Origin of the sequence: Xanthobacter oligotrophicus (assembly GCF_008364685.1) — a bacterium.
Classification (GTDB): domain Bacteria; phylum Pseudomonadota; class Alphaproteobacteria; order Rhizobiales; family Xanthobacteraceae; genus Xanthobacter; species Xanthobacter oligotrophicus.
On record NZ_VTTL01000019.1, the window covers coordinates 1 to 41,318 of the forward strand.

42 protein-coding genes and 3 pseudogenes are annotated in these 41,318 nt (G+C 67.0%); 23 read left to right on the forward strand and 22 right to left on the reverse strand.

From position 1 onward, the window contains the following. The 6 genes and pseudogenes from FZ033_RS23300 to FZ033_RS23325 all read right to left on the reverse strand — a co-directional run. Nucleotides 1-333, reverse strand: a pseudogene (locus FZ033_RS23300) (acetaldehyde dehydrogenase (acetylating)); the annotation flags it as partial. Beyond that, nucleotides 330-1,136 carry a 2-keto-4-pentenoate hydratase gene (locus tag FZ033_RS23305; RefSeq protein ID WP_149578451.1) on the reverse strand — a complete coding sequence of 269 codons (807 nt, stop codon included), beginning with the start codon at nt 1,134-1,136 and terminating at the stop codon, nt 330-332. The gene FZ033_RS23305 and the pseudogene FZ033_RS23300, both read right to left, overlap by 4 nt. 6 nt (nt 1,137-1,142) lie before the next feature. After that, nucleotides 1,143-2,009, reverse strand: a complete 867-nt coding sequence (locus FZ033_RS23310) for an alpha/beta fold hydrolase (RefSeq protein ID WP_149578452.1) — start codon at nt 2,007-2,009, stop codon at nt 1,143-1,145. Between the two features lies 1 nt (nt 2,010). Then, entirely contained in the window at nt 2,011-2,571 is a 561-nt protein-coding gene (locus FZ033_RS23315; protein ID WP_149578453.1) for a flavin reductase family protein, read from the reverse strand. 19 nt (nt 2,572-2,590) lie between these two features. Beyond that, nucleotides 2,591-3,784, reverse strand: a complete 1,194-nt coding sequence (locus FZ033_RS23320) for an acyl-CoA dehydrogenase family protein (protein ID WP_149578454.1) — start codon at nt 3,782-3,784, stop codon at nt 2,591-2,593. Nucleotides 3,785-3,828: 44 nt separating this feature from the next. Beyond that, on the reverse strand, nt 3,829-4,770 hold the full coding sequence (locus tag FZ033_RS23325) for a 3-carboxyethylcatechol 2,3-dioxygenase (RefSeq protein WP_149578455.1): 942 nt from the start codon (nt 4,768-4,770) through the stop codon (nt 3,829-3,831). A gap of 334 nt (nt 4,771-5,104) precedes the next feature. Between FZ033_RS23325 and FZ033_RS23330 the strand changes: the two genes are divergently transcribed. From FZ033_RS23330 to FZ033_RS23345, 4 genes are all read left to right on the forward strand, one after another. Then, entirely contained in the window at nt 5,105-5,890 is a 786-nt protein-coding gene (locus FZ033_RS23330) for a DNA-binding transcriptional regulator (RefSeq protein WP_149578456.1), read from the forward strand. Between the two features lie 263 nt (nt 5,891-6,153). Next, complete coding sequence (locus FZ033_RS23335; protein ID WP_149578457.1) at nt 6,154-6,450, forward strand: DUF6166 domain-containing protein; 297 nt, start codon at nt 6,154-6,156, stop codon at nt 6,448-6,450. 8 nt (nt 6,451-6,458) lie between these two features. Continuing rightward, nucleotides 6,459-7,238 carry an alpha/beta fold hydrolase gene (locus FZ033_RS23340; protein WP_149578458.1) on the forward strand — a complete coding sequence of 260 codons (780 nt, stop codon included), beginning with the start codon at nt 6,459-6,461 and terminating at the stop codon, nt 7,236-7,238. Nucleotides 7,239-7,451: 213 nt separating this feature from the next. Further along, nucleotides 7,452-8,213 (forward strand): GntR family transcriptional regulator, encoded by a 762-nt coding sequence (locus tag FZ033_RS23345; protein ID WP_149578459.1) that lies wholly within the window; start codon nt 7,452-7,454, stop codon nt 8,211-8,213. A 99-nt stretch (nt 8,214-8,312) separates the two neighbouring features. Here FZ033_RS23345 and FZ033_RS23350 read toward each other — a convergent pair whose 3' ends face one another. From FZ033_RS23350 to FZ033_RS23370, 5 genes are read right to left on the reverse strand one after another with little or no spacing between them, the layout of a single operon-like run. After that, nucleotides 8,313-9,035, reverse strand: a complete 723-nt coding sequence (locus FZ033_RS23350; RefSeq protein ID WP_149578460.1) for an ABC transporter ATP-binding protein — start codon at nt 9,033-9,035, stop codon at nt 8,313-8,315. A gap of 11 nt (nt 9,036-9,046) precedes the next feature. Continuing rightward, nucleotides 9,047-9,862, reverse strand: coding sequence for an ABC transporter ATP-binding protein (locus tag FZ033_RS23355; RefSeq protein WP_149578461.1), 816 nt, complete (start codon nt 9,860-9,862; stop codon nt 9,047-9,049). A gap of 3 nt (nt 9,863-9,865) precedes the next feature. After that, nucleotides 9,866-10,882, reverse strand: coding sequence for a branched-chain amino acid ABC transporter permease (locus tag FZ033_RS23360; RefSeq protein ID WP_188079660.1), 1,017 nt, complete (start codon nt 10,880-10,882; stop codon nt 9,866-9,868). Further along, nucleotides 10,879-11,760 (reverse strand): branched-chain amino acid ABC transporter permease, encoded by an 882-nt coding sequence (locus FZ033_RS23365; protein WP_149578462.1) that lies wholly within the window; start codon nt 11,758-11,760, stop codon nt 10,879-10,881. Before FZ033_RS23365 ends, FZ033_RS23360 begins: the two co-directional genes overlap by 4 nt. Nucleotides 11,761-11,769: 9 nt before the next feature. After that, complete coding sequence (locus FZ033_RS23370) at nt 11,770-13,044, reverse strand: ABC transporter substrate-binding protein (RefSeq protein ID WP_149578463.1); 1,275 nt, start codon at nt 13,042-13,044, stop codon at nt 11,770-11,772. Nucleotides 13,045-13,342: 298 nt separating this feature from the next. Here FZ033_RS23370 and FZ033_RS23375 point away from each other — a divergent pair, with 298 nt between their 5' ends. Beyond that, nucleotides 13,343-13,705: an antibiotic biosynthesis monooxygenase family protein gene (locus FZ033_RS23375; protein ID WP_149578464.1), complete on the forward strand. Its 363-nt coding sequence runs from the start codon at nt 13,343-13,345 to the stop codon at nt 13,703-13,705. Nucleotides 13,706-13,770: 65 nt separating this feature from the next. On the opposite strand, the gene FZ033_RS23380 is transcribed toward FZ033_RS23375, so the two are convergent. Further along, nucleotides 13,771-14,886: a Zn-dependent alcohol dehydrogenase gene (locus FZ033_RS23380; RefSeq protein WP_149578465.1), complete on the reverse strand. Its 1,116-nt coding sequence runs from the start codon at nt 14,884-14,886 to the stop codon at nt 13,771-13,773. 220 nt (nt 14,887-15,106) lie between these two features. On the opposite strand from FZ033_RS23380, the gene FZ033_RS23385 reads away from it, so the two are divergent. The 5 genes and pseudogenes from FZ033_RS23385 to FZ033_RS24715 all read left to right on the forward strand — a co-directional run. After that, complete coding sequence (locus FZ033_RS23385; RefSeq protein ID WP_149578466.1) at nt 15,107-15,898, forward strand: sterol desaturase family protein; 792 nt, start codon at nt 15,107-15,109, stop codon at nt 15,896-15,898. Between the two features lie 31 nt (nt 15,899-15,929). Continuing rightward, entirely contained in the window at nt 15,930-16,325 is a 396-nt protein-coding gene (locus FZ033_RS23390; protein ID WP_149578467.1) for a hypothetical protein, read from the forward strand. Nucleotides 16,326-16,398: 73 nt separating this feature from the next. Beyond that, nucleotides 16,399-16,581 carry a hypothetical protein gene (locus FZ033_RS23395; protein WP_149578468.1) on the forward strand — a complete coding sequence of 61 codons (183 nt, stop codon included), beginning with the start codon at nt 16,399-16,401 and terminating at the stop codon, nt 16,579-16,581. 380 nt (nt 16,582-16,961) lie between these two features. Next, nucleotides 16,962-17,672, forward strand: coding sequence for a L,D-transpeptidase (locus FZ033_RS23400; RefSeq protein WP_149578469.1), 711 nt, complete (start codon nt 16,962-16,964; stop codon nt 17,670-17,672). Nucleotides 17,673-17,853: 181 nt separating this feature from the next. After that, nucleotides 17,854-18,306: pseudogene (locus FZ033_RS24715) on the forward strand (transposase); the annotation flags it as partial. Here FZ033_RS24715 and FZ033_RS23410 read toward each other — a convergent pair. Continuing rightward, a complete protein-coding gene (locus FZ033_RS23410; protein WP_149578471.1) occupies nt 18,227-19,213 on the reverse strand; it encodes a 3-hydroxyacyl-CoA dehydrogenase in 987 nt (328 codons plus the stop codon). The pseudogene FZ033_RS24715 and the gene FZ033_RS23410 sit on opposite strands and share 80 nt — an antisense overlap. Nucleotides 19,214-19,624: 411 nt before the next feature. Between FZ033_RS23410 and FZ033_RS23415 the strand changes: the two genes are divergently transcribed. The 4 genes from FZ033_RS23415 (at nt 19,625) to FZ033_RS23430 (ending at nt 23,041) form a co-directional block, all read left to right on the forward strand. Next, nucleotides 19,625-20,857 (forward strand): ABC transporter substrate-binding protein, encoded by a 1,233-nt coding sequence (locus FZ033_RS23415; protein ID WP_149578472.1) that lies wholly within the window; start codon nt 19,625-19,627, stop codon nt 20,855-20,857. Between the two features lie 106 nt (nt 20,858-20,963). Further along, a complete protein-coding gene (locus tag FZ033_RS23420) occupies nt 20,964-21,275 on the forward strand; it encodes a YciI family protein (RefSeq protein ID WP_149578473.1) in 312 nt (103 codons plus the stop codon). Next, nucleotides 21,272-21,994: an SDR family oxidoreductase gene (locus tag FZ033_RS23425; RefSeq protein ID WP_149578474.1), complete on the forward strand. Its 723-nt coding sequence runs from the start codon at nt 21,272-21,274 to the stop codon at nt 21,992-21,994. The genes FZ033_RS23420 and FZ033_RS23425 overlap by 4 nt, the downstream gene beginning before the upstream one ends. 12 nt (nt 21,995-22,006) lie before the next feature. Next, nucleotides 22,007-23,041, forward strand: coding sequence for a cyclase family protein (locus FZ033_RS23430; RefSeq protein ID WP_149578475.1), 1,035 nt, complete (start codon nt 22,007-22,009; stop codon nt 23,039-23,041). A gap of 38 nt (nt 23,042-23,079) precedes the next feature. On the opposite strand, the pseudogene FZ033_RS24465 reads toward FZ033_RS23430, so the two are convergent. The 6 genes and pseudogenes from FZ033_RS24465 to FZ033_RS23455 form a co-directional block, all read right to left on the reverse strand. Then, a pseudogene (locus FZ033_RS24465) lies at nt 23,080-23,399 on the reverse strand (IS481 family transposase); the annotation flags it as partial. Between the two features lie 324 nt (nt 23,400-23,723). Then, entirely contained in the window at nt 23,724-24,425 is a 702-nt protein-coding gene (locus FZ033_RS23435) for an ABC transporter ATP-binding protein (RefSeq protein ID WP_149578476.1), read from the reverse strand. Then, on the reverse strand, nt 24,412-25,197 hold the full coding sequence (locus tag FZ033_RS23440; protein ID WP_149578477.1) for an ABC transporter ATP-binding protein: 786 nt from the start codon (nt 25,195-25,197) through the stop codon (nt 24,412-24,414). The genes FZ033_RS23435 and FZ033_RS23440 overlap by 14 nt, the downstream gene beginning before the upstream one ends. Then, nucleotides 25,194-26,150: a branched-chain amino acid ABC transporter permease gene (locus tag FZ033_RS23445; protein WP_149578493.1), complete on the reverse strand. Its 957-nt coding sequence runs from the start codon at nt 26,148-26,150 to the stop codon at nt 25,194-25,196. The genes FZ033_RS23440 and FZ033_RS23445 overlap by 4 nt, the downstream gene beginning before the upstream one ends. Before the next feature lie 2 nt (nt 26,151-26,152). Then, nucleotides 26,153-27,025 (reverse strand): branched-chain amino acid ABC transporter permease, encoded by an 873-nt coding sequence (locus tag FZ033_RS23450; protein ID WP_149578478.1) that lies wholly within the window; start codon nt 27,023-27,025, stop codon nt 26,153-26,155. A 234-nt stretch (nt 27,026-27,259) separates the two neighbouring features. Next, nucleotides 27,260-28,396: an ABC transporter substrate-binding protein gene (locus tag FZ033_RS23455; protein ID WP_149578479.1), complete on the reverse strand. Its 1,137-nt coding sequence runs from the start codon at nt 28,394-28,396 to the stop codon at nt 27,260-27,262. Between the two features lie 366 nt (nt 28,397-28,762). On the opposite strand from FZ033_RS23455, the gene FZ033_RS23460 reads away from it, so the two are divergent. Genes FZ033_RS23460 through FZ033_RS23485 form a run of 6 tightly spaced genes read left to right on the forward strand, consistent with a single transcriptional unit; the run spans nt 28,763 to nt 33,671 of the window. Beyond that, a complete protein-coding gene (locus FZ033_RS23460; RefSeq protein ID WP_149578480.1) occupies nt 28,763-30,049 on the forward strand; it encodes an aromatic ring-hydroxylating oxygenase subunit alpha in 1,287 nt (428 codons plus the stop codon). Continuing rightward, nucleotides 30,049-30,582 carry an aromatic-ring-hydroxylating dioxygenase subunit beta gene (locus FZ033_RS23465; RefSeq protein ID WP_149578481.1) on the forward strand — a complete coding sequence of 178 codons (534 nt, stop codon included), beginning with the start codon at nt 30,049-30,051 and terminating at the stop codon, nt 30,580-30,582. Before FZ033_RS23460 ends, FZ033_RS23465 begins: the two co-directional genes overlap by 1 nt. 8 nt (nt 30,583-30,590) lie before the next feature. Beyond that, nucleotides 30,591-31,448 carry an enoyl-CoA hydratase/isomerase family protein gene (locus FZ033_RS23470; protein WP_149578482.1) on the forward strand — a complete coding sequence of 286 codons (858 nt, stop codon included), beginning with the start codon at nt 30,591-30,593 and terminating at the stop codon, nt 31,446-31,448. Next, nucleotides 31,445-32,182 (forward strand): SDR family NAD(P)-dependent oxidoreductase, encoded by a 738-nt coding sequence (locus FZ033_RS23475; protein ID WP_149578483.1) that lies wholly within the window; start codon nt 31,445-31,447, stop codon nt 32,180-32,182. The genes FZ033_RS23470 and FZ033_RS23475 overlap by 4 nt, the downstream gene beginning before the upstream one ends. Nucleotides 32,183-32,223: 41 nt before the next feature. Continuing rightward, nucleotides 32,224-32,544, forward strand: a complete 321-nt coding sequence (locus FZ033_RS23480; protein WP_149578484.1) for a 2Fe-2S iron-sulfur cluster-binding protein — start codon at nt 32,224-32,226, stop codon at nt 32,542-32,544. 5 nt (nt 32,545-32,549) lie between these two features. Beyond that, complete coding sequence (locus FZ033_RS23485) at nt 32,550-33,671, forward strand: CaiB/BaiF CoA transferase family protein (protein ID WP_149578485.1); 1,122 nt, start codon at nt 32,550-32,552, stop codon at nt 33,669-33,671. Nucleotides 33,672-33,794: 123 nt separating this feature from the next. Here FZ033_RS23485 and FZ033_RS23490 read toward each other — a convergent pair whose 3' ends face one another. Then, nucleotides 33,795-34,706, reverse strand: coding sequence for an alpha/beta hydrolase (locus FZ033_RS23490; RefSeq protein WP_149578486.1), 912 nt, complete (start codon nt 34,704-34,706; stop codon nt 33,795-33,797). A gap of 68 nt (nt 34,707-34,774) precedes the next feature. Continuing rightward, nucleotides 34,775-36,100 carry a phenylacetate--CoA ligase family protein gene (locus FZ033_RS23495; RefSeq protein WP_149578487.1) on the reverse strand — a complete coding sequence of 442 codons (1,326 nt, stop codon included), beginning with the start codon at nt 36,098-36,100 and terminating at the stop codon, nt 34,775-34,777. A gap of 280 nt (nt 36,101-36,380) precedes the next feature. Here FZ033_RS23495 and FZ033_RS23500 point away from each other — a divergent pair, with 280 nt between their 5' ends. After that, complete coding sequence (locus FZ033_RS23500; RefSeq protein ID WP_149578488.1) at nt 36,381-37,070, forward strand: TetR/AcrR family transcriptional regulator; 690 nt, start codon at nt 36,381-36,383, stop codon at nt 37,068-37,070. A 35-nt stretch (nt 37,071-37,105) separates the two neighbouring features. Here the strand turns inward: FZ033_RS23500 and FZ033_RS23505 are convergent, their stop codons facing one another. Beyond that, a complete protein-coding gene (locus FZ033_RS23505; protein WP_149578489.1) occupies nt 37,106-38,326 on the reverse strand; it encodes an NAD(P)/FAD-dependent oxidoreductase in 1,221 nt (406 codons plus the stop codon). A gap of 170 nt (nt 38,327-38,496) precedes the next feature. Here FZ033_RS23505 and FZ033_RS23510 point away from each other — a divergent pair, with 170 nt between their 5' ends. Continuing rightward, entirely contained in the window at nt 38,497-39,942 is a 1,446-nt protein-coding gene (locus tag FZ033_RS23510; RefSeq protein WP_210247950.1) for a 3-oxoacyl-[acyl-carrier-protein] synthase III C-terminal domain-containing protein, read from the forward strand. Nucleotides 39,943-39,959: 17 nt separating this feature from the next. Further along, a complete protein-coding gene (locus FZ033_RS23515; RefSeq protein WP_149578491.1) occupies nt 39,960-41,153 on the forward strand; it encodes an acetyl-CoA acetyltransferase in 1,194 nt (397 codons plus the stop codon). Nucleotides 41,154-41,318 lie beyond the last annotated feature (165 nt).

Genomic DNA, 41,318 nt, shown 5'->3' on the forward strand with positions numbered 1-41,318 from the left:
GGTGAAGGGACCGATGGCCGCCGGGGTGAGGTCGATCACCTTCTTGCCGTCCTTCTGGAGCAGCGCATTGTTGGTGAGGTGGGCCTTGGCGGAGGTGGCGTCGAACACCACGCCGATCTCGGCGTAATTGGGCAGGCGGCGCAGCCCCTCGATGCCCTCGTGGGTCACCGGCACGTTGAGGCGCGCCGCGCGGGCGAGGCCGTCGGAATTGGGATCGATGCCCACCATGGCCCCCATCTCCAGGTGCCGCGACGTGCGCATGATCTTGATCATCAGGTCGGTGCCGATGTTGCCCGAGCCGATGATGGCAGCTTTGATCCTGGGCGTGCTCATGCCTGCTTCTCCGAGGTGCCGAGGGTCCCGATGGAGACCTTGACCGAGCCGAGCCCGGCAATCCACGCTTCCAGCACATCGCCCGGGGCGACGGGGACCATGGGGCCGAGGGCGCCGCTCAGGACCACGTCCCCGGCCTTGAGGGGCGTGCCGAGGCGGGCGCAGGTGCGGGCAAGCCACAGCACCGCGGTGAGCGGATTGCCGAGGCAGGCCGCCCCGCCGCCGAACGACGCGGCAATAGCGTTGCGGTCGAGCACCATGCCGACGCCAGCAAGGTCCACGTCGTCCAGCCGGCGGATGGGTCCGCCCACCACGTAGACGCCGCTGGAGGCATTGTCGGCGATGGTGTCGGAGATGCGGATATCCCAGTTCTTCACCCGGCTGCCCACGATCTCTATGGCCGGGGCCACGTAGTCGATAGCTCGGCAGACCTCGGTGGGGGTGACGTCCGGCGCGGCGAGGTCCGACTTCAGGACGAAGGCGACTTCCGCCTCCGCCTTCGGTTGGAGCAGGCGGGCGAAGGGCACTTCCTCGCCGTCGCCATACTCCATGTCGGCGAACAGCACCCCAAAGTCGGGCTGGTCGACGCCGAGCTGCTTCTGCACCGCCACAGAGGTGAGGCCGATCTTGCGGCCAACCAGGCGCCGGCCGCCCTCGACGGCACGGCGAGTGTTGAGAAACTGGACCTCATAGGCGGCCTTGAGGTCGAGGCCGATGAGGTCCCGCACCGGCTCGCAGGGCACGCCCGTGCGCGCCGCGTCGGACAGCCGGTCCGCCGCTTCGATGATCTGCTCTGCACTCATCTGAAATCACCTTGAAAGAAATTCGAGCACGAGGGCGTTGAACGCCTTCCAGTGCTCCCACTGGGCCCAATGCCCGCAATTGTTGAAGACGTGCAGTTCCGACTTCGGAATGCCGGCGATGAGGCGCAGGCCCACATCCATGGGCACGAAGCGGTCGTTGCGGCCCCAGATGACCAGCGTCGGCGCCGCGATCTCGCCGAGACGCGGGCCGAAATCGGGATATTGCTTGGGATTGGCCGCAAAGCTCGCGACGAAGTTGTCCAGATGGTCCCGGCGCTTCAGCATATTGTCGAGCCGCGCCTGGAACAGGTCTTCGGTGAGATCGCCGGGATCGAAGACGAAGACATTCATCATCGCCTTCAGGTTTTCGATGGTGGGTGAGCGGTAAAGCCCATTGAGCAGCTTGATGCCTTCCGTCGGCATGGGCGTGAACGGGCTGACGCCGCCGGTGCCTCCACCCATGAGAACCAGCTTGCCCACCCGCTCGGGATGGTCGAGGGCGAAGGCCACCGCGCTGTGGCCACCCATGGAATTGCCGAGGATGTGGATGCGCCCGAGGCCGAGCGCATCGACGACGCCGGCGAGCACCCTTGCATTCAGGTTCGAGCGCGAGCCGGTGTTGACGATGGTGTCGCTCTTGCTCCAGCCGGGGCAATCCACGAGGAGCACCCGGAAGCCAGCCTCCACCAGCGGCGTGATGTTGCGGTTGAAGTTGGCCCAGCCCGAGGCGCCGGGGCCAGAGCCGTGCAGCATCACCACGGTCTCGCGGGCATCGCCGGGATCGCAGTCGTTGTAGTGGATGTTCAGCTCGCCCTCGCCTTCGCGGACACGGACGAAGCGGCTGGTTTCGGATTCGGTGAAGGGCTGGCTCATCTCACGCTTCCAGGGGGCTGACGCGACAGAAGGCGCCGTTCACGTAGATCAGGGGTTCGCCGCCCGGCGGCTCGGAGGCGTGAAGTACCTCGCACAGCAGGGCATGATGGGTGCTCTCGTCGAACACCTTGACCACGCGGCAATCGAACGTGGCGAGCGCGCCCTCCAGCACGGGGGCTCCTGAGACGCGGGCGTGCCAGCTGCCGTGCTCGAAGCGGGCGGGGCCGAACACCCCCTCCACCATGCCGGCGAACACCTTGGCGAGGTGCGCCTGGCTGGCGGCGAGCACGTTGATGCACAAGGCCCCGCTGGCGAGGATGGAGTCGGCGGCGGCCACCTTCTTGTTGACCAGCACCACCATCCGGGGCGGATCGACGGTGACCGAGCACACCGCCGTCGCGGTTAGCCCCACCGCGGTCTCGCCGTCGCGGCTGGTGATGATGGACACCCCCGATGCCAGGTGGCGCATGCCGGTGCGGTGGTCGTCCGCACTGGCGGTCGGCAGATCGCGCAGGGCTTCGTTCGACGCCCAGTCGAGGCGCTGGTTGATGTTCTGTGTCATTGGAGGGTCTCCCGGCTGCTCACGGCCGCACGCCGAACGGGTTTGCCGCCGGCATGGGATTGCCGAGCATCTGCCCGCCGAGGAGATCGCCGATGTTGTCCTGGTTCTGGGTGATGTGGTTGGCCCCCACGAGGATGTCGCGCAATTGGCGCTGCATGGGGTTGTTCAGCCAGACGCCGCGCGTCGATGTCTTCTTGAAGATCATATGGGCGGCATCGAAGCATTCGCCGCCCGTGAACTGGTTGGTGGCGAAGTGGCGCACGCGCACGTCGATGGGCACCAGCGCACCGCGCTCGGCAAAGCTCCAGGCCTCGTCGGTGTTGTGCAGGATGCGGGCGGCCGCGCCCAGGATCTTGGCGGAGGCCTCGCCCAGCCGGCCCTTGATGAAGGGGTCGTTCACCGCCGCGCCGACGGCCTGGTTCAGGTTCTGCCGCGGTTTCATATGCTCGACATAGAGGTCCACCATGCCGCGGGCCATGCCGACGATGACCGAAGAAACCGCCGCATAGAACACGTAGAAGAACGGCATCTTGTAGAGATTATCCACGTGGCCGTGGGTCTCCTCGCCGTAGGCGGCGATGACATGGCTGCGGTAGGCGGGAACGAAGGCTTCCTTCACCACCAGCTTCTTGCTGCCGGTGCCGGCAAGACCCACCACGAACCAGTCGTCAACGATCTCGAAATCGGCCTTCTGCACCCAGAAGGAGCGGAACACCTGCTCGCCATTCTCCGCCACGCGACCGCCGAGGAAGGCGCCACCCTCTGCATGGTCGCAGCCGCTGGACGTGAGCCACTCGCCCTTGAGGACATAACCGCCGTCTACCGCCGTCACGGTTCCGAACGGAGCATAGGATGACGACACCAGGCGGCTCGTGTCCTCGCCCCACAATTCGTCGCCGCAGCGCTGGTCGAGCAGGCCCACCTCGAACGGATGGACACCGAGAACCATGACGTTCCAGGCGCTGGACGGGCAGCCGCGGGCAAGCTCCATCAGCACCTTGTTGAGCACGTTGGGGCTCATCTCGTAGCCGCCCCAGCGACGCGGCTGGAGGATGCGGAAGAAGCCGGCATCCTGGAACGCCTGGATGGTGGAGGGCGGCACCATCCGGGCCTTCTCGACCGCGTCGGCCTGCTCACGCAGCCAGGGCACCATGGCCTCGGCGCGTGCGACGATCTCGGCCTCCGTGGGCGTGCAACTCGATCTATCCAACATCTTGATTCTCCTGGCGTTCCTCGCTGGGCTTCGCATGCACGCCGTCAGCGTGGCTCGGCGCTCATGACGCCGTAGCCGGCGATCCATTCGTTGATCGGGCGGTAGTAGTCGCGCTGCGCGCTGTAGCCGCCCCGCGCCGCCGCAAGCGCCGCGAACGCCGCGACCCAGGTGCGGACCTCGTGGGTGGAGCGGCCGGCTTCCTTCGAGATCTCATCGATGCTGAAGTCGTCCACGGCCGCGAGCCGGGCATCCAGCAAAAGGTCGATGAAGGCCTGATCCCACTCGGCATTGAGAGGGGTCTGCGCGGACAGGTCGGTACCGTAGATCTTGCCGGCGGCGACAGTGCGTGCCTGCCGGGCGGCGCGCGCTTCGGGGGTGGGATTGCGCCCGCAGATCAGGAATTCGCCGATGGCTTCGGGCGCCCCCTCCAAAAGCGGCACCGGAGGCTCGTGGGACAGCCCACCGGTGCCCAGCACCAGCACCCGCTTGTCGAGGGTGGCGATGAATTGCCCGACCACTTCGCCGAGGCGGCGGATCCGCCGGTAGGGCGCGAAGGGCGGCGCCACCGAATTGATGATGATGGGGATCACCGGGTAGCGCGTGAGGCTGCCGGTGAGTTCCTCCAGCGTCTGGGTGCAGCCGTGATCCACTTGCAGGCGATGGGACAGGGAGATGTCCACGTCATGATCGAGTATGAAGCGCGCCAGATCGAGCGCCAGATCGCGCTCCACCGAGAGCGGGCCAGGCAAAGTCATGTAATCGCCGACCGACTCTGCCGCCGTCGCAATGACGAAGGGCGGCATGAGATCGTAAAAAAGACCATTATAGTGATCCGGCGCGAAGATCACGATCAGCTCCGGGTCGAACGCTTCCACATCGGCGCGGGCGCGGGCCAGCACCGCGTCGACTTCGGCGATCACGTCCGGCGCGGGGTCGTTCAGGCCACGCAGAGGCGTGTGCGAAAGGCACTTGAGCTTGATGGTCATGATGGCTCCCTCGACCTTCGAAGCTTCAGGCCAACGGCAATGCGTGGCCCGCTCCTCCCTTCCCGGTCGCGTTCTTCGTTTTGAGCGGGTGTACTTTAGGAGCGCCGAAGCAGAAGAAGGAACACCAAACCATTGCGGTGTGCACCCAGTGCACAGCACTGATTCTAAATGATTTTTCGAGCGCCCCCGGAAACGCGGCTCCCCGCATGGCGGTGTCGGAATTGAGCAATCGCCTGCGTTTCGCGCGCATTGGGTGACCGCGGCTAGTACCGCCCCCCGGTGCAAGTCGCCTCGATTTTTGCGTTATGCTGGCGAAAAATGGGAGCGGAACATCATGGCGGGGGAAAGCCCCTACAAGAGCGTGCGGGGGCTGAGCCGGGGGCTTGCGCTCCTCAACGTCCTCAACCGCATCGACGGCGGAGCCAACGTGGCGCGCCTCGCGGAGCAGACGAAGTTGCACCGCACCACGGTGCAACGTCTTCTGGAGACCTTGCAGGAAGAAGGCTATGTCCGGCGCAGCAAGTCCGATGACCGATACTGCCTGAACCTTCGCGTGCGGGAACTCAGCGAAGGCTTTCGCGACGAGCACTGGATTTCCGCGCTCGCCTCGCCCCTTTTGGGGCAATTGCTCAAAGAGGTGGTCTGGCCGACGGACCTGTGCACTTTCGACGTGGATGCCATGGTGGTCCGCGAGACCACGCATCGCTTCAGCAAGCTCTCGTTTCACCGTTCCATGATCGGCCGGCGCCTGCCCATGCTCCAGACCGCGAGCGGCACGGCCTATCTGGCGTTCTGCCCACAGGAGGAGCGTGAGAGCATCATCGATTTCCTGGCCCGGCAACCGCGAATGGAATGCCGGCTGGCCCGTGACCGGCCGGCCCTGGATGATCTGCTGGCGCGCGTGGTCCAGCAGGGCTATGGCGCCAACCACATGAACTGGACGGACGAGCCGAAGATGGCCGGGATCGCGCTTCCCATCCACGGCCGGCAAGGGCTTCTGGGCTGCCTGAGCGTCGTCTATGTCGCCTCGGCCATGACCACGGCGACGGCCGCGTCGCGCTATCTGGATTCTCTTCGCAGGACAGTGAAGTCAATCGAGCGAGAGGCAACAGATATTTGAATTCTGTACCTATAAGGTAGTTCACGGGAAATATACGCGACCAGAAGCAGGCCCAGGGCGCCATTTGGATCTTTCATCGCCGCTGCGACGGCGCGGGTGACATCCCGGTTCCCCGATTTTGTGACCGCATTGGGCTTGTGACGACATCGGGAAAGCCAGCGCGAGGACGCCCCTCGATCCAGCACCACACCTTTCGAAATCCAATTGCCAGACACTAGATAAACATCTAATATGTCAGTTGTTGGAAATTAACGGATCCTGCCATGAAGACATATCGTGGAGACAGAACCATCGATGGCGTATCGGTCACGGTGGACGGGGCTCCCCTGCCGGAGCGTACCGATATCAGGGAGATAAGCCGCGACGGGTTCGAATGGACCTACGAGGGCGTCGCTCCGGCCCAGCTCGCGCTCGCCATCCTGGCCGATCATTTCGGTGCCGCCGGGCCCGCGCTGCAGCACTATGAGCGATTCATGCGCCAAGTGGTCGCCAATTTCGGCAATGAGTGGGAAATCACCAGCGCCGATATCGATACCGCCCTCACCGCCCGCGCGGCCTGAGCCTCTTCATGGCGGGCGTCTCCACGGCGTTCATCGCCACCCGCGCCGGTGCCATCGAATGCCTGCGCGCCAACCCGGAGGCCGATCCGGCGCGCGGGACCTTCGTGCTGCTGCACGGCATTCAGGGAACCGCGGCGGCCTGGGCCGAGGTGGCGGCCCATCTCGGTGGTGAACGCGCCATCTGGATGCCAAACCTGCGCGGACGCGGGCGCTCGCCCGTGCCGGACGAGCCGGGCGCCTATACCCTCGATCATTTCGCGACCGACCTTCACGCCGTGATCGAGGCCGCCGCCGGCCCGGTAACGCTGGTGGGCTGGAGCATGGGCGTGCTGGTCTCGCTCACGTACCTCGACCTTTATGGCGCGGACAAGCTCGACGCTCTGGTGCTGGCGAGCGGCACGGCCCGGCCGGGCCACGATGCCGTGTGGTTTCATGCCGACACGGCGGATGCGGTCGCCGAGGAGGCACGGGAGCGGGCCGTGCGGCTGGCTCTGACCGCCTATGCCACGCCGACGGCGGTGGCCCGGGCCTGGGCGAGCGTGCGCGCGACCGACCTGCGGGAGGCGCTTTCGCGTATCGCCCTGCCGACGCTGGTGATGCATGGTGAGCAGGACGACCAGTGCCCGCTCGCCCACGGCAGCCTCATCGCCGCGGGCATTCCCGACGCCGCGCTGGAAATCTGGCCCGCAGCGGGGCACAACCTGATGGCACATGATCCCGAACGCTTCGCGCAGAGCCTGCTGCGCCATTCTGTCCTCTCAAGCCCCGGCCGCATGAATGCGATTTAGAGCGTTTTCGAGCGGAGTGGATACCGGTTCGCGTGAAAAAAACGCGTCAACACAAGAGTCTAGAGCGATTGCCGTGAGCCAAGGCGAGCGGAAAACGCTCCAGAAGAGGATCCCGGCTCGCGCGCTGAGCAATTCCATCAAAATGCGCTCTCGTGATATCCCAGCCCTTCGCCGTCGCCCGCCTCACGAGCGGCCCGTCCACCGGAGTTCCCCATGCCGCCAGCAGGCACCAAGCGCGCCGCCGATCCCGATGCCCGCAAGACGGGCGGCTCCAAGAAGGAAGTCTCCAAGACGGGCGGCTCCCGTGCCCGGCGCGTCGGCAAGAACGTCGAGCCCGAAGACCTCACCCTGACGGATCGCGCCTATCGCCAGCTGGAGGAACTGATCTCCACGCTCCAGCTCCCGCCCGGCACGGTCCTATCCGAGTTGACGCTGGCGCAGCGGCTGAACATCGGCCGCACGCCGATCCGCGAGGCGCTCCAGCGCCTGGCGCGCGACGGCCTGGTGGTGGTGCTGGCGCGGCGCGGGGTCCTCGTTTCCGAGATCAATCTGCGCACCCAGCTCCGCCTGCTGGAAACCCGGCGCGTGCTGGAGCGGCTGATGGCCGAACTGGCCGCCGAGCGGGCCAGCGACGAGGAATGCGAACAGTTCGCGCAGATCGCCGAAGGCATGCGGGACGCCGCCGAGCGCTCGGACGGCATCGCGTTCATGCGGCTGGACCGCGCGCTCAACACCCTGGTCTCGGACGCCGCGCGCAACGAGTTCGCGAGCCGCTCCATGGGGTTGATGCACGCGCTCTCGCGCCGGTTCTGGTACCAGCATTACAAGCGCGTCGCCGATCTGCCGCTCGCCGCCCAGCTTCATGCCGATCTTGCTGCGGCGATTGCCGGGCGTGACGCCGCCCGGGCCGCCAGTGCCTCGGACAAGCTCATCGACTATATCGAATCCTTTGCCCGCAAGACGCTGGACGACTGAGGGCGGGGGCATCGCCCTCACGCCGCCGCCTGACGCGAGAACAGCACCGCCCCGCGCGATGCCGCCGCCACGTCAGGCGGCCAACTCCACGGGGCACGCTCAGGCGTGCGCCACCTCGACCTCGCCAGCGATCACACGCATCACCGCGCGGTCGGCGTAGGCCTGGGCCAGGGTGCCCTCGAAGATCATCTCGCCCCGCTCCACCACATAGAGCCGGTCGACATATTCGGGCAGATGATGGACGTTGGATTCGGCCATCAGCACCGCCTCGCCCATGGCCCGGATCGAGGCGATGCCCTCCGAGATGATCGGGATGATGGCGGGCGACAGCCCCTCGAACGGCTCATCGAGCAGCAGCAGGCTCGGGTCCAGTGCCAGAGCGCGGGCGACCGAAACCATCTTGCGCTCACCCCCCGAGAGCTGCTGCCCTCCGCGCTCCAGATACTGGCGCAGCTTGGGAAATACTTTCAGCGAGCGCTCCACCCGCTCCTCCTCCGAAAGCGGGGAGGCCCGCGTCCAGGTCGGCAACGCGATGTTCTCCGCTACCGTGAGGTCGGCATAGACGTCGGATTCCTCCGGCGAATAGCCGATGCCGAGCCGGGCGATCCTGTAGGTCGGCAGGCCCACCAGGTTCTGCCCCTTGAAGGTGATGGAACCGGCCTCCGGCTGGCGATGGCCCATGATGGTGCGGAAGGTGGTGGTCTTGCCCGCGCCATTGCGCCCGATGAGGCAGACCAGTTCGCCGGCCGAAACCGTGAGATCAAGCCCGTTGAGGATGCGGCTACCTGCGATGTCGACCTTGAGGCCGGAGATGCTGAGCATGAGCCGTTCCTTTAGTTGACGTGGGCGGGCATGAAGCTCGCCGCATCGCCCGAGGTCTTGTGCTTCACCTGCGGCGGGCGGGTCCCGACCACGGCGGAGATGAGGGCGGGATCCTTGAAGAACACCTCCGGCTTTTCATCCGCCAGCACGCGGCCGGCCTGGAGCGCGACGATGCGGTCCGAGTAGCGCGCCACCAGATCCATGTCGTGCTCAACCTGGATGATGGCACGTACCCCCGCCTTGCGGCAGGCGGCGATGAGCAGCTCCATGATGGCGTGCTTGTCGCCGGTGGAAACACCGGAGGTTGGCTCGTCGATGAGGATGAGTTCCGGCTTCAGGGCGAAGGCGCTTGCCACGTCCAGAAGCTTCTTCTCGCCCTGGGAGAGGGCGCGGGCGCGCTGGTCGAGCCGGGGACGCAGATGGAAGATGTCCGCCACCTCCTCCACCGCCTCGTTCACCTCGCGGTCGCGCACGAGGCTGCGGAGCGGGTTTGCGATGCGCTTCAACCGCGATGCGGCGGCCACCGCCAGCGTTTCGCGCACGGTGAGTTCGGGAAAGATGTTCACGAGCTGGAAGCCGCGCGCCATGCCGCGCCGGGCCAGCTCCACCGGCCCGATGCCGCCGATGTCCGTGCCTCGGAACGAGACGCGGCCGGAGGTGGGCTTCAGCAGCCCGGTGAGAACGTTCACCAGCGTGCTCTTGCCGGCGCCATTGGGGCCGACGATGGAGATGAACTCGCCATCTGCGATGGACAGCGAGATATCGGTCAGCGCATGAAAGGCGCCGTAGCTCTTGCAGACCGTGCTGGCTTCCAGAAGGGCCGTCATGGCTCAGCTCCCGCGCTTGAAGCGGTTGAGAAGGCTGCCGGCAATGCCGGACAGGCCGCTGGGGAAGAACACCACCAGCAGGATCAGCACCGCGCCCATCACCAGGCGCCAGTACTGGGTCACGGACATCACCGTATCCTGCAGGAGGACGAAGGCGAGGGAGCCGATCACCGGGCCGACGAAGGCGCCGGAGCCGCCGAGCACCGCCATGAAGACGAGGTTGCCGGACTGGGTCCAGTAGACGATCTCGGGGTCGGCAAGGCCGATGGTGATCGCCAGGATCGCGCCGCCGATGCCGCCATAGATGCCGGAGATGACATAGGCCTTTAGCCGCATGCGGGTGACCTCGACGCCGAGGTACGACGCCTTCTGCGCATTCTCGCGGATCGCCTGCAGATGCAGGCCGAAGGGCGAGCGCACGATGCGCCACATGACCAGGCCGAGCACGCCCAAAAGGCCGAGGGCATAGTAATAGAACGGCCCGGTGAGGAAGGCGGTCTTGCCACCCTCCACCTCCATGCCGAACAGCAGCGGGCGCAGCACCCGCATGCCCTGGTCGCCGCCGGTGAGGCCGTAGAACTTGTAGAGCACCGAGTGGAACAACATGCCGAAGGCCAGCGTGAGCATGCCGAAGAAGATGCGTGTGTAGCGCACGCACAGATAGCCGACCGGTAGGGCAACGGCGATCGAGACGAGGACCGACACCAAGAGGATCAGCTCGAACGACCTGATGCCGAGCTTGGAGGTCATCACCGCCGCCGTGTAGGCGCCGATGCCAAGGAACATGGCATGGCCGAAGGACAACAGCCCAGTATAGCCGAACAGCAGGTTGAACCCGAGCAGGGCGATGGCGAGCGCGAAGAACGGCACCATCAGGGTCAGCGTATAGGTGGAGGCCACGAACGGCAGGGCCGCCATCGCCGCCAGGATCACCAGAAAGGCCCACAAGCCGGACGGTCGGGCGGCCTCGGAGGCCGGGCGCGCGATGACCGCGCGCTCGACGATAGGGGGAGCGCTCATGCCATCGCCTTTCCGAACAGGCCGGCCGGACGCAGGATAAGCGCCGCGATGACGACCAGATAGATCGAGAGAATTTCAGCCTCGGGCAGCACCATGATCGCCACGGCACGGATGAGGCCGACGATCAGCGCGCCGGCGATCGCCCCGCGCATGGAGCCCAGGCCGCCGATGACCACCACGGCAAAGGCTTCGACCACCAGTTCCACCGACATTTCCAGGGAGGCGGCGGAGGCCGGCACCACCAGCGCGCCGCCCACCGTGCCGAGCATGCAGCCCACCGTGAACACCGCCGCGAAGACGCGGTTGGAATTCACGCCGAGACCTTCGGACATCTCGCGGTTTTCCGCCGTGGCGCGGATGATGCGCCCGGTGCGCGTGCGCTTGAGGAACAGGCCGAGACCGGCCGCGATGGCGATGGAGGCGACGATGACCAGCAGGTTGTAGGTCGGCACCCGCACGCCGGCGACCTGCGCCGTGCCATAGGCGAGATAGGCGTTGTCCAGCGTCCGGGGCGTCGCCCCCCACCAAAAGCGCATCACGTCCTGGAACACCAGCAGCAGGCCGAAGGTGAGCAGCAATTGGTGGCTCTCGTCACGCCGGTACACGGTGCGCAGCAGACGCTCCACCGGCAGCCCCACAAGGCCGATGGCGAGACCCGCCAGCAGCAGCACCGGCAGCACCGCAAGGCCCGGCAATCCCATGGACGTGGCGGTGGCCACGGCGGTAATGCCGAAATAGGCCCCCAGCGCGTAGAAGGAGCCGCAGGCGAGGTTGACGATCTTCTGCACGCCGAAGACGAGCTGAAGGCCGGCGGCGACGAGGAAGAGAATGGCGGCGTGGAAGACGCCGCCGAGGATCATGTCGGCGAACAGGGTCATGATGCGCCCTCAGACCGGAAGTTTCGCGGTCTTCAGCCACACCCAGAAGTCCATTCCCGGCGGCTTCTGGAGCTGCTCGGCCGAATAGGCGTTCACGGTCCGCAGGGTGGGAAAGTCGAACTTATTGTCGTTGGTCGAAAGCCCCTGATAGAACACCTGCTCGGCGATCTTGTCGGTGCGGAAGCGGCCCGGCCCGCCGAGGCTCTGCACCTCCTGCTTCGGGATGGAATCGATGATCTCGTCGAGCTTGGGCCAGCGCCCGGTCGCCTTGGCGGCGGCCTCGGTGCCCGCCTTGTAGGCGGCGAGGGCGAAATAGGCGCGGTCCGCCTCCCAGTGCGGCGCCTCCTTGTAACGGCCCATGTAATCGTCGACGAAGGCTTTTTGCAGCGCAGAGGCGTCGGGCAGCGCGAAATAGAGCGTGTTGTGCCCGAAGATGATGTTCTCCGGCATGAAGCTCTTCTTCAGCTGGTTGAGCTGCCAGCCGGCGGCGGGAAGCGCGAGGTTCACGCCCTCGAACAGGCCGGCGGCGCTGCCCTGCTTCATGAACACCGGCAGGTCGGCGAACAGCATGGAGGAGAAAATGAAGTCAGGCTTGGCGGCCTTCAGCGCGGCAATGTGCGAGGTGAGGTCCATAGTGCCGACCTTGGGCCACTGCTCGGCCACCACCTCGAATTCGACGCCTGCCCGCGTCAGGATCTGCCGGAATGCTTCCCAGTTGTTGCGGCCGTAGGAGTAGTCTGGGTTGATGCCGGCGACACGCTTGATCTTGTTTCCGAAATATTTGACCGACAGCAGCGAGGCCATGACCGCCTCGCACTCGTTGTCGGTGGAGCGGAACACGTAGCGCGCATTCGGCATCGCCTCCTTCACGCCGTCCTGCGTGGTGCCGTCCCACATGATGAGAAGCGCCTGTTCCTCCTCGGCGACGGGCGCCACGCCCATGGAGACGCCGGTGGAGATGAGACCCTGCACGCAGTCCACCTTTTCCTGAAGCACCAGGCGCCGGAAGCGCTCGATGGTGTCCTTCGGGGAGGTTTCCTCCTCGAACACCAACTCGATGGGCCGACCGGCGATGCCGCCATCCTTGTTCATGCGGTCAGCGGCCCACTGCACCGCACGGATACCGCATTCACCCACCGTGCCCATGGCTCCGGAGCGCGGGGCGAGGATGCCGATGCGCACCGGCTTGGACTGGGCGATGGCCGGGGCGTAGACGCCCGGCATGGACGCGGCGAGACTGGCAGCACCGATCCCCCGCAGCACTGAGCGGCGGCTGAGAGTCATCTGGTTTCCTCCCCCTGCGGGTCTAGCGCCCGTCATAGGACTGACATATCATAAATATGCAGATTGAATGTCTGCAAGGAGTAATTTTGACTTGGATCAATTTGGAATTGGAGAACGTCGCTCCACACGGCCAGAAAACCCATATGTTACCTGGACTTGCGAGCGATTCTGCTGCAACGCCGATCCCGCCAGATTCCTCCACATCTAATATATCTTTGGCATATTTATCGTCGTTCCAGCTTTACTCGGCTGACGGGGCGGGCGCAGGATGAGCCGGCAAAGCCGGAGGAAGACCGCCATGATCGCCGTGATTTTCGAAGTCTGGCCCGCTGAGGGGGAGCGCCAACATTATCTCGACATAGCCGCCGAGTTGCGCGCCGATCTTGAAGAGGTCGACGGCTTCATCTCGGTCGAGCGCTTCCAGAGCATCACCGATCCGGACAAGATGCTCTCGCTCTCGATTTGGCGCGACGAGGAAGCGATCCGCCAGTGGCGCACAAGGACAAACCACCGGCGCGCGCAGGCCAAGGGACGCCGGGGCGTCTTCCGTGACTACCGGCTGCGCATCGCCGAAGTTTCGCGCGACTATACCCTGACCGACCGGGCCCAGGCCCCGAACGACAGTCGGCAGGCGCATACATCCGCCGACGTTGCCATATAGACGGCGCGCGCCAGCCGAGCAGATTGGCTAAATCTGCTCGGTGAACCCCCATCTAACCTTAAGATCTAGTCGTCGAAGACAATGACGCTGCGTATGGCCGCCCCGCTCTTCAGCGCGTCGAAGCCGGCATTGATCTCGTCGAGCCTCAGATGGCCGGTAATCAGCGCGTCGAGCTTCAACCGGCCATCAAGATAGGCCCGCGCCAGCAGGGGGAAATCCCGGCGCGGGCGCGCTCCGCCATAGGAGGAGCGGCGGATGCGCTTTTCGCCCATCAGCGAGCCCCAGCGAAAGGCGACGTCCCGCGCCACGTCGATCTTGCCGAGCCAGATCACCTCACCGCCCGGACGCACCGCTTCCGCGCTCACGCGGAAAGCCGCGGGACTGCCCGCCGATTCCAGCACCACGTCCGCGCCCCGCCCCCTTGTGGCCGCGCGCGCGGCCTCGGCGGCATCCTGCCGGGAGGCATTCACCAGCGTGGTCGCCCCCATGGTCGCGGCCAGCGCCAGCTTGGCGTCGTTGAGATCCACCGCGATGATCTGTTCCGCTCCGGCCAGCCGCGCCCCCTGCACGGCCGCCAGACCCACCGCTCCGCAGCCCAGCACCATCACCGTGTCGCCATGGCGGATGGAGGCGACATTCATCGCCGCGCCAGCGCCGGTCATCACCCCGCAGCCGATGAGGCAGGCGCGGTCGAACGGCATCTCGCGCGGCACCACGATCGCCTGCTGATCCTGAACGGTGCAGTAGTCACCGAAGGCGCCGAGGAACATCAGCTGGTGCAGTGCGCGGCCATCGGCCAGCCGGGCGCGGGGCGCGCCATCGAAAGCCATCGCTTTCGGCCCCTGATCCAGATAGCCCTCGCACAGGATCGGCAGGCTGCGGTCGCAATAGAAGCAGCCCCCGCAATGGGGATTCCAAGACAACACCACATGGTCGCCCGGCGCCACGCCGCGCGCGGCGGGCCCCACCTCTTCGACGATGCCCGCCGCCTCATGGCCGAGCACGATGGGCATAGGGTTTTTAAGCCCGCCCTCGATCACCTCCAGGTCAGTGTGGCACAGCCCTGCCGCCCGGATGCGCACGCGCACGTCGTTGGCGCGCAGGGGCTCGGCCGTCACGGTCTCGATGGTGAGCGCGTGGTGCGCCTCATGCAGCACGGCGGCCCTGTAGCTCAGGCTCATTTTCCTCTCCCGGAAGCTGTCGTCCCACGTCAGCAGACGCGGCTGCGCCCGCGCCGACCCCGGAACGCCTCCTGTAGCTGACGGTGCGGGGCAGGCGCTCAACGCCCTTGCCATCTAATGTGACACTGATATGTTAGATGCATTCTTGTCGTAGGGCAACAAGGCGCACCCGGTGCCGCCCAAGGTTTCCCGCTTTCAGAATCTGACCCAGGAGGACGCCATGGAACTCTCGCTCACCCCCATGACCGAGCGACAGCGCAAATACCGCGCGACCTATCGCGAGCGTGTCGCCGGCTGGTACAATGGATGGCTGCATATCGCGGTTATCTACACGATCGGCTTCACCGCCCTCTACGTGTACATCTCGAACCTGCACGCCATTGCTTGGTGGGAGTGGATCACCGTCCCGGTCGTGTTCCTGTTCTGCAATTTCTTTGAATGGGCGCTGCATCGCTACGTCATGCACCGACCGTCACACATCCCGTTGCTGCGCGCGGTCTATAACCGCCACACGCTGATGCACCATCAGTTCTTCACCGAGGAGGAAATGCGCTTTGCGGACCATCACGACTGGCGCGTCACCTTCTTCCCGCCCTATGCGCTGGTGACGTTCACGCTGATGTCGATCCCCGGCGCCGTGGTGCTGTCCTGGCTGGTCTCGCCCAATGTCGGCTGGCTGTTCATCACCACCACGACCTCGATCTACCTGCTCTACGAGTTCATGCACTTCACGACCCATATCGACGAGAACTGGTTCGTGCGGAACATGCCCTTCATCAATACGAACCGCCGTCACCACGCCGCCCATCACAACCAGTCGATCATGATGGAGCGCAACATGAACCTGACCTTCCCGGTGATGGACTGGCTGTTCGGCACCTCCGATCTCAACCGCGGCCTGATCGGCCATCTCTTCAATGGCTACGACACGCGCTACGTAAAGCAGGACATGCGCAAGGCATCGCGCACACCCAAGCCCGCGGGCGCCATGAGCCAGCAGCCTGCCGAGTGAGCGCCCGCCCCTCGCGATCAAGGAAACTGCCATGAACGCCCTGGAGCCCAATATCGGCGCACTGGCCTGGTTCGCCCTGTTCTGGACGCTCTGCTGCATCGGCTTCCTCGTCCTCTCCGGCTCGTTCCCGCTTGGGGTGGCGAACGAGCGGGGTCGGCCCTCGAACACTGCGCTCGCCCTGTTCAACGGCGCGCTCATGGTGATCTTCACCGGGCTGACGCTGGCCTTCGGCTTTGCCGAGCTACGGCCAACCACACTGATCGTGGTGATGGGCCTCGCCTTCCTCTTCGCGCCGGTCTCGTTCGAGATCTGGCCTGAGCGCTGGCGCGACGGGCGGGCCGTGCTGGGCGTGATGGGGGTGCTGCAGCTCGGGGCCATCGCCGCCCTGTACCGGCTAGGGGCCGGGCTTGTCGCCCCGCTCGTCTAGAGCCCGAAGCACGCGAGAGGCGCCAGAACCATGATTCCATCCAACCAGACCCGCCAGTAAAACGGAGCCGACCATGCCCACACTTGTGAAAATCACCATCTCGCTGATCGTGATGCTTGTCGCGGCTGCGGGTTATGCCTTGCAGGCCGAGCTCGGGCAGACCGGGCCGAAATACGCAGTGCTGTTCCTCGGAACCTTCATGGTCATTGCCATGTGGCTGTTCCCCGAGGTCTCGCGTAAGGAAATTCGTAAATAAGCCAGATCGTGCCGCCGCCCGCTCCCGGAGCGGCGGCACGATCTGGAGGCGAATCTTAACAAGGCTTCCTGTTTGAGCGGCGCGCCGCGATACCCGGGCTCAGTGACAAAACTGACACGGATCCATATTAGACACCGAGGCGGATGAGACGCGGCGCCACCGACCTGATTGATGCCATGATTGCATGTTTTTGCCGAAGCGAGCGCGCGTGAGATCGCGCGGACGTCAGCGACTTTGGTGCATGGCAAGCCCCACGCAGCGAAGCCCCGAGCTTGCCAGTCACGCCATGTGGCGGCAATCTTAGCCCAGCAGGACGTTCAGCGGGGGTATGCCGGAGTATTTTCTGATTCGGCAATAGGACATGGGGAAACTGCGAAATCATGATCATGGACGGTGGGAATGCCGCGGCCGGCGAAATTGAAGAGGTCGCTTTGCCTGGGCTTCGCCCGGGGTCTCTCAACCGCCGGTCGTTTCTGGTCGGCTCTGCCCTCGGCCTCGGTGCGCTCGGGCTCGCCGGTTGCTCCACATCCGACGGCATAAGCCTTGCCGAGGCGCAGAAGCTCTACGGGCCGGTGCCCACCGAGAAATTCCCGATCCCGGCGGCCGATATCAGCAAGGTCAATCCGAAATATTTTCGCCGGACAGTGAGTTACGAGACCAAGGAAGCGCCCGGCACGATTATCGTCGATCCTGGCAATTACTATGTCTACCGCGTCGAGGATGACGGCTCCGCCACCCGCTATGGGGCCAATGTCGGCCGCGCCGGGTTCCTGTGGAGCGGTGACGCTTATGTCGGGCGCAAAAGCGAATGGGCGACCTGGACTCCGCCCAAGGAGATGATCCGGCGCCAGCCCGAGGCTGCCAAATATGCCAACGGCATGCCGGGCGGCCTCGACAATCCGCTCGGCGCCCGCACGCTGCATCTTTATCAGAACGGCACTTACACGCTCTATACGATCTACGCGACCAGCGACCCCGAGTCGATCGGCTCAGGCGTCACCAGCGGCTGCGTCGGCCTTCTCAGCCAGGACATGATAGACTTGTACTCACGTACGCCGGTCAAAACGAAGGTGGTCGTCTTGCCGGCATAGCAAAGGCCAGTCCGCCGTCCGCTGCGCCTGTGCGAGCAGGGCGAAGATCGGGCGTGTTCTCGGAACTCTGGTGATGGTGCGTCTAGCGATGGCTGGAAGCGCCAGGAGCAGACTTCGAGTTCCAGCCGGGAAGCTGGAACTCAACGGATTTCTTGCTGATCAAGCGCTTCGACCCACGTGAGACGAGACCTGGGCTTCGACCAACATGGCCCGCCGCCACGGCCGCTGCCGCTGCCGGCGGGGGGAGCGCCTGCGGGTCGGCCTGCCCCACGGCCATTGGAAGACCACCACCTTCATCACCAGCCTGAGGATGGCGGGCTCCATGGCGCCCATGGTGCTCGATGGCCGAATCAACCGCATCGCCTTCGAGGCCTGTGTGGAGCAGGTCCGCGCCCCCCAGCTTTCTGCCGACGACATCGTCATCATGGACAATCTCGGCTCCTACACCTCGCTCAATATCATGCGCGGCTTGTACGGGCTGAAGGTGCGGACGACGTCCAGTCCCCGCTCCAGGGACTGGACGTCGTCCTTGCCCTCGTTCGCCGCGCCCGTCGTCATGCCTCCGTCCCCGCATCATCCGCCTCTGCACTATCGGGAACGGACTGCGCCTGCCCAGCGGCGCACGCCGCCATGAGGCGGGAATCGCGCCAGGCCACCCGCGCTTCCCATTGGTCGAGGGGCAAAAGCGCCCGGCGTTCGGCGGCTGCGCGGGCGACAAGGGCCGCGTCCCACGCCTCCGGCTGGCCGCGTTCTGCGCCCATCTGCCGGTAGCGCTCGCCCATGCGACGGGCATGCTCTTCCAGGCCGCCGCGATAATTGAGGTCCGCTGTCTCGAACGGGCCGACAATGGACCAGCGCAGGCCGAGGCCGGAGGTCATCACCCGATCGATATCGGCCACGTCGGCGATGCCCTGCTCCAGCATCCAGTAAGCCTCGCGCAGCACCGCCCCCTGCAGGCGGTTATAGATGAAACCGTTCACCTCGCGCTTCAGCACCACCGGCGCCTGGCCGACGCGAGCCATGAGCGCGCGGGTCCGCTCCGCCGCCTCAGGCGCGGTGAAGGGGGCGGGCACGATCTCCACGATGGGCAGGAGATGGGGCGGATTGGCCGGGTGGGCGACGAGGCAGCGCGCCCGGCCGGGAAGATCGCCCGCAAACTCGGACGCCGGCAGCGAGGAGGTTGAGCTGGCGAGCACCGCATGGGGCGGCGCCAGCTCATCCATGGCGCGGAACAGGGCGGTCTTGAGGTCGAGCCGCTCCGGCACGCTCTCCTGCACATGGATGGCGCCGTCGAGGGCGGCGGCGAGGCTGTCGGCCACCGTCACACGCGCCATCACCTCGCCCGGGGCCTCGGCCAGGAGGCCATGAACGGACAGCTCGGCGAGGCGCTCGGCCACAGCCGGCAGGACAGCGCGGCGGACCTCGGCGGAGGCGTCGTGGACCCGCACGGCAAGCCCTGCCCGGGCAAACACGATGGCCCAGCCCACCCCCATGCTGCCGCCGCCCACGAGGGCGATGGCGCCATCCCGTCCTTCGCTCATCTCAGCCTGCCTTTGTGCGTAAATAATGCATTATGTTCGTAATACGAACAATTCTGAAGGGCAATCTGCCCATTGTGGCGCGTGGTGTGCCGCCCGTCGGAAACACACGATATTTCACATCACTAGGCGAAATTCCTTCAACTACAAGCCTTCATTACGCAAGTGCAGCATCGAATCTGCTTGACGCAGGCTCCCGGATCGCCCTAGGAAACTGCGTATAATGTTCGCTATTCGCACCGAGCAGAACCTAGATTGACGCCATGGACGACGCTCTCATCTGCGACGCGGTGCGCACGCCCATCGGGCGCTGCGACCTTCGCACCATGTGCATCGGCGTCGACCAGGGCATCGCCACCATAATCGAGCGGGTCTAGGCGCCCTGCTCCCAAACTCCCAGGAGGAAACACAAAGATGAAAGCCCGCAAGACCACCGCCAAGACAGCCGCAGTGTGCGCCGCGCTCCTCGCCAGCGCGATGATGGCCACCCCCGCGGCCGCCCAGTATGCTGGCGGCGGCGTGAAGATCGGCGTGCTCACCGACATGTCGGGCGCCTATTCGGACCTCGCCGGTGCGGGCTCGGTGGAAGCCGCGAAGATGGCCATCGAGGACTTCGGCAAGCCCATCAACGGCAAGCCGGTGGAGCTCGTCTCCGCCGACCACCAGAACAAGGCGGACATCGCCTCCGCCACCGCCCGCAAGTGGTATGACACGCAGGACGTGGACGCCATCTTCGACATCAATGGGTCGGTGGCGGCGCTCGCCGTGCGCGACGTGGCGAAGGAAAAGGGCAAGGTCGACATCAATTCCGGCGCCGCCTCCATGGCGCTGACCAACAAGGCCTGCTCGCCCACCGGCCTGCACTGGACCTATGACGTCTATTCGCTGGCGGCCGGCACCGGCAACGCGCTGGTGAGCGAAGGCGGGAAGTCCTGGTACTTCATCACCGCCGACTACACCTTCGGTCACGATCTGGAGAACCAGGTGGCCAAGATCGTGAAAGAGAAGGGCGGCAGCGTGAAGGGGAGCGTGCGCCATCCGTTCGGCTCGTCGGACCTGTCCTCGTTCCTGCTCCAGGCGCAAGCCTCCGGTGCGCAGATCATCGCCATGGCGAACGCCGGCTCCGACACCATCAACACCATCAAGCAGGCACGCGAGTTCGGCATCACCCAAGGTGGGCAGACGCTGGCGGCGCTGCTGCTGTTCCTCACCGACATCCACTCCGTCGGCCTCGACGCGGCCCAGGGCATGGTGCTGACCACCGGCTTCTACTGGGACTACGACGACAAGACCCGCGCCTTCTCCAAGCGCTTCGCCGAGCGCATGAAGGGCAAGATGCCCACCATGGTGCATGCGGGCGTCTATTCCTCCGTGCTGCACTATCTGCGGGCCGCCGAGGCCGCCGGCACCGATGAGGGTGTGAAGGTCATCGCGAAGATGCGCGAGATGCCTATCGACGACATGTTCGCCAAGAACGGCAAGATCCGCGAGGACGGCCGCATGGTGCACGACATGTTCCTCGCCAAGGTGAAGACGCCGGCTGAATCCAAGGCCCCTTGGGATTATTACAAGATCGTCCGCGTGATCCCGGGCGACGAGGCGTTCCAGCCGCTGAGCGAGAGCACCTGCCCTCTCGTGAAGAAGTGAGCCCCACGCCGCGCGGCCACCCCCGCGCGGCGCCTCAAACCGACGAAGGCGAGGCGCTGACGCGGCGCACTGGCCTTCCCATCCGCGCTCAGGCCTGAGACCTGTCATGCCCTACATGATCGAGACCTTCGACAAGCCCGGCGCGCTGGACCTGCGAATGGCGACGCGGGATGAGCACCTCGTCTTCCTCGCCGAGAATGCGAAACTTCTGCTCGCCTGCGGCGCCAAGCTTGACGACGACGGCAACGCCGCCGGCGGCGGGCTCTACGTGGTGGCGCTGGAAAGCCGCGCCGAGGCGGAGGCTTTCATCGCCGCCGATCCCTTCTTCAAGGCCGGCCTGTTTGATCGGGTGGTGATCCAGCGCTCGCGCAAGGCCTATGTGGACGGCGTCTGCTACCTGCCGGAGGTGAAGCCATGAGCCTTGAGCGCACCCTCGTCACCGGTGGGGCCGGCGGCATCGGCCTTGCCGTGGCGCGCCGTGAGATCGCGGTCGGACGGGCGGTGGTGGTGCTCGACCGCGAGCCGCCGCCGGAGGACCTCAACGCCCGCTTCATCGCCGTCGACATGATGGACGAGGCCGCCACCGGTGCCGCGCTCGCGCAAGCGCTGGCGGACGGCTCCATCACCCGCCTCGTCAACAATGTGGGCATGGTGCGCCCGGCGCTTCTCGACGACACCACCGCAGCAGACTTCGCCGCCGTGATGCGGCTCAATCTCGGCACAGCGATCCAATGCACGCAGGCCCTCCTGCCGGGCATGCGGGCGGCGCGCTTCGGCCGCATCGTCAACGTGTCGAGCCGAGCCGCCTACGGCAAGGAACTGCGCACCGCCTACGCCGCCAGCAAGGCCGGCCTGCTCGGCGCCACCCGGACCTGGGCGCTGGAACTGGGCAAGGACGGCATCACCGTGAATGCGGTAGCCCCGGGGCCCATCGCCACCCCGCTCTTCACTGCCGCCAACCCGCCGGACGCGCCGCGCACCCGTGCCATCATCGATGGCATTCCGGTCGGCCGCATGGGGTTGCCGGAAGACGTGGCCGAAGCCATCGGCTTTTTCCTCGGCACGCAGGCCGGGTTCATCACCGGCCAGACGCTCGCCGTGTGCGGCGGCGTCACGGTGGGCAAGGGAACGGTCTGAGGAGTTTGCACCATGCCGTCCAATCCGCGCTGGGTCCGTCGCCCGGAAGGATCCACCTGGGGCGATTTCGGGGCCGATGACCAGCTCGGTCGCCTGAATCTCCTCACCCCCGCGAAGGTCCGGCAGGGCATCGCCGAGGTGCGCGAGGGCAAGACCTTCTGCCTCAGCCTGCCCCTCGACCGGCCGGGGGGCAAGGCTCTGAACCCGCGCCGCGGGCCGCCCGTCCTCTCGCCCACCGGCCAGGCCGAGAAGCCGCGCTGGAACCAGTGCCTGTGCCACGACGAGGCCGGGTTGCTGGACGTGGCCTGCGACGACAAGGTCGAGATCGCGCTCCAGTATTCCACCCAGTGGGACGCACTGGTGCATGTGGGGGCCATGTTCGACGCGGACGGCGATGGCGTGCCCGAGCCCGTCTATTATAACGGCTTCCGCGCCGGCATCGACGTGCCGGATGCGTCGCAGGCCGCCGCCTCTGGCCGCGCCTTTGGCGCACTGAAGCTCGGCATCGAGAATGCCGCCGCCCACGGCGTGCAGGGCCGAGGAGTGCTGGTGGACCTCTTCGGCCGCTTCGGCGAGACCCGCCGCTTCGTCGGTTATGACGACCTCATGGCGGTGCTCGACGCCGACAGGGTGGAGGTGGAGCCCGGCGACATCCTGTGCCTCTACACCGGCTTCGCCGACATGGTGATGCGCATGGACGGCGCGCCCGATCCGGCCGTGCTGGCCAATGCCTGCGCTGTGCTCGACGGACGGGACGCGCGCCTGCTGCACTGGATCACCGACAGCCAGATCGCCGCCATCGCCGCCGACAATTATGCGGTGGAAGGCCTGCCAGCCCGTGCCTTCACCGGCGGCGCCAATGCGGCCATGCCGCTGCACCACCACTGCCTGTTCAAGCTCGGCCTGCCGCTCGGCGAGCTGTGGTGGTTCGAGGCCTTGGCCGCCCATCTGCGCGCAGCGGGCCGCAACCGCTTCCTCCTCACCGCCCCGCCCCTGCGCCTGCCGGGCGCCGCCGGCTCTCCCGTCACCCCCATCGCCACCGTCTGACCCGATCCTGCGCGGCGCCTCCCGGATGCCTTTCCTTGTTACGGACGCATGTTCAGGCCCGGCATTTGATGGAGAGGGTCGAGGGTGAAACGCTCGGGCTCCTTTGTCCATATTTTGCCGATGTACTCTTAGGGCGCGAGGCCCTTGAGGGCCTTGCGGCGCGTGGAGAAGCTGTGGGCGCTCACGAAGTTGACGAGATAGCTTCGAAGCTGGGCGTGGGTCTCGTAGTAGAAGCGCCTGACGGTCGCCTCAATGAGAGTCCTGTTCATGCGTTCGACTTGGCGTTGGTCCATGGGTGCTTGGGTTTGGTGAGACGATGATCGATGTCGTTCTGCGCACAAGCAAATTCGAAGGCGTGAGGGCGGCAGGCAGCACCCGCCAAGTGACGTTGTGTACGGTGAATAGTGCGTGGCTTCGAGGAATTTGCGATCGACGCGCCCCTTGTTGCCCCGTCGCGACCGGCAAGCGCGGAACACCTCCAGAGCCACCGCCCAATCCTCGTCCGTCATCCGCGGCAGCATGGTCGACCTCGCCAAAAGCCGACCCGCTATGAATCACCGAAACAGACAGCAGGAAATCTCCCCTCCGCTTCGACACGGTGAAATCCGTCCACACTGCCCAGTAGACATTGGGAAGGTCTGCTTCAGGAGCCACCCCAATTGCGCATTGTAGGGCACGGAGCCTACATGCCGAGGTAGGCTTCTCGTACCCGGGGATCGGCGATCAGTTCGTCCGCGCTGCCGCCCATCGTAACGCGGCCGGTCTCCATGACGTAGCCCCGGTCCGCGACGGACAGCGCACCGAAGGCGTTCTGCTCCACCAGCAGCACGGTCACGTCGAGGGCCTTGAGCGCCTTCACCACCTCGAAGATCTGCGCCACCAGGATGGGCGCGAGGCCCATGGAGGGCTCGTCCAGCAGCAGGCAGGCGGGACGGCCCATGAGGGCGCGGGCGATGGCCAGCATCTGCTGCTGCCCGCCGGAAAGGCCGCCCGCGAACTGGTTGCGCTTTTCCCTGAGTATCGGGAACATGGCGAAGGCGTCCGCCATGTCGCGCTCCACCCTCTCGTCGGAGAAGATGAAGGCCCCGAGGCGCAGATTTTCCTCCACGCTGAGATTGGTGAAGATTTGCCGGCCCTCCGGCGACTGCGCCAGCCCGCGCGCGACGCGCCGATAGGCCGGCACGGAGGTCATCGCCTCGCCGCGGAAGGTGATGGCGCCGCCCGACACCGGCTGTACCCCGGAGAGGCAGCGCAGCAGCGTGGTCTTACCCGCGCCGTTGGCCCCCACCACAGTGACGATCTCGCCCGAGCCGACGAACAGATCCACCCCGTGCAGCACCTCGATGCGGCCGTAGCGCGAGCGCAATCCCTCAACCGTGAGCATGGAGCGCCTCCGTGGTGCCGGCGCCGAGATAGGCCTCGATCACCTTCGGGTCGCGGCTCACCACCGCGGGATCGCCTTCGGCGATCTTCTCGCCGTGGTCCAGCACGACGATGGTGTCCGAGAGGCGCATCACCAGCTTCATGTCATGCTCCACCAGCAGGATGGCGACGCCGGTCCTGGCGACCTCGCAGATGAGGCGGTCGATCTCCTCGGTCTCCACCGCGTTGCAGCCGGCGGCGGGCTCGTCGAGCAGCAGCACGCGCGGGCGAGCGGCAAGCGCCCGCGCGATCTCCAGCCGCTTCAGCGCGCCATAGGAGAGGGCGCCGGCCTCGCGCTCCGCCGCCCGCTCCAGCCCCACCCGCTCCAAGAGAACGCGCGCGCCCTCGGCCGCCGCGCGCGAGCGCCGCCGCGAGCCGGGAAGGCCGAGCAGGTCGGACAGCACCGGCCCGCGCTCATGCATGTGGAAGCCGACGATGACGTTCTCCAGCACGCTCATCTCGTGGAAGATCTGCAGGTTCTGGAAAGTGCGCGACATGCCCCGCCCTGCAAGCAGGTCCGGGCGCATGCCGGTCACGTCCTCGCCGTCGAGGCGCACCTTCCCCGATTTCGGCAGATAGACACCGGAAATCATGTTGAAGAGCGTGGTCTTGCCGGCCCCGTTCGGGCCGATGACGGAGACGATCTTGCCCGCGTCGAGCGCAAAGGAGACATCGTTGACCGCCTTCACGCCCCCGAAGGAGATGCCGAGGCCCTCGACTTGAAGCAGGCTCATTCGCCCCTCCCCCGCAGAAGGCGCCGGGCGCTCGGAATGAGCCCCGCCGGCAGGAAGATCATCACCAGCATCATCACGAGGCCCAGCACCACGTGCTCATAGTCCTGCAGCACGGTGAGCACCTGCGGCAGCAAAGTGAGCAGAGCGGCGCCGAAGATGCCGCCAAGCACCGAGCCGGCCCCGCCGAGCACCGCCATGGTCACGAGCTCGATGGAGTGCATGAAGCCGGCGACATCCGGAGTGATCAGCCGGTTCTGCAGCGCCAGCAGCGAGCCGGCGACCGAAGCATAGACGGCTGAGATGACGAAGGCGTTCAGCTTTGCTTTCGCCACGTCCACGCCCGCGGTGCGCGCCGCCACCTCCGAGCCGTGCAGCGCCCTGAGCGCGCGGCCGGTGGGGCTGTCGTGCAGGTTCAGCGCCAGCCAGGCGCCGACGAACAGCACGAGGCCGCAGAAAGCGTACCAGAACTGCGGGTTGGTCAATGCGATGCCGAGCGATTCCAGCAGCGCGCGCAGGCCGGGGTCGGGCACCTTGATTCCGTCCGGCCCGCCGGTCAGCCAGCCCTCGTTGGCGAGCACCATGGCCACCAGCACGCCGAAGCCGAGGCTCGCCACGGCGAGGTAATAGCCCTTCAGCCGCAGGATCGGCCGGCCCACCCCATAGGCGATGACGCCGGAGAGCACGGCGCCGAGCACCACCGCAAGCGCGGGCGGCACCCCGAGGTGCACCGGCAGGAGCGCGCAGGCGTAGCCGCCGATGCCCACGAAGCCGGCATGGCCGAGGCTGATCTGCCCGGCATATCCGGTGAGGATGACGATGCCCACCACCGCGATGGCGTTCACGAAGACCAGCGAGCCGACGCGATAGTAATAATTGGACGGGAAGAAGAACGGGCTGACGATGATCAGCGCCGCCAGCACCAGCAAAGTGGACTGCTTCGACGAGAGTCGCATGGTCACACGCGCTCCGTCGGATTGCTGCCGTAGAGGCCGCGCGGGAAGGCGAACAGCACGGCGAGGATGACGAAGAAGGCCACCGCATCCTTGTAGTGGGAGGAGATGTAGCCCGCCGTCAGCGCCTCCATGAGGCCGAGCAGCAGGCCGCCCGTCAGCGCCCCCTTGGGGCTGCCCATGCCACCCAGCATGGCGGCGGCGAACCCCTTCAGCGCCAGCGAGATGCCCACCTCGAAGCTGGTCGGCAGGATCGGGGTGATGAGCACGCCCGCCAGCGCGCCGATGGCCGCGGACAAGGCGAAGGAGAGCGTCATCACGAAGCGGGTATTGATGCCCACGAGCTGCGCCGCCAGCCGGTTGTTGGAGGTGGCGAGCACGGCGCGGCCGGTGAGCGTGCGGGTGAAGAACAGCCACAGCGCCACGAAGATCGCCACCGCCCCCGCCGCCACCCACAGGCTCTGCGGCAGCACGGTGGCGCCGAAGACATGGAGCGGCTCGTCGCCGGAGAAGGACGGCAGGCGGTGCGTGCCCTTGTCGAGCACGATCTGAGTGACGCCACGGATGAAGATCGAGGCGCCGATGGTGATGATGATGAGAGACACCACCGGCGCCCCGCGTGCCGGCTCGATGGCGAAGGTGTTCAGCGCCACCCCGATGGCCGCCGTGACGGCGATGGCGATGAGCGCGGCGAGCGGCAGCGGCAGCCCGGCGGCGACGCCGGCCACCGAGATCATGCCGCCCAGCATCACGAACTCGCCCTGGGCGAAGTTCACCACGTCGGAAGCGTTGTAGATGATGGTGAAGCCGAGGGCGACGAGCGCATAAACCGCGCCCACCGTGACCCCGGATGCCAGGAACTGCAGCAGATCGGACATGTTCGCTCGCTCCCCGCGGGCGGTTCGAGGCGGCGGGCCGGACCCGGAGGGGGCGGGGAAGGCCGTCTCACGCTGTGTGGAAGGGGGCCGCGCCTGCCCGGCGGACGCGATGCGTCCTTGGGGGGCGGCTTGTCTTGGTGTCCGCCGCCGCTCCCGCGGCCACCCGTGAACGGGCGCCCGCGGGCCGGAGGCGGAGAATGCTCGGATGGAGAAGGTACGGCGCCGGTCGCCGGCCTACTGCACCAGCTTCCAGCCGCCGTTGTTGATCTCGAGGATGCGGAAGGCGGAGAGATCGAGGCCGAGATGGTCGGTCTTCGAGTAATTGTACGTGCCGGTGGTGCCCACAAGGCCGGTGGTGGCTTCGATGGCGTCGCGGATCACCGCCGGCTTGGCTGAGGGTGCCTTGGCGATGGCCTCGGTGAGGATGCGCATGGCATCGTGGGCATAGCCGCCGAAGGTGGAGACCGGCGCGCCGCCGGCCACTTTCTCGAAGCTCGCCTTGTAGGCCAGCACCACCGCCTTCTGCGGGTCCTTCGGATCGAGCAGCTCGCCCACCAGCAGCGCGGTGCCGGGTAGGCGCACGCCCTCGGCGTTCTTGGCGCTGGAGAGCTCGATGAAGGCGTTGGAGGCGACGCCGTGGGACTGGTAGAGCGGCAGGGTGATGCCCAGCTGCGCGTAATTGCGGGTGATGGTGGCCGGCCCTTGGCCGAAGCCCGAGTTGAGGATGGCCTGGATGCCCGGCTTGTTGCGGATGTTGGTGAGCTGCGGGGTCATGTCCGCATCCTTCGGCCCGTAGGTCTCGTCGGCGACGATCTCGATGCCGGAGGACTTGGCGACCGCGAGGCACTGGGCGCGCATGGAGGCGCCGAAGCCATCGGTGCCGGAGATGAGGCCGATTTTTATGAGGCCGCGGCTCTTCATGTCCTCGAAGATCTTCTGGCACGCCATGCGGTCGGTGTGCGGGGTCTTGAAGACATAAGGCTTCACCGGATCGATGATCTCGATTGCGCCGGCGAGCGAGATGAAGGGCACCTTGCTCTCCTCGGCCACGGCAAGGATGGCGAGCGAGGTGCCGGTGGTGGTGCCGCCGACCATGGCGACGACGCCGTCGTCCTCCACGAGGCGGGTGGCGAAGGTCTTGGCCTTCGAGGGGTCGCCGCTGTCGTCATAGAGGACAAGCTTCGCCTTCTCGCCCTTGATGCCGCCCTTGGCGTTCAGCTCCTCCACCATCATGCGGATGGTCCTGGCCTCGGGATCGCCGAGCGAGGAAGCCGGGCCGGTCTCCGAGACGATGGCGCCGATCTTGATGTCGGCGCTGGCGGCGGTGGCCATCAGGGCCAGCGCGACCACGCCCGTCACAATCCGCTTCATGTGTCCTCCCCAGGCTTGATGGTGACGCCGCCGGGCCGCCAGCGCTGGAGAGCCTGCGGATGGAAAGCGAGGGGGCATCACGCTTCGATCTATTATGGTCAGATCGTTCGGTCTTTTTAATTCAGATCAAATCCCATTTCCACCAGAATCTGCAGCGCCCGTACGCAACGTCATTGGAGCGGACTTGCATGGCCGCTTAACGCGATAATCCGTTGTAACAGGAGGCCTGCCGAACATGGCCAGCGAGAAAATTTGCATCCACGCGGCGTGGGCGGCGCTTGACACGTTCCAAGGATGAAGGAATATTTAGACCAATCGTTCGATTAATTTTCCAACAATCCAACGCAACTTCAGGGGTGGACCGCCATGCCGCACGCCGCCGTGTCCGAAGCCGCAGCCTCCGCCGGGGCCCGCGACTACCGCGCGCTCATCGAGCCCGCGCGTATCAACAGCCGGCTCTATTACGATCCGGCCATCTTCCAGGAAGAGCTGGAGAAGATCTGGTACAAGACCTGGGTCTACGTGGGTCACACCAGCGAGATCCCCAACAAGAACGACTATGTCACCAAGTCGATCGGCCCCATGCCGGTGCTGATGGTGCGTGACAAGGAAGGCGAGGTCCGCCTCCTGCTCAACAAGTGCCCCCATCGCGGCAACCAGCTGTGCGCCTACCAGAAGGGCAACCGCACCAGCTTCACCTGCCCGTACCACTCGTGGACCTTCTCCAACACCGGCGACCTCATGGGCTATGCCCTGCCGGACGGCTACGAGGGCCAGAGCAAAGCCGGCCTCAACCTCGGCAAGGTGCCGCGCATCGCCATCTATCGTGGCTTCGTGTTCGGCTCGATGGCGGCGCAGGGCATCTCCCTGGAGGAGCATCTCGGTGGCGCAAAGGCGGCGCTCGACCAGCTGCTCGACAACTCGCCCACCGGCGAGCTGGAGCTGACGGCGGGCTTTCTCCAGCACCGCACCAAGGCCAACTGGAAGTTCATGCTGGAGAACGAGACCGACGGCTATCACCCCGGCTTCGTCCACGGCTCGGTCTTCCAGGTGACGAGCTCGGGCATCGGCAGCCTCTACGGCTCGGACTCCACCGCCCTGACCCGCGACTACGGCAATGGCCATACCGAGTTCGACCTGCGCCCCGAATGGCGCAAGAACGACAAGCCGCTGCAGTGGTTCGGCACCACGCCGGAGCGCCTGCCCGACTACGTGAAGGCCATGAACGCGGCCTATGGCGAGGAGCGCGCCCGCCAGATCATGATCGACGGCTCGCCGCACGTCATGATCTTCCCGAACCTGTTCATCGCCGAGATCCAGATCTTCGTGCTGCAGCCGGTGGCGGTGGACGAGACCGTCCAGCACGTCACCGCCGTGCAGTTCAAGGGCGCCCCCGACATCAACCGGCGCCTGCGCCAGCAGACCATGGGGTCGGTGGGCCCCGCCGGCCTGCTGCTCGCCGACGACACCGAGATGTACGAGCGCAACCATCGCGGCGCGCAGATCCTCGATCCCGAATGGCTGGTGCTCTCGCGCGGCCTGCACCGTGAGCGGCTCGACGACAACGGCTTCCGCATCGCCCATTCCACCGACGAGACGCCGCAGCGCGGCATCTGGCGCCACTACCTCAACCTGATGACCGAGGCCCGCTGATGACCGCCCTCGCCCAATCCTTCGCGGACGTGTCCGCCCCCGATCTTGCGGCAACCGATGCCGTGGCGCTCCACCACCAGGTGGCGCAGTTCCTCTATCTGGAGGCCCGCCTCGCCGACACCCACGACTATGACGGGTGGGAGGCGCTGTGGACGGACGACGCCATCTACTGGGTCCCCGCCAATGGCGACGACACCGACCCCGACAAGGAGATGTCGGTGCTCTACGATAACCGCTCGCGCATTGGCGTGCGCATCCGCCAGCTCAAGACCGGGCGCCGCCACACCCAGACCCCGCGTTCGGAACTGGCCCGCGTCATCTCCAATATCGAGATCGCCGAGGTCCGCGGCAACGAAGTGGACGTGCGCGCCAACGTCCTCATCTACGAGGACAATCTGCGCGGCGATACTTTGTGGGCGGCGCGCAACACCTATCGCCTGCGCATGGTGGACGGCGGCTTCCGGCTGGTGCGCAAGAAGATCGCGCTCGTGAACAACAACAAGCCCATCTTCACCCTTTCCTTCCTGGTCTGAGGCCTTCCATGACACACAGCACTTCCGAGGCCTCTGCCCAAGCGCCCGCGGCCAATAATGCGCCTGCACCCGAGAGCTGGATCGGCGAAGGGCCGGTCCTGCTCGACTATGCGGAGGGCGTCGCCACCCTCACGCTGAACCGTCCCGGCTCGGCCAACGGCATGAACATCGAACTCATGCAGGCGCTGTACCGTGCGATCATGGTGGTGCACCGCGCACCGGACGTGCGGGTGCTGCACCTGCGCGGCGCCGGCGCCAATTTCTGCGCCGGCGGCGACGTGCGCGAGTTCGCCTCCAAGGGCGAGGCGCTCGGCGACTTCCTGCGCGAGGTGACGGCCTATCTGCAGGTCGCCATCGGCGCGCTCATCCGCCTGAAAGCTGTCGTCGTCACCGAGGTCCACGGCTATGCCGCTGGCGGCGGCGGGCTCGGCCTCGTCTGCGCCTCCGACATCGTGATCGCCGGCGCCGGCGCGAAGTTCCTCGCCGGTGCCACGCGCGTGGGCATGGCGCCGGACGCGGGCTCCTCGGTGATCCTGCCGCACCTTGTCGGCTTCCGCCGGGCGGCGGAGATCATGCTCTCCAACCGCATCGTGGATGCGGCGGAGGCCGAGGCCATCGGCCTCATCACCAGATGCGTGCCCGACGACGCCCTTCAGGCCGAGGCGAAGAAGGCCGCGCGCTTCTATGCCTCCGGCGCGCCGCTGGCGCTCGCCGCCACCAAGCGCCTCCTGTGGAACGCGCTGGACGTGGAGCGGGCGTTGCCGGAGGAGGCGCGCACCGTCTCCGAACTCTCCTTCACCGCCGATTCCCGCGAGGGCCTCGCCGCGGTGATCGGGAAGCGCAAGCCCGTCTTCACCGGCCAATGAGCACGGCGTCCCCCGGGCGCCGCGCGCTCGTCACCGGAGGCGGTGCCGGCATCGGCGCCGCCATCGTCGAACGGCTGGTCGCGGACGGCCTCAACGTGGTCTTCTGCGACCGCGACGCCGAAACCGGCAAGGCGCTCGCTGCCGCGACCGGCGCCGCCTTCGTGCACATGGACGGCACGGACGCGGCGGCGGCCGAGGCGCTGTTTTCCGCCCACGGCCCGTTCGACGTGCTGGTGAACAATATCGGCGCCGACCAGCACGCCTTCTTCACGCAGACCACGGCGGAAGACTGGCGCTTCCTGCTGTCGGTGAACCTGGAGACCGCCTTTCTCTTCACCCGCCTCGTGCTGCCGGCCATGCAGGCGGCGGGCTACGGCCGGCTGGTGAACGTCGCCTCCGAGGCGGGGCGGCTCGGCTCCAGGGGCGGCGCCGTCTATGCCGCCGCGAAAGCGGGGCTGATCGGCTTCACCCGCTCCATCGCCCGCGAGAATGCCCGCTACGGCATCATCGCCAACGCCGTGGCGCCGGGTCCCATCCGCACCCCCATGGTGGAACGCGCGGTGGCCGAGGTGGGCGAGACTATCCTCGCCGACATGGCCGCCCTCACCCTCCTGCGCCGCATGGGCGAGCCGGAGGAAGTGGCGGCGGCGGTGGCCTTCCTCGCCTCCGAGGACGCCTCCTTCGTCACCGGCGAGGTGCTGGGCGTCTCCGGCGGCATGGGCTGCGGCGCCTGAGCCTGCCCTCAAGCAACAACCAATATCCACGGGAAGCCCCGATGACCCGGATCACCTTCGTCACGCCCGCCGGCCAGCGCATCGAGATCGATGCGGAGGACGGGCTCAGCGTCATGGAATGCGCGCGCCGCGCCAACGTGCCAGGGATCGTCGCCGAATGCGGCGGCGCCTGCTCGTGCGCCACCTGCCACGTGCATGTGGACCCCGAGTGGTGCGCCGCGGTGGGCGAGGCCGCGGGCATGGAGCGCGACATGCTGGAATTCGCCGAGGACGTGCGCGACAGTTCCCGCCTCTCCTGCCAGGTGAAGGTGGCGCCCGCGCTGGACGGCCTCGTCGTCCACCTGCCCGCCGGCCAAGGCTGAGGCCGATGCCGGGACCGCTTTCGGGACTGCGCATCGTCGAGATGGTCGGCCTCGGCCCCGCCCCGTTCGCCGCCATGATGCTGGCGGATGCTGGCGCCGAGGTGATCCGCGTCCACCAGAGGGGCCAGCGGCCGGAAATCCCGCTCATGAACACGCGTTTCGACGTGTTGGCGCGGGGCCGCAGGTCCATCGCCCTCGACCTCAAGGCGGAGAAGGATCTCGAGGTGATGCGCGATCTCCTCGCCCGCGCGGACGGCCTTATCGAGGGCTTCCGGCCGGGGGTGATGGAGCGCCTCGGCCTCGGGCCGGAGCCCTGCCTCGCCGCCAATCCGCGCCTCGTCTACGGCCGCATGACCGGCTGGGGCCAGGAGGGTCCGCTGAAGGACGCTGCCGGGCACGACCTCAACTATCTCGGCGCCACCGGCGCGCTGGCCGCCATGGGCCCGGCGGATGCGCCGCCGCCCGTGCCGCTGAACCTCATCGCCGATTTCGGCGGCGGCGGCATGCTGATGGCATTCGGCATGGTGGCGGCGCTGCTGGGGGCGAAGACCACCGGCGAAGGCCAGGTGGTGGACGCCGCCATGACGGACGGCGCGGCGCTGCTCGCCGCCATGTTCTGGGGCTTCCGCGCCGGCGGCCTCTGGGGCGCGACGCGGCAGGCGAACCTGCTGGACGGCGGGGCCTATTTCTATGGCACCTATACGTGCGCTGACGGAAAGTTCCTCGCGGTGGCGCCGGTGGAGGGCAAGTTCCACCGCATCCTCATCGACACCCTCGGGCTGGACCCCGCCGAATTCACCCACGCGGCCGAACCCGCCGCCTGGGGTAAGCTGCGCGCCCGCCTCGCCGCCATCTTCCTGACCGAGCCGCGCGACCACTGGGCTCGGTTGTTCGCCGGCACCGACGCCTGCGTCTCCCCCGTCCTCGACTGGGACGAGGCTGCCTCCGATACGCACGCGCGGGCTCGCGACGCCTTCGTGAGCGTGGACGGCGTGGTGCAGCCGGCGCCCGCGCCGCGCTTCTCCGTCACCCCCTCCGCCATCGCCTCCGGGCCGGCGGCGCCGGGCGCGCACGGCCGCGAGATCCTCGCCGGCTGGGGCCTCGATCCGGCCCGGCTCGATCCCTGAGCCCCCCAAAAAAATGAGCCCCAAGAAAAAACCGGCCTCCCGGCGATGGCGGGAGGCCGGCGAGTGAACCCAGCACATGCGACGTCGAAAGGGCTCGAGGCGTCGGGAGGACGTGTCCGGGTGTCAGAGGGCGCGCAGGAAGGCGCCGATGCGGGCGAGGGAGAGGGCCGCCTCGGGCAGCTCCGCGAACACCTGGAAATGGTGGCACATGCCCTCGAACACCTCGACCTCCACCTGCCCGCCCTGCGCCGCCGCATTGCGGGCGAGGAGATGGCTGTCGTCGAGGGTGATGTCGGCGCCGCCCGCATGGACAAGGATGCGCGGCAGTCCGGCGAGATCGCCCAGCACCGGCGAGGCCGCGGGGTCGGCCGGCGCATGGTCGCGGCCGAGATAGGTGCGGGCCATGGCCTTCAACTGCTCCGGGCGGGAGAAGATGTCCTGCTCCAACAGCGCGCTGTAACTCTCCCCGCTCATGGTTAGGTCGAGCCAGGGCGAGAGCAGCACCAGCGCCTTCGGCAGCGGCAGGCCGGCATCGCGCGCCCTGATCGCGGTGCCGAGGGCAAGCGCTCCACCGGCGGAATCTCCCGCCAGCGCGAGCGGACCGTCGCCCGCCTCCACCAACGCACGGTAGACGGCGAAGGCGTCGTCAGGTGCCGCGGGAAAGCGGTGCTCGGGCGCGAGCCGGTAGTCGAAGCCCAGCACCCGCATGCCGCTCGCTTCGGCAAGGCGCGCCATCAGCCCGGCATGGGAGCGCACGGAGCCGATCTGGAAGCCGCCACCGTGGCAATAGAGCAGCGTGCGGCCCGCCTCTGCCTCCGCCGCATCGAAGGCGCAGGCGGGAAGACCGGCGAGCGCGAGCGGTGTGCGCGTGACCTGCGGGGCGCCTTCGCCCGCCCCGAGGAAGTCCTCGAAGCTGGTGCGGATCTCGGCGAGGCCCATGCCCGCCGCCCAGGCGGAGGTCGCGGCCTTGATGCGCGCGCGCACCCGCTCGAAGGCGGCGGCGCTGCCGGCAGGGCTGGGAAAGGGCTGGGTCATGATGGCATCCGGCGCGCGGGGCCGGCGGACGCATCGGCCCGCCGCTCCCCGCCAGGAAAAGACAAGCCTCAGTGTGCAGCTTCCGACCGGTGCAGCACACGCGTGGCCTTGGCTTCGTAGCGCGGCAGCGCGCCTTCCGCGTGGCACTCGACGTTCACGTTGATGCCGAGGCGGGCCTTGATCTCGCGGCGCACGTCGGCGGCGCACACCTCGCCGGGGCGCTGCTCGGCGCTGACGGATTCCACCGCCACCGTCATCTTGCCGATGGTAGTGGCCTCCTTGTCCACGTAGATCTGCCAGGCCTCCTTGGCGAGGCCGGGGATGCCGGCGATCACGTCCTCGATCTGCGAGGGGAAGACGATGACGCCCTTGAACTTGATCATGTCGTCGGTGCGCCCGATGATCCGGCCGATCTTGCGCATGCCGCGGCGGCCCGAGGGGCAGTCGTAGGGCCGCGGCGAGAGGCGCACCAGGTCGCGGGTGCGCCAGCGCACCACGGGCGAGGCCTCCTTGCGCAGGGTGGTGACGACGATCTCGCCCACTTCGCCGTCCGACACCGGCTTCATGGTCTTGGGATCGAGGATCTCGACGATGACGGTGTCCTCGTTGAGGAGCTGCAATTCGTCGTCGGCGTGGGTGTAGGGCGTGGAGATGGCGAGGATCGGCCCGCCCGCTTCCGTGGTGCCGTAGATGTTGTGGCTCATGAAGCCCTCGGGCAATTCCGCCTCCAGCTGGGCGCGGAACTCGGCGGAGACCGACTGCCCGCCGAGGATGGCCACCTTCAGCGTCCATTCCGTGCGCGGATCGATGCCCTGGTGCTTGGCCGCCTGGACCAGCGTCATCAGCCACAAAGGCGACATGGAGGCCACGTCATAGGCGTGGTCGCGCAGCCAGCGGGCGGCAAGCTCGCCGCGGCCGGGGCCGATGGGAAAGTTGGTGCAGCCCACGGCGGAGAAGCCGGCGTCCAGCGCCGGGCCACCGATCCACAGGCCGTAGCCGTAGCCTTGATAGGCCCGGAAGCCGCTGCGCACGCCCGCGGCCGTCAGCAGGCGCGCCATCTGGTAGGGCAGGAGGCCGTGCAGGTCGTTCTTCGTCATGCCGAACGTCACCGGCAGGCCGGTGGTGCCGGAGGTGGCGACGAAACGCTCCACTTTCTCCATGGGCACGGTGAGGAAGGGAAAGGGATAGCGGTCGCGCAACAGCGACTTGTCCATAAAGGGGGCGTTGGCGAGGCCATCCTCGGAAGCAAGGTCCTCCGGCTTCATGCCGGCTTCGGCAAAATGCGCCTTCCAGGCATCGCACTCCGCGAGGCGCGCGCCGAGGCCGGCAAGGCCGTCGCGCTGGACTTTCAGAATACCGTCGCGGTCGAGCGACTCCACCTCTGGATGCTGCATGTGCTTCCTCCCCCATCCGACCGTTGGACTACGCGGCTCTTGGGGCCGCTCTCGGTTGATGAATTAATAGATCGAACGAATGGTCTATGTAAACGAGGAAATTTGATCTCCATCAACCGCCCGGAAAAATGCCGCCACGGGCAGGCGACCACAGGTAAGGAGCCGACCGCGCCAGCGGCCACGCTCGGGAAGCGACCCGTACTCCCGGCGCTGCACTTGGCACCGGGGGCCTTCGCGCTTATAGACCGAATGATCGGAACATTCTTGCAGGTATGACGTCGTGGCGAGAACGCGCTCAGCCGAGTACGACAATATTCACGATACCATACTCGAGCGAGCGGCATCCGTCTTCGCGCAGCGCGGCTATGCGGCCACCTCCATCGGCGACATCGCCGAGGCCTGCGAGTGCTCCAAGTCGCGCCTGTATCACTATTTCACGTCCAAGGAAGCCATCCTTTCCGACATGCTGACGTCGCATGTGGAAAGCCTCCTCATGAAGTGCCGGCAGACCCTCTACGGCTACCAGGACCCGGAGGAGCGATTCCGCCAGCTGACGCGCCTGTTCCTCGACGTCTATTCCGTCTCGCGCGACCAGCACGTGGCATTGCTCACCTGCTCGGAGTTCCTGGCGCCCGAGACCCGCAAGGTGCTGGTGGCCAAGCAGCGCGAGCTGATCGCCTATGTGCGGGACATCCTGCTGCAGCTGCGGCCGGATCTCGCCAAGGACTCCACCATGGCCCACGTGGACACCATGCTGTTCTTCGGCATGATCAACTGGACCTACACGTGGTACCACGCCGACGGCGCGGTGGCGCCCAGCGAGCTCGCCGACCGCACCGTGGACCTGTTCGTGAACGGCTACGCCCACGCGGCCGCGCCGCCCAATGGCACCCAGCCCCACGCGAAACAGGATGCGCGCCACCCTGCGCGGCAGGACGGCCGGGCCGATCCCCGCTCCGGCAAGGACTGACCGCGCAAGGATTGACGCCGGGAGCCGGGACCGCCTCAGGCGGCCGGCCGCCGCATCCGCGCCACAGGGTCGAACCCCTCCTGCGCCGCCTCTTCGAGCGAGACGGCGATGCCACCCTCCAGCAGCTTCTTGGCCGCCATGTAGGTGCGCGCGTCGTTGAGGGCGTCCACAGCGATCATCCGGCCCTCGCGGAAGTACCAGAGCGATTCGCCGCGCTCCGAGCGCCGGCGGAGCACCGCATCATAGCCGCGGTTGAGGCCGACGATCTGGAGCTTCATGTCGTACTGGTCGGACCAGAACCACGGGACCGGCGCATAGACGCGCGGGCGGCCGAGCATGTCGTCGGCCGCGCATTCCGCCTGGTCCACCGCATTCTGCACGCTCTCCAGCCGCGTCGGGATGCCCGCCAAGGGAAAGGCAGCGCAATCGCCCGCCGCCCAAATGCCCGGCGCCGAGGTGCGCCCATGGACATCCACGGCGATGCCGTTGTCGCAGGCGATGCCCGCGGCGCGGGCCAGCTCGTCGCGGGGCAGCACGCCGATGCCGACGAGCACCGCATCCACCTCCATGCGCGTGCCGTCGTCCAGCGTCACCACCGCGACTGCGCCGTCCCGCGCTGCCACGGCGGCCACGCTGCGCCCTTCCAGAATACGCACGCCGTGGCCCGCGTGCAGGGCGCGGATGGCGTCCGAGGTCTCGGGGCAGGCCACCCGCTCCAGGATGCGCGCGGCGCGCTCCACCACGGTGACGGACAGGCCGGTCTTCACCGCCACCGCCGCTGTCTCCAGCCCCACATAGCCGCCGCCCAGCACCATGAGGCGTCGACCCGGGCGAATGGCGTCCTGAAGGCGTTCTGCATCGGCGAGGCCGCGCAGCTCGTACACGCCTTCGAGCCCGGAAAACTCCGGCGGCAGGGTCCGCGGGCGGGTGCCCGTCGCCAGCGCCAGCTTGCTCCATGGCACCGTGCGATCGTTCACCTCCAGCGTGCGCCCTGCCGGATCGATGGCGGTGACGCGCGCATCCGTCACCAGCGCGACACCGAGGCCGCTCCAGAAGTCGGCCGGACGCAGATAAAGCCGATCAACCGTCCATTCTCTTTTAAGATAGGCCTTGGAGAGCGGCGGACGCTGGTAGGGAGGGTGCGGCTCATCGCCATAGAGCGTCAAGGCGCCAGAATATCCGCTATGTCGCAGGTGCATGGCTAGGGAGGCCGCAGCCTGTCCGGCGCCGACGATAGCGATGTGTTCCTGCTCCATGGCGTCCCTCTCTGAATATTTATTGACCGAACGTTCTGGTTATTATAATGCCAAATCGCGGGTGGCAACCGGGTTTCCTGCGCATCGTCGGCCCCGACGGCGGCGCGTGCGGACCGAGCGCCTCCGCCCGGCCGGGCGCCGCAATCACAGATCAGGGCGAGGAACCCAAGGTGACGGGCATCACAGCGATCGCAATCCACCTGCCGCGCCTGCGCCTCCAGCGCGCGAGCATGGCCGCCGCCATGGACTGGCTCTGCCCCCGCTCCGACACGCGCGGGGCCCGCACCCTCGCCTTCTGGGACGAGGACCCGGTGAGCATGGGCGTCGCCGCCGGGCGAGCCTGCCTCTATCAGGCTCCGCAGGCGCGCACGGCCGTCCGCGCCCTCACTTTTGCCACCACCACGCCGGTGTTCGCCGAGCCGCAACAAGCGAGCCTGCTCTGTGCCGCGCTCCGCCTTCCGGAGGCGATCCGCACCCAGGATGTCGGCGGTACCATGAGGTGCGGCCTCCTGGCCCTTCACGCCGCACTGGAAGGTCCGGACCCGGCACTCCTGATCGCTGCCGATATGCCATCCAATACCCCGGGAGGACTTGCCGAACTGCGCTATTCGGACGGGGGGGCCGGGGTCCTCGTCGGCGCCGGACCGAACCTGCTCGCCTATCGCGGCGGCGCCAGCCTGTCCGCCCCCTTCATCGAGCGCTACCGAGGCGCCGGCCACGCCCTCGCCACCGATTGGGAAGAGCGCTGGGTGCGCGAGGAGGGGTTCCTTGACCTGGTGCCTCACGCCATCTCGGAAGCTCTCGGTAGGGCGCAACTTTCGCCGGCAGACATCCAGCATTTCGTCCTGCCCTGCGTCATTCCCGGCGCCGCCAAAGCGGTGGCGCAAGCCGCCGGCCTGAGCCAGGCAAAGCTGGCCCAACCCCTTGATCTGGAATGCGGAGACACCGGCGCCGCCCACGCGTTGGTGATGCTGGCGCGGGCCATGGAAGACATGCGCCCTGGCGAGCGGCTGGTGGTGGCCCAGTTCGGCCAGGGCGCGACGGCCCTGGTGCTGGAGGCGACCGCCGCCATTGCCGGCTTCGCACCCGCCGCATCCGCCATGCTCGACACCGGCATCGCCGAGACCAACTATCTGAAACTCCCCATTTTTCGCGGCCTTCTACCCTGGGAGCGGGGCCTGCGCGGCCGCCTTCCGGTGAGCGAGGCGCTGACCACTGCCTATCGCAATTCACAGGCGCTCCTCGGCTTCGTCGGCAGCCGCAGCCCTGAGACCGGCCAGGTGCAGTTCCCCCCCTCCCGCCTCGCCGTGGCGGAGGCCGGCTTCTTCGTGGAGCCGCAGGAGCCGTGGCCGCTGGCCGACCTCGGCGGCACGGTCGCCACCGCCACGGCGGACCGGCTCGCCTTCTCGCGTAGCCCACCCAATTGCTACGGCCTCGTGGATATCCCCGGCGGCGCCCGCCTGATGATGGACTTCACCGACCCCGACGCGGCGCACCTCGGACCCGGTGACGCCGTGCGCTTCGTGTTCCGCATCAAGGATATGGACGAGCGCACCGGCTACCGCCGCTACTTCTGGAAGGCGGTCGCGGCTTCCGCACTGCCGGCCGCAGCCTGAGCGAAAGGCGACGCACGATGGCCAATGGAATCAAGGACAGGGTCGCCATTCTCGCCATGGGTTGCTCGCGCTTCGGCGAGCGCTGGGACGTGGGCCAGGAAGAGCTGATGGTCGAGGCCTATCTGGAGGCTTTGGGCCATGCCGGCATCATGCCGGACCAGATCGAGGCGGCCTGGTACTCCTCCCACTATGACGACATCGGCGCCGGCAAGGCGGGCACGCCCATGGCCCAGGCCCTGCGCCTGCCGGCCATCGGCGTCACCCGCGTGGAGAACTTCTGCGCCGGTGGCACGGAGGCATTCCGAGGCGCGGTCTATGCGGTGGCATCCGGGGCGGTGGACATCGCCCTCGCCGTAGGCGTGGAGAAGCTGAAGGACACCGGCTTTGCCGGCCTGCCGCCGGCCTCGCGAGGGACGCTCGCGCCCATGTACCTGCCCACCCACACCAATCCGGGCAACTTCTCCCAGCTCGCCCGCGCCTATGGGGCGCGCCATAACATCGCCTCCGGCGACCTGAAGCGGGCCATGGGGCACACCTCCATGAAAAGCCACGCCAATGCGGTGAAGAACAAGAACGCCCATCTGCGCAAGGCCATCACCGTCGAGCAGGCGGTGAACGCCCCCATGGTGGCGGACCCGCTCGGCCTGTTCGACTGCTGCCCGGTCTCGGACGGCGCGGCTTGCGCTATCGTCACCACGCCGGAGATCGCGAGGAGCCTCGGCAAAACGCCGGTGCTGGTGAAGGCCATCCAGCTCGTCGCGTCCAACGGCTGGGAAGTGCAGCAGAGCGGCTGGAACGGCTCCTATGTCCACACCGCCCGCATCGCCGCGCGGCGGGCCTATGCAGAGGCGGGCATTGCCGACCCGCGCACCGCGCTGAGCTTCGCCGAGCTGCACGATTGCTTCTCCATCACCGAGCTGGTGACGCTGGAGGATATCGGCCTCGCCGACGAAGGCACCGCATGGAAGCGGATGCTGGACGGCGCGTTCGATGTGGACGGCGCCATGCCCTGCCAGGTGGATGGCGGCCTGAAATGCTTCGGCCATCCCGTGGGTGCCTCGGGGCTGCGCATGCTCTACGAATGCTGGTTGCAACTGACCGGTCAGGCGGGCGAGCGCCAGCTGGCGAGCCCCAGCCTTGCCCTCACGCACAATCTCGGCGGCGCGCCGGCCCAGAATGTTTGCTCGATCACCATTGTCGGTGCCGCCTGACCCGACCGTGGCGGCCCGCTGACTGCCCCGCCGCCCGGCTTGCGCCGGCGGCGGGGTTTTTCTTGTCCTGAAGGATCTTACGCCTTCCGCCAGTCGGCGAAGCTGCGTCCGTCGCGGGCGAGGGCCAGCAGCAGGGGCGCGGGCTCGGATCCGGCGCCGCCGGCG

What these genes read in the sequence shown, in the direction of transcription:
- FZ033_RS23320 (WP_149578454.1), bottom strand. Translation starts at nt 3,784, where the DNA reads ATGTTGGATAGATCGAGTTGCACGCCCACGGAGGCCGAGATCGTCGCA.
- FZ033_RS23355 (WP_149578461.1), bottom strand. Translation starts at nt 9,862, where the DNA reads ATGACGGCCCTTCTGGAAGCCAGCACGGTCTGCAAGAGCTACGGCGCC.
- FZ033_RS23330 (WP_149578456.1), top strand. Translation starts at nt 5,105, where the DNA reads ATGGCGGGGGAAAGCCCCTACAAGAGCGTGCGGGGGCTGAGCCGGGGG.
- FZ033_RS23375 (WP_149578464.1), top strand. Translation starts at nt 13,343, where the DNA reads ATGATCGCCGTGATTTTCGAAGTCTGGCCCGCTGAGGGGGAGCGCCAA.
- FZ033_RS23480 (WP_149578484.1), top strand. Translation starts at nt 32,224, where the DNA reads ATGACCCGGATCACCTTCGTCACGCCCGCCGGCCAGCGCATCGAGATC.
- FZ033_RS23490 (WP_149578486.1), bottom strand. Translation starts at nt 34,706, where the DNA reads ATGACCCAGCCCTTTCCCAGCCCTGCCGGCAGCGCCGCCGCCTTCGAG.
- FZ033_RS23430 (WP_149578475.1), top strand. Translation starts at nt 22,007, where the DNA reads ATGCCGTCCAATCCGCGCTGGGTCCGTCGCCCGGAAGGATCCACCTGG.
- FZ033_RS23415 (WP_149578472.1), top strand. Translation starts at nt 19,625, where the DNA reads ATGAAAGCCCGCAAGACCACCGCCAAGACAGCCGCAGTGTGCGCCGCG.
- FZ033_RS23470 (WP_149578482.1), top strand. Translation starts at nt 30,591, where the DNA reads ATGACACACAGCACTTCCGAGGCCTCTGCCCAAGCGCCCGCGGCCAAT.
- FZ033_RS23410 (WP_149578471.1), bottom strand. Translation starts at nt 19,213, where the DNA reads ATGAGCGAAGGACGGGATGGCGCCATCGCCCTCGTGGGCGGCGGCAGC.
- FZ033_RS23515 (WP_149578491.1), top strand. Translation starts at nt 39,960, where the DNA reads ATGGCCAATGGAATCAAGGACAGGGTCGCCATTCTCGCCATGGGTTGC.
- FZ033_RS23425 (WP_149578474.1), top strand. Translation starts at nt 21,272, where the DNA reads ATGAGCCTTGAGCGCACCCTCGTCACCGGTGGGGCCGGCGGCATCGGC.
- FZ033_RS23325 (WP_149578455.1), bottom strand. Translation starts at nt 4,770, where the DNA reads ATGACCATCAAGCTCAAGTGCCTTTCGCACACGCCTCTGCGTGGCCTG.
- FZ033_RS23340 (WP_149578458.1), top strand. Translation starts at nt 6,459, where the DNA reads ATGGCGGGCGTCTCCACGGCGTTCATCGCCACCCGCGCCGGTGCCATC.
- FZ033_RS23360 (WP_188079660.1), bottom strand. Translation starts at nt 10,882, where the DNA reads ATGAGCGCTCCCCCTATCGTCGAGCGCGCGGTCATCGCGCGCCCGGCC.
- FZ033_RS23420 (WP_149578473.1), top strand. Translation starts at nt 20,964, where the DNA reads ATGCCCTACATGATCGAGACCTTCGACAAGCCCGGCGCGCTGGACCTG.
- FZ033_RS23395 (WP_149578468.1), top strand. Translation starts at nt 16,399, where the DNA reads ATGCCCACACTTGTGAAAATCACCATCTCGCTGATCGTGATGCTTGTC.
- FZ033_RS23485 (WP_149578485.1), top strand. Translation starts at nt 32,550, where the DNA reads ATGCCGGGACCGCTTTCGGGACTGCGCATCGTCGAGATGGTCGGCCTC.
- FZ033_RS23455 (WP_149578479.1), bottom strand. Translation starts at nt 28,396, where the DNA reads ATGAAGCGGATTGTGACGGGCGTGGTCGCGCTGGCCCTGATGGCCACC.
- FZ033_RS23345 (WP_149578459.1), top strand. Translation starts at nt 7,452, where the DNA reads ATGCCGCCAGCAGGCACCAAGCGCGCCGCCGATCCCGATGCCCGCAAG.
- FZ033_RS23495 (WP_149578487.1), bottom strand. Translation starts at nt 36,100, where the DNA reads ATGCAGCATCCAGAGGTGGAGTCGCTCGACCGCGACGGTATTCTGAAA.
- FZ033_RS23370 (WP_149578463.1), bottom strand. Translation starts at nt 13,044, where the DNA reads ATGACTCTCAGCCGCCGCTCAGTGCTGCGGGGGATCGGTGCTGCCAGT.
- FZ033_RS23315 (WP_149578453.1), bottom strand. Translation starts at nt 2,571, where the DNA reads ATGACACAGAACATCAACCAGCGCCTCGACTGGGCGTCGAACGAAGCC.
- FZ033_RS23390 (WP_149578467.1), top strand. Translation starts at nt 15,930, where the DNA reads ATGAACGCCCTGGAGCCCAATATCGGCGCACTGGCCTGGTTCGCCCTG.
- FZ033_RS23440 (WP_149578477.1), bottom strand. Translation starts at nt 25,197, where the DNA reads ATGAGCCTGCTTCAAGTCGAGGGCCTCGGCATCTCCTTCGGGGGCGTG.
- FZ033_RS23380 (WP_149578465.1), bottom strand. Translation starts at nt 14,886, where the DNA reads ATGAGCCTGAGCTACAGGGCCGCCGTGCTGCATGAGGCGCACCACGCG.
- FZ033_RS23445 (WP_149578493.1), bottom strand. Translation starts at nt 26,150, where the DNA reads ATGCGACTCTCGTCGAAGCAGTCCACTTTGCTGGTGCTGGCGGCGCTG.
- FZ033_RS23350 (WP_149578460.1), bottom strand. Translation starts at nt 9,035, where the DNA reads ATGCTCAGCATCTCCGGCCTCAAGGTCGACATCGCAGGTAGCCGCATC.
- FZ033_RS23475 (WP_149578483.1), top strand. Translation starts at nt 31,445, where the DNA reads ATGAGCACGGCGTCCCCCGGGCGCCGCGCGCTCGTCACCGGAGGCGGT.
- FZ033_RS23460 (WP_149578480.1), top strand. Translation starts at nt 28,763, where the DNA reads ATGCCGCACGCCGCCGTGTCCGAAGCCGCAGCCTCCGCCGGGGCCCGC.
- FZ033_RS23505 (WP_149578489.1), bottom strand. Translation starts at nt 38,326, where the DNA reads ATGGAGCAGGAACACATCGCTATCGTCGGCGCCGGACAGGCTGCGGCC.
- FZ033_RS23385 (WP_149578466.1), top strand. Translation starts at nt 15,107, where the DNA reads ATGGAACTCTCGCTCACCCCCATGACCGAGCGACAGCGCAAATACCGC.
- FZ033_RS23335 (WP_149578457.1), top strand. Translation starts at nt 6,154, where the DNA reads ATGAAGACATATCGTGGAGACAGAACCATCGATGGCGTATCGGTCACG.
- FZ033_RS23365 (WP_149578462.1), bottom strand. Translation starts at nt 11,760, where the DNA reads ATGACCCTGTTCGCCGACATGATCCTCGGCGGCGTCTTCCACGCCGCC.
- FZ033_RS23435 (WP_149578476.1), bottom strand. Translation starts at nt 24,425, where the DNA reads ATGCTCACGGTTGAGGGATTGCGCTCGCGCTACGGCCGCATCGAGGTG.
- FZ033_RS23450 (WP_149578478.1), bottom strand. Translation starts at nt 27,025, where the DNA reads ATGTCCGATCTGCTGCAGTTCCTGGCATCCGGGGTCACGGTGGGCGCG.
- FZ033_RS23305 (WP_149578451.1), bottom strand. Translation starts at nt 1,136, where the DNA reads ATGAGTGCAGAGCAGATCATCGAAGCGGCGGACCGGCTGTCCGACGCG.
- FZ033_RS23310 (WP_149578452.1), bottom strand. Translation starts at nt 2,009, where the DNA reads ATGAGCCAGCCCTTCACCGAATCCGAAACCAGCCGCTTCGTCCGTGTC.
- FZ033_RS23465 (WP_149578481.1), top strand. Translation starts at nt 30,049, where the DNA reads ATGACCGCCCTCGCCCAATCCTTCGCGGACGTGTCCGCCCCCGATCTT.
- FZ033_RS23400 (WP_149578469.1), top strand. Translation starts at nt 16,962, where the DNA reads ATGATCATGGACGGTGGGAATGCCGCGGCCGGCGAAATTGAAGAGGTC.